The sequence below is a fragment of the Streptomyces sp. NPDC024632 genome (assembly GCF_055559175.1).
In genome coordinates this window covers 46,711-98,744 of sequence record NZ_JBVHLD010000020.1, presented here as the reverse complement: position 1 = coordinate 98,744, position 52,034 = coordinate 46,711, and the positions used below count along the sequence as shown (strand labels likewise).

The 52,034-nt window shown below is 72.5% G+C and carries 43 protein-coding genes and 2 pseudogenes; 19 read left to right on the top strand and 26 right to left on the bottom strand.

The features are described 5' to 3' along the window. Positions 1 to 164 precede the first annotated feature (164 nt). Positions 165 to 905, bottom strand: a complete 741-nt coding sequence (locus ACZ37P_RS32515; protein ID WP_402712735.1) for a COG4705 family protein — start codon at positions 903 to 905, stop codon at positions 165 to 167. Between the two features lie 375 nt (positions 906 to 1,280). Further along, positions 1,281 to 3,899 carry a polysaccharide lyase family 8 super-sandwich domain-containing protein gene (locus ACZ37P_RS32510; RefSeq protein WP_467349946.1) on the bottom strand — a complete coding sequence of 873 codons (2,619 nt, stop codon included), beginning with the start codon at positions 3,897 to 3,899 and terminating at the stop codon, positions 1,281 to 1,283. A 184-nt stretch (positions 3,900 to 4,083) separates the two neighbouring features. On the opposite strand from ACZ37P_RS32510, the gene ACZ37P_RS32505 reads away from it, so the two are divergent. Together ACZ37P_RS32505 and ACZ37P_RS32500 are read left to right on the top strand one after the other, a co-directional pair. Continuing rightward, positions 4,084 to 4,542: a nucleoside deaminase gene (locus tag ACZ37P_RS32505; protein ID WP_401854376.1), complete on the top strand. Its 459-nt coding sequence runs from the start codon at positions 4,084 to 4,086 to the stop codon at positions 4,540 to 4,542. 99 nt (positions 4,543 to 4,641) lie between these two features. Then, positions 4,642 to 5,418, top strand: coding sequence for a GNAT family N-acetyltransferase (locus ACZ37P_RS32500; protein ID WP_467349944.1), 777 nt, complete (start codon positions 4,642 to 4,644; stop codon positions 5,416 to 5,418). Here ACZ37P_RS32500 and ACZ37P_RS32495 read toward each other — a convergent pair. Next, the gene (locus ACZ37P_RS32495; protein ID WP_467349943.1) at positions 5,392 to 6,576 is read right to left on the bottom strand and encodes a PP2C family protein-serine/threonine phosphatase; all 1,185 of its coding nucleotides are present in this window, start codon (positions 6,574 to 6,576) and stop codon (positions 5,392 to 5,394) included. The genes ACZ37P_RS32500 and ACZ37P_RS32495 overlap by 27 nt on opposite strands. Before the next feature lie 237 nt (positions 6,577 to 6,813). Then, positions 6,814 to 7,344, bottom strand: a complete 531-nt coding sequence (locus ACZ37P_RS32490) for a GNAT family N-acetyltransferase (protein WP_391047761.1) — start codon at positions 7,342 to 7,344, stop codon at positions 6,814 to 6,816. 90 nt (positions 7,345 to 7,434) lie between these two features. Here ACZ37P_RS32490 and ACZ37P_RS32485 point away from each other — a divergent pair, with 90 nt between their 5' ends. Together ACZ37P_RS32485 and ACZ37P_RS32480 are read left to right on the top strand one after the other, a co-directional pair. Continuing rightward, positions 7,435 to 7,782: a cupin domain-containing protein gene (locus ACZ37P_RS32485; protein WP_401854382.1), complete on the top strand. Its 348-nt coding sequence runs from the start codon at positions 7,435 to 7,437 to the stop codon at positions 7,780 to 7,782. 125 nt (positions 7,783 to 7,907) lie between these two features. Next, positions 7,908 to 8,603, top strand: coding sequence for a YqjF family protein (locus tag ACZ37P_RS32480; RefSeq protein WP_467350001.1), 696 nt, complete (start codon positions 7,908 to 7,910; stop codon positions 8,601 to 8,603). Between the two features lie 79 nt (positions 8,604 to 8,682). Here the strand turns inward: ACZ37P_RS32480 and ACZ37P_RS32475 are convergent, their stop codons facing one another. The 3 genes from ACZ37P_RS32475 to ACZ37P_RS32465 form a co-directional block, all read right to left on the bottom strand. Then, positions 8,683 to 9,693: an alpha/beta fold hydrolase gene (locus ACZ37P_RS32475; protein ID WP_355334916.1), complete on the bottom strand. Its 1,011-nt coding sequence runs from the start codon at positions 9,691 to 9,693 to the stop codon at positions 8,683 to 8,685. Between the two features lie 216 nt (positions 9,694 to 9,909). Then, positions 9,910 to 12,114 carry an alpha-galactosidase gene (locus ACZ37P_RS32470; RefSeq protein ID WP_467349940.1) on the bottom strand — a complete coding sequence of 735 codons (2,205 nt, stop codon included), beginning with the start codon at positions 12,112 to 12,114 and terminating at the stop codon, positions 9,910 to 9,912. A 118-nt stretch (positions 12,115 to 12,232) separates the two neighbouring features. Continuing rightward, the gene (locus ACZ37P_RS32465) at positions 12,233 to 14,368 is read right to left on the bottom strand and encodes a fibronectin type III domain-containing protein (protein WP_467349938.1); all 2,136 of its coding nucleotides are present in this window, start codon (positions 14,366 to 14,368) and stop codon (positions 12,233 to 12,235) included. A 333-nt stretch (positions 14,369 to 14,701) separates the two neighbouring features. On the opposite strand from ACZ37P_RS32465, the gene ACZ37P_RS32460 reads away from it, so the two are divergent. From ACZ37P_RS32460 to ACZ37P_RS32450, 3 genes are all read left to right on the top strand, one after another. Beyond that, positions 14,702 to 15,856, top strand: coding sequence for an ROK family transcriptional regulator (locus ACZ37P_RS32460; RefSeq protein ID WP_355334923.1), 1,155 nt, complete (start codon positions 14,702 to 14,704; stop codon positions 15,854 to 15,856). Between the two features lie 171 nt (positions 15,857 to 16,027). Further along, positions 16,028 to 17,431 (top strand): Si-specific NAD(P)(+) transhydrogenase, encoded by a 1,404-nt coding sequence (gene sthA, locus ACZ37P_RS32455; RefSeq protein ID WP_467349936.1) that lies wholly within the window; start codon positions 16,028 to 16,030, stop codon positions 17,429 to 17,431. A gap of 105 nt (positions 17,432 to 17,536) precedes the next feature. Further along, positions 17,537 to 18,019, top strand: coding sequence for a VOC family protein (locus ACZ37P_RS32450; protein WP_355334929.1), 483 nt, complete (start codon positions 17,537 to 17,539; stop codon positions 18,017 to 18,019). Between the two features lie 32 nt (positions 18,020 to 18,051). Here the strand turns inward: ACZ37P_RS32450 and ACZ37P_RS32445 are convergent, their stop codons facing one another. Beyond that, complete coding sequence (locus ACZ37P_RS32445) at positions 18,052 to 18,777, bottom strand: TetR/AcrR family transcriptional regulator (RefSeq protein WP_467349934.1); 726 nt, start codon at positions 18,775 to 18,777, stop codon at positions 18,052 to 18,054. 75 nt (positions 18,778 to 18,852) lie between these two features. On the opposite strand from ACZ37P_RS32445, the gene ACZ37P_RS32440 reads away from it, so the two are divergent. The 4 genes and pseudogenes from ACZ37P_RS32440 to ACZ37P_RS32425 form a co-directional block, all read left to right on the top strand. Further along, the gene (locus tag ACZ37P_RS32440) at positions 18,853 to 19,515 is read left to right on the top strand and encodes an O-methyltransferase (RefSeq protein ID WP_467349933.1); all 663 of its coding nucleotides are present in this window, start codon (positions 18,853 to 18,855) and stop codon (positions 19,513 to 19,515) included. Between the two features lie 98 nt (positions 19,516 to 19,613). Continuing rightward, positions 19,614 to 20,948, top strand: a complete 1,335-nt coding sequence (locus ACZ37P_RS32435; protein ID WP_467349931.1) for an MFS transporter — start codon at positions 19,614 to 19,616, stop codon at positions 20,946 to 20,948. 188 nt (positions 20,949 to 21,136) lie between these two features. After that, entirely contained in the window at positions 21,137 to 21,388 is a 252-nt protein-coding gene (locus ACZ37P_RS32430; RefSeq protein WP_467350009.1) for a hypothetical protein, read from the top strand. Continuing rightward, positions 21,285 to 21,621, top strand: a pseudogene (locus tag ACZ37P_RS32425) (TIM-barrel domain-containing protein); the annotation flags it as partial. The gene ACZ37P_RS32430 and the pseudogene ACZ37P_RS32425, both read left to right, overlap by 104 nt. Before the next feature lie 120 nt (positions 21,622 to 21,741). Here the strand turns inward: ACZ37P_RS32425 and ACZ37P_RS32420 are convergent. From ACZ37P_RS32420 to ACZ37P_RS32365, 12 genes and pseudogenes are all read right to left on the bottom strand, one after another. Continuing rightward, on the bottom strand, positions 21,742 to 22,677 hold the full coding sequence (locus ACZ37P_RS32420; RefSeq protein WP_467349999.1) for a sugar kinase: 936 nt from the start codon (positions 22,675 to 22,677) through the stop codon (positions 21,742 to 21,744). Positions 22,678 to 22,810: 133 nt separating this feature from the next. After that, positions 22,811 to 23,464: a bifunctional 4-hydroxy-2-oxoglutarate aldolase/2-dehydro-3-deoxy-phosphogluconate aldolase gene (locus ACZ37P_RS32415; protein WP_467349929.1), complete on the bottom strand. Its 654-nt coding sequence runs from the start codon at positions 23,462 to 23,464 to the stop codon at positions 22,811 to 22,813. A gap of 136 nt (positions 23,465 to 23,600) precedes the next feature. Beyond that, on the bottom strand, positions 23,601 to 24,479 hold the full coding sequence (locus ACZ37P_RS32410; RefSeq protein ID WP_467349927.1) for a hypothetical protein: 879 nt from the start codon (positions 24,477 to 24,479) through the stop codon (positions 23,601 to 23,603). Then, on the bottom strand, positions 24,476 to 25,621 hold the full coding sequence (dgoD, locus tag ACZ37P_RS32405) for a galactonate dehydratase (RefSeq protein ID WP_391047794.1): 1,146 nt from the start codon (positions 25,619 to 25,621) through the stop codon (positions 24,476 to 24,478). The genes ACZ37P_RS32410 and dgoD overlap by 4 nt, the downstream gene beginning before the upstream one ends. A 140-nt stretch (positions 25,622 to 25,761) precedes the next feature. After that, positions 25,762 to 26,499 (bottom strand): annotated as a pseudogene (locus ACZ37P_RS32400) (FadR/GntR family transcriptional regulator); the annotation flags it as partial. A gap of 69 nt (positions 26,500 to 26,568) precedes the next feature. Further along, the gene (locus tag ACZ37P_RS32395) at positions 26,569 to 27,327 is read right to left on the bottom strand and encodes an SDR family NAD(P)-dependent oxidoreductase (protein ID WP_355334955.1); all 759 of its coding nucleotides are present in this window, start codon (positions 27,325 to 27,327) and stop codon (positions 26,569 to 26,571) included. 97 nt (positions 27,328 to 27,424) lie between these two features. After that, positions 27,425 to 29,575 (bottom strand): alpha-galactosidase, encoded by a 2,151-nt coding sequence (locus ACZ37P_RS32390; RefSeq protein ID WP_402712593.1) that lies wholly within the window; start codon positions 29,573 to 29,575, stop codon positions 27,425 to 27,427. Next, entirely contained in the window at positions 29,572 to 30,504 is a 933-nt protein-coding gene (locus ACZ37P_RS32385; protein WP_467349925.1) for a carbohydrate ABC transporter permease, read from the bottom strand. Before ACZ37P_RS32385 ends, ACZ37P_RS32390 begins: the two co-directional genes overlap by 4 nt. After that, positions 30,501 to 31,436 (bottom strand): carbohydrate ABC transporter permease, encoded by a 936-nt coding sequence (locus ACZ37P_RS32380; protein WP_355334961.1) that lies wholly within the window; start codon positions 31,434 to 31,436, stop codon positions 30,501 to 30,503. The genes ACZ37P_RS32385 and ACZ37P_RS32380 overlap by 4 nt, the downstream gene beginning before the upstream one ends. 1 nt (position 31,437) lies before the next feature. After that, a complete protein-coding gene (locus ACZ37P_RS32375; protein WP_355334962.1) occupies positions 31,438 to 32,730 on the bottom strand; it encodes an ABC transporter substrate-binding protein in 1,293 nt (430 codons plus the stop codon). Positions 32,731 to 32,902: 172 nt separating this feature from the next. Beyond that, positions 32,903 to 35,047 carry a DUF8189 domain-containing protein gene (locus tag ACZ37P_RS32370; RefSeq protein WP_467349923.1) on the bottom strand — a complete coding sequence of 715 codons (2,145 nt, stop codon included), beginning with the start codon at positions 35,045 to 35,047 and terminating at the stop codon, positions 32,903 to 32,905. Between the two features lie 121 nt (positions 35,048 to 35,168). Then, positions 35,169 to 36,071 (bottom strand): helix-turn-helix transcriptional regulator, encoded by a 903-nt coding sequence (locus ACZ37P_RS32365; RefSeq protein WP_391047806.1) that lies wholly within the window; start codon positions 36,069 to 36,071, stop codon positions 35,169 to 35,171. Between the two features lie 205 nt (positions 36,072 to 36,276). Here ACZ37P_RS32365 and ACZ37P_RS32360 point away from each other — a divergent pair, with 205 nt between their 5' ends. Continuing rightward, positions 36,277 to 37,053, top strand: a complete 777-nt coding sequence (locus tag ACZ37P_RS32360) for an SDR family oxidoreductase (protein ID WP_401307460.1) — start codon at positions 36,277 to 36,279, stop codon at positions 37,051 to 37,053. 17 nt (positions 37,054 to 37,070) lie between these two features. Here ACZ37P_RS32360 and ACZ37P_RS32355 read toward each other — a convergent pair whose 3' ends face one another. Next, entirely contained in the window at positions 37,071 to 37,391 is a 321-nt protein-coding gene (locus ACZ37P_RS32355; RefSeq protein WP_188280976.1) for a DMT family transporter, read from the bottom strand. A 297-nt stretch (positions 37,392 to 37,688) separates the two neighbouring features. Between ACZ37P_RS32355 and ACZ37P_RS32350 the strand changes: the two genes are divergently transcribed. Next, positions 37,689 to 38,375, top strand: a complete 687-nt coding sequence (locus tag ACZ37P_RS32350) for a TetR/AcrR family transcriptional regulator (RefSeq protein ID WP_355334974.1) — start codon at positions 37,689 to 37,691, stop codon at positions 38,373 to 38,375. Positions 38,376 to 38,410: 35 nt separating this feature from the next. Here the strand turns inward: ACZ37P_RS32350 and ACZ37P_RS32345 are convergent, their stop codons facing one another. Beyond that, complete coding sequence (locus tag ACZ37P_RS32345; protein WP_467349921.1) at positions 38,411 to 39,148, bottom strand: SDR family NAD(P)-dependent oxidoreductase; 738 nt, start codon at positions 39,146 to 39,148, stop codon at positions 38,411 to 38,413. A gap of 91 nt (positions 39,149 to 39,239) precedes the next feature. Between ACZ37P_RS32345 and ACZ37P_RS32340 the strand changes: the two genes are divergently transcribed. Further along, entirely contained in the window at positions 39,240 to 40,103 is an 864-nt protein-coding gene (locus ACZ37P_RS32340) for a LysR family transcriptional regulator (RefSeq protein WP_391047816.1), read from the top strand. A gap of 42 nt (positions 40,104 to 40,145) precedes the next feature. On the opposite strand, the gene ACZ37P_RS32335 is transcribed toward ACZ37P_RS32340, so the two are convergent. Next, positions 40,146 to 40,817: an SGNH/GDSL hydrolase family protein gene (locus ACZ37P_RS32335; RefSeq protein WP_355334983.1), complete on the bottom strand. Its 672-nt coding sequence runs from the start codon at positions 40,815 to 40,817 to the stop codon at positions 40,146 to 40,148. Between the two features lie 311 nt (positions 40,818 to 41,128). Here ACZ37P_RS32335 and ACZ37P_RS32330 point away from each other — a divergent pair, with 311 nt between their 5' ends. Continuing rightward, a complete protein-coding gene (locus ACZ37P_RS32330) occupies positions 41,129 to 41,662 on the top strand; it encodes a PH domain-containing protein (protein WP_467349918.1) in 534 nt (177 codons plus the stop codon). An 86-nt stretch (positions 41,663 to 41,748) separates the two neighbouring features. Here ACZ37P_RS32330 and ACZ37P_RS32325 read toward each other — a convergent pair whose 3' ends face one another. From ACZ37P_RS32325 to ACZ37P_RS32315, 3 genes are read right to left on the bottom strand one after another with little or no spacing between them, the layout of a single operon-like run. Next, positions 41,749 to 44,505, bottom strand: coding sequence for an alkaline phosphatase family protein (locus tag ACZ37P_RS32325; RefSeq protein ID WP_467349916.1), 2,757 nt, complete (start codon positions 44,503 to 44,505; stop codon positions 41,749 to 41,751). Positions 44,506 to 44,509: 4 nt separating this feature from the next. Continuing rightward, positions 44,510 to 45,916, bottom strand: coding sequence for an ABC transporter permease (locus ACZ37P_RS32320; RefSeq protein ID WP_467349915.1), 1,407 nt, complete (start codon positions 45,914 to 45,916; stop codon positions 44,510 to 44,512). Beyond that, a complete protein-coding gene (locus ACZ37P_RS32315; RefSeq protein ID WP_391162667.1) occupies positions 45,913 to 46,851 on the bottom strand; it encodes an ABC transporter ATP-binding protein in 939 nt (312 codons plus the stop codon). The genes ACZ37P_RS32320 and ACZ37P_RS32315 overlap by 4 nt, the downstream gene beginning before the upstream one ends. Before the next feature lie 506 nt (positions 46,852 to 47,357). Here ACZ37P_RS32315 and ACZ37P_RS32310 point away from each other — a divergent pair. The 4 genes from ACZ37P_RS32310 to ACZ37P_RS32295 all read left to right on the top strand — a co-directional run bounded on the left by ACZ37P_RS32310 (position 47,358) and on the right by ACZ37P_RS32295 (position 51,852). Further along, the gene (locus ACZ37P_RS32310) at positions 47,358 to 48,920 is read left to right on the top strand and encodes a phospholipase C (protein WP_467349913.1); all 1,563 of its coding nucleotides are present in this window, start codon (positions 47,358 to 47,360) and stop codon (positions 48,918 to 48,920) included. Positions 48,921 to 49,234: 314 nt separating this feature from the next. Next, positions 49,235 to 50,014: a FadR/GntR family transcriptional regulator gene (locus ACZ37P_RS32305; protein WP_467349911.1), complete on the top strand. Its 780-nt coding sequence runs from the start codon at positions 49,235 to 49,237 to the stop codon at positions 50,012 to 50,014. 342 nt (positions 50,015 to 50,356) lie between these two features. Further along, the gene (locus ACZ37P_RS32300; protein WP_467349910.1) at positions 50,357 to 50,965 is read left to right on the top strand and encodes a superoxide dismutase; all 609 of its coding nucleotides are present in this window, start codon (positions 50,357 to 50,359) and stop codon (positions 50,963 to 50,965) included. 527 nt (positions 50,966 to 51,492) lie between these two features. Beyond that, positions 51,493 to 51,852 (top strand): hypothetical protein, encoded by a 360-nt coding sequence (locus ACZ37P_RS32295; RefSeq protein WP_467349909.1) that lies wholly within the window; start codon positions 51,493 to 51,495, stop codon positions 51,850 to 51,852. Positions 51,853 to 52,034: the final 182 nt, after the last annotated feature.

The following is a 52,034-nucleotide window of genomic DNA, read 5'->3' as shown; positions in this document are numbered from 1 at the left end:
CGGAGTTTTTGTTGGTGGGCAGTAGGTCCTGGCTCTCGGGAGGCAGTCGGAACCGCGGGGGGGGCGCCCCCCCCCCCCCCCACACCACCCCCCCCCCCCCCCCCCCCCCCCCCCCGCCGCCGGATCCCGGCGGCGGCGCGCGCGACCGCGCGCCACGTCCGGTGCTACGCGCCCGCGTTCGCGGGCAGGTCGCGGTGACTGACCGCCAGGAAGCCCACCAGCGCGGCGATCAGGACGGTGAGCACCAGGCTGACCGGTCCCGTGCCCCAGCCGAGGCCGCCGCGGTGGAGGGGTACGCCCATCCAGTCGGCGAAGGACGCGCCGAGCGGGCGGGTGAGGATGTACGCCCACCAGAAGGCGGCCACCGCGTTGAGCCCGAGGAAGCGGCCCGCGAGCGCCGGTACGGCGATCAGGACGGCGAAGACGACGCCGGAGGAGAAGTAGCCCAGGTGCAGGCTGCCCGCGGTGAGGTCGCCGGCCGCGGTGCCGAGCGCGAAGGTGGTCAGGACGGTCGCCCAGTAGAACGCCTCGCGGCGCGGGGTACGGACGCTGTGGATGGACAGCGTCCCCTCGCCGGCGTACCAGGCGGTGAGCACGGCCGCGAGGATCAGCGAGAAGGCCACCGTGGAGACCGCGTACGGTACCCCGGCCACCACGTGCACGACGTCGGCGGCCATGGTGCCGAAGACGCTGACCATGACGATCGCCGACCAGTAGATCCACGGCGAGTAGCGCGGCGCGCGGAACTGGGCGACCAGCAGCGCCACCAGGCCGATCAGGCCGAGGCCGCCCGCGACGACCGGGCCGAGCGCGCGGGCCAGGAAGTCCGAGGTCGTCTCGCCCATGCCGGTGGTGAGCACTTTGGTCAGCCAGAACCAGGCGGTCACCTCCGGCACCTTGCTCAGGGCGCCGCCGGCCGCGAGGCCGCTCCGCCCCGTCCGCCGGTGCCGTACGGGACGGGCGCCCGCCGACTCGTACGGCACCGCTCCGACCGTCCGCGCACGCGCGGACCGCTGCTCCACAGGTTGTTCCACAGGACCGCAACTCTCCCGGCGCGCAGGCCGATTCCGCTCTCCGCACAGCACGGCCCCGAGCACGCGCCGACCAGGGCGGCGAGCCCCGACAGGCCGACGACTACACGACTGTAGACGAACGGCATGCGGGCGAATCGGACACGCGGGCGGTCCGCGCCGATCCTTTGCCGACCCCTTACCGGGACCCCCGACGGACAGCGCCCACGGCGGTCGCCGCGGTTCCCGGGGACCGGCCGGGCCAGGCGGTCAGCGCAGCGTGGCCGTGAAGCTGCGGCCGTACGCGTGCCGGGTGGTCACCTCGACGCGGGTGCCGCCGGGCACACGGGAGACGCGCACGCCGTCGTCGGCGGTGACCGCGCGCAGCGGACGGCCCCGGAGGACGAGCGTGATCCGGTCGCGCTGCGTGGTCGGGTCGGCGACGGCGAGGGAGACCACGCCGCGCCGGTCCTCCCGCAGCAGGACGGACGCGGGCCCTTCGACGGAGAGCCGCTCGGCGTGGTGCGAACCCGCGGTGAAGGTGTTGACGGCGAGCAGGCCCAGGTCGCGGTGGCGTATCGCCTGCGCCGCCGTGGAGTTGGCGACCACCGACAGCGGGCCGCGGGCGTACGACCGCAGACGCGCCTCGGTGGCGTGGGGGACCAGGGCGTACGCCACGGAGACCGGCCGCGCTCCGGCGGCCTGCTCGACGCGGACGGCGAAGACCTGCTTGGTCACGGTGGTGTCGGGGTTGGAGGTACGGACGACGCGGCGGCTGCGGGCGACGGTGTCCAGCGCGACGGTGGTGCGCGGTCCGGACCGCCCGTGTCCCCGGTCCGGTTGTCGCCGGTCCTCGAAGCCGTCGAGGAAGACGTACCCCACGGCCGTGCCCTGGCCCGCGTCGGCGTAGCGCAGCCAGGCCAGCGGCGCGGTGCCGGCGCCGGACCACGGGGCGCCGTCGCGCAGCCGCCCGGTGAGGGTGACCGGGTCCGCCGGGTCGGCGATCCGGGTGTCGAGCGTCGTGGTCACCGCGCGGCCCGCGCCGTCGCCGACTCCGGCGGCGAGGACCACGATCTCGTCGTCGAGCATGAACCAGGACTTCGTGGCGTCCGCGTTGCGGTAGACGACGAAGTCGTCCGGCAGGAGCCCGGCCCGCTCGGCGGCGTAGGCGGCGTCGTCGGACTGCACGAAGGCGGCCGTCCCGTACGCGCCGAGGGTGGCGCCGCCGGAGAGGGCGTTGGTGGCGCGCGGGAAGTAGACGTAGGTGTTCTGCGACTCGGAGGAGGCGGTGAAGCCCTGGTCCGGGTTGTCGTACCAGGCGGTGCCGTACAGCTCGGGCACGCTGCGCCGGGTCTCGACGGGGGCGGTGACGCCCGCGAGGCCGTAGGGCGACACGGCGGTGAGGTAGTCGATGCCGTAGGCGCGGGTCTGGTCCTGGCCGGTGAGATAGAGGTAGTGGGCGCCGTCGCCCTGGAACCACGGCAGCAGATTCTCGCCGCTCATGTACTCGTACTTGCTGATCCTGGCCGAGCTGCGGGCCAGCGCGAAGGCGTAGCCGGGGCGGCGGTGGACGGTCCTGTCCATGGAGTTGAGGGCCGCGTGGTGCGCGGCCGGGACGAGGTCGCGCGCCGGGGCCGAGGTGTCGGCGAGGATGTCGGCGTAGCGGACGACGGTCGTCGGGGAGACGAAGCTGACCGGGTCGAGGGCGGCCCGCGAGGTCTGCCGTACGTAGCGGACGTAACCGGCCAGCGCCGCCGCATCGTTCGCGGTGGCGTAGGCGGATATTCCGGTGACGGCCTCGACGACGGTGGCGACGTCCGCGTATCCGGTGGTGGTCCTGGAGATCGCGCGGCCCTTGACGATCTCGGTCATCCACCCCTCGAAGATCAGCGGGGCGAAGCCCTCGGCGATCCAGCCCTGCACGACGCCGATCAGGTCGTCGCCCTGCACATGGCTGGTGCCGTCGAGCATCCGGACCGTCTGCACGACGCGGCTCAGCAGACCGGTGCCGTACGAGCCGGTGTAGGCGACGGAGGCGTGCTGGATGAAGGAGCCGTCCGCGTAGAAGCCGTCGGTGACGCCGTGCCGCAGACCGTACGGGTCGATCGTGGCGAAGACCGTCAACTGGTCGGCGACGGCCTTGGACGTGCGGGCGTCGTCGCCAAGGACCGCGCCTTGCAGGATGCGGTTGGTGGTGATGTCGGCGAGGTTCGCGCCGGTGTGGAAGCGCGAGTCGAGGTCGACGTCGCCGTCCTCGCCATTGCGCAGATAGGCGTCCATGGCGGCCACGAACGCGGCGGTGAGGTCGGGCCGGTAGGCGGCGAGGGCGTCCTGGAGGAGCAGCAGCGTCTTGGTGACGTGGGTGGAGATGCCGATCTCCCAGTTGAACCAGTTGCCGTAGTAGCCCTTCGCCTGGTCGCCGTAGTAGCCGTCGTAGAGGAAGGCCAGGCCGTCGATGACGCGCCGCTGCACGGCCACGTGGTCGCGCAGCCCGGAGCCCGGACCGCCGGGCGCGCCGGGTACGCGGGTCGCGAGCGCCGTCTCGTACAGGTACTGGAACGACGTCGTCAGGTTGGTGTCGCTGGTGCCGAGCGTCAGGCCGCCGAAGAGCTGATGCGCTCCTGCCGTGCCCAGCGCGGCCAGCCTGGCGCGGGCGGTCGCCTCGATCGCGGTGAGCTTCGCGGCGACCTCGGGGCGAACGTTGGACTCGGCGGTACCGGCGAAGACCGCCACCGTGTTGGCGACGAGCGCCGCCTGGTCCGCGCTCGCGCTGTGCGCGCCGCCCGCCGGGACCGGGCCGTCCGCGGCTCGCGCGCGCAAGGGTGCGACCAGGGCCGTCAGGCTCGCCGCCGGGACCGAGGAGAGCAGGACACGACGGGATATCGGCACGGCGGCGGCTCCAGGGAAACGGGGACGGAAAGCGCTTGCTGCATTGAAGCAACGCGGGCCACGCCTGTCACTACCCTTGCACGGCGTCCGCGCCGGGCCACGGGGGAAGGGAGCGGTTCCGCGCCTCGGGCCGTCCGCCGCCGACGGCATTGCGGCGGCGCTCCCCCGCGGCCACAGTGGGCACATGACTGACGCGGCGACCCCGGACCCGACAACGATGCTGGCCACGGCCCTGGAGGAGGCCCGCGCCGGGCTCGCCGAGGGCGGCATCCCGATCGGCGCGGCCCTCTTCGGCCAGGACGGGCACGTGCTGGGCCGCGGGCACAACCGCCGGGTGCAGGACGGCGACCCGTCGGCGCACGGCGAGACCTCGGCCTTCCGTGCCGCCGGACGGCTGCGCGGATACGGGCGCACGACGATGGTGACGACGCTGTCCCCGTGCTGGTACTGCTCGGGGCTGATCCGGCAGTTCGGCATCGGCCATGTGGTGATCGGCGAGGCGCGCACCTTCTCCGGCGGCCACGACTGGCTCGCGGAGCACGGCGTGCGGATCACGCTGCTGGACGACCCCGACTGCGTCGCGCTCATGCGGGACTTCATCGCGGCCCGGCCCGAGCTCTGGTACGAGGACATCGGGGAGTGACGGCCGACCGGTCGCGCCTCCCCGAGGCAGCGGTACGGCGCGCGGGCGGCGGGAAATGCGCTTGCGGCGCCGTGACCAGGTGTTCCTAGACTGGGCGGTATGCCCGCTGTCGAGGTCTCCGCCGTCGATCTGCACCGCATCGCGTCCTTCCGCGCCGCCTTCCAGCGGCGGCAGGCCCGGTGCGTCGTCGAGTTCCCCGGCGGCGCGGCGGTCCTCAACGGCGCGTACGCCGCCTCCCACGAGCACAATCAGATCGTCGTGGAGGGACCGGTGGCGGTGGACGAGCTGCCCGCGTTCGCCGACGCCGTACTCGCCCATCTGCCGCACCGCCGGATCTCGGTGCTGGACGACGAGTTCGGCGTGCTGTGCGCGCCGACGCTGCTCGCGGCCGGTTACGAGCACGAGACGGAACTGGTGATGCGGCACTCGGGTCCCGCGCCCGCGCCGGACCCGGCCGCCGAGACCGTCACGCCGCGGGCCCTGCGGTCCGCCGTGCTGCGCCAGACGCGGCAGTGGCTGCCGAAGGCCGACGACGAGGTGCTGCGCCAGCTCACCGACCGCCGCGCCGCCCGGCTGCGGGGCGCGGAGCAGGTGCGTTTCCTGGCGGTCAGGGACGAGCAGGGGGCGGTCGGCGCGTGGACCGACCTCTACCTCGACCCGGCGGAGGGCATCGCGCAGATCGAGGAGGTCGTCACCGCGACCACGCATCAGCGGCGCGGCTACGCGGACGTCAATCTCGCCACCGCCGTGCACCTGGCGGCCGGGTGCCCGCTGCTGTTCCTGATCGCGGACGCGGACGACTGGCCGCGCACCTGGTACGCGCGACGGGGCTTCACCCCGATCGGCCGCTCACACGTCTTCAGCCGCGCCGCGTGAACCGGGTGAGCCGCCGCCTGAGCCGGACGAGCCGTCCGCGCTGCCCGAACCGCGCGAATCGTACGCCCCCGCGCGGGAGCGTACGAGCACGGCGGCGATGTCGTCGTCGAGCTGTCCGTCGCTGAAGCGCAGCAGCTCGGCGCGGAGCTGGTCGAGCAGTTCCCTGGGCTCCACGGGCGGTCTGCCGCTCACCCATCGGCGCAGCGAGAAGAACGCGCCCGTGTCGTCGCGGGTCTCGATGACGCCGTCGGTGTAGAGCAGCAGCCGGTCGCCGCGGACCAGCGGGACGGTGTCCATGCGGTAGTCGGATCCGATCAGCACGGCCATGTTCAGGGGCGGTGACGGGGCGCTCGGGTCGAGGGACGTGGCCTGGTCGCCGCGCAGCAGCAGAGGCGGCGGGTGGCCGCAGTTGAGGAGGACGGCGTGGCCGCCGTCGGCCGGGATCTCGACGAACAGGGCGGTGGCGAAGCGCTCGGGCGCGTCGCCGCCGGGGATCGACGCGCTGTAGCGGACCACACTCCTGTCCAGCCTGCGCGCGACCGCCGCGAGGTCGGGTTCGTCGTGGGCGGCGTCGCGGAAGCTGTTGGCGATCGCCCCGGCCGCGCCCGCCGCGTTCAGCCCTTTGCCGCGGACGTCGCCGATGAGCAGGCGTACGCCGTGCGGGGTGTCGGCCGCCGCGTAGAAGTCGCCGCCGATCCGGGCCTCCGCGGCGGCGGCCACGTACAGCGTCTCGACGTCCACGTTCCCGACACGGGGCGGCACCGGCCGCAGGACGACCGCCTGTGCGGTGTCGGCCACCGATCTCACCTGGGTGAGGGTCTCCTCGCGGTGCAGCCGGCTGTGCGCCGCGTATCCGGCCGCGGCGGTGACCACGGCGATCGCCCCGGCCGTGAACAGCATGTTCGGGGAGTCGATGATGAGCGAATCACCGACCACCACGGCGGTCGCCACCACGCCCAGCGCGACGGTCGGGCGCACCGGCCACATGGAGGCGGCGAGCGCGGGAGCGGCGGGCAGCAGGCGGCTGATCGCGAAGTCGGTCGGAGTGACCAGCGCCACCACAATGATCATCACGGTCAGCAGGAGCGGGGTCAGGAGGACGGGATCCCATCGGACGTCCGGCCACCAGGAGCGCCAGCGGGATCGGATCGTCTTCACACCGTCGAGCATAACGGGGCATATCGGACAATACGTCTTCCCGGCCAGGCGGGTCGGCCGCTTCCTGCCGCGTACGCGAGGGCATGTGAACCGCGCCGCGCGGCCGTCCGCCGGTCTCCCCGGCCGACCGGCTGACGGCTGACGGCTGACGGCTGACGGCTGACGGCTGACGGCTGACGGCTGACGGCTGACGGCTGACCGACCGTACGTCCATGAGCCGGACGCGGTGAGTCCGCCCTACGGGGTCCACTCGTCGGCGAGCAGCCCGAGGACCACCTCGTCGAGGAAGGAGCCGTACACCCAGGCCGCCCGGCGCAGCGTTCCCTCGACGCGGAATCCGGCGCGCGTGGCCGCGGTGATCATCCCGGTGTTGTCGGCGAGGGTTTCGAGCTGGATCCGGTGCAGACCGCGCACGACGAAGCCGTAGTGGCACAGCGCGCGCACGACGTCGGTGCCGAGGCCGCGACCGCGGTAGGCGGGGCGCAGACCGATCCCGAGGTGGGCGAGCCGGTTGTGGGTGTCGATTCCCCACATCGAGGCCGCGCCCGCCAGCTCCCGCGTCCGCGTCTCCACCACGGAGAAGACGACCACCTCCGGAGGAAGCCCGTTCACCGCGTACGGTGAGTCCGCCGTGCCCGGCGATATGGGGCGCCAAGGTCGGGAGTCGGAGCGGGACCTGCCCACCACGTCGTCCTGCAACTCGGCGTGGAGCACCGGGACATCGCTCTCGATCCTGGCCCTGAGCTGGATTTTCTCGCCTTCTATCACCCGGCATTGCTATACCGGCCGCATGCGTCGGTCAACCGAATTCGAGGCCGGCGCCCGCACCCCCGTACCCGTGCTGAAAGAGGTCTCCCCGTGAAGGACGAACACGAATTCCTCGCCGCCGCGGACATCCCGTGGACCCCGGCGGAGGGCTCGCCGGGCGTCAGCGAGCGCGTGCTGTCGGCCGACCCGGCCGCCGACGGCGCGGAGCTGACCCGGCTCGCGCGCTGGGAGCCGGGGCTCGACACCTCAGCCGCCGGGGTGATCAGGCACGCCTACTACGAGGAGGTCTATCTCCTGGAGGGCGAGCTGGAGGATCTGACCCTGGGGAAGACCTTCGCCAGCGGCCACTTCGCCTCCCGCCCTCCCGGCATGCCGCACGGCCCGTACCGCACGGGCCCCGGCTGTCTGATGCTGGAGATCCGCTACCGCCCGAGCTGACCGGCCGTCCCCCGGAGCCCGGCCGGTGACGCGGCGGTGGCATGCTGGACGGCGTGTCCACTATCCCCGCCGACGCGGAGCCGATCGTGGCCGAGGCGCCGCCCGGCGCCGCGGCCGAGCCGCTGATGACGCAGTGGTGGCTGGACCTGGCTTTCGTGCACTGGCCGGTGGAGCCTGGGCTGGTGGCGCCGCTGCTGCCGGCGGGCGTACGGCCCGACACCCTGCACGGCGTCACGTACGTGGGTCTGGTCGCCTTCCGCATGCACCGGGTCGGCTGGTTCCGGCTGCCCGGTGTGCCGTACCTGGGCACCTTCCCCGAGACGAATGTGCGGCTGTACTCGGTGGACGAGCGGGGGCGGCGCGGTGTGGTGTTCCGGTCGCTGGACGCGTCCCGGCTGATACCGGTCGTCGTGGGCCGGGGCGTCTTCCGGCTGCCCTATCTGTGGTCGCGGATGTCGGTGCGCCGGGACGCCGACACCATCACGTACACCAGTTCCCGCCGCTGGCCGGGGCCGCGCGGCGCGCGGGCCTCGCTGAGCGTACGGATCGGTGAGCCGGTGGCGGAGCCCACGGAACTCGAACACTTCCTCACCGCCCGCTGGGGCATGCACAACGCCTTCTTCGGGCGGCCGGTGTATCTGCCCAACGCCCATCCGCGCTGGCCGCTACACCGCGCCGAGCTGCTGTCCCTGGACGAGGACGTGGTGACGGCCGCCGGTCTGGCCCGGCCGCTGGGGGACCCGGTCAGCGTGCTGTACTCCCCCGGCGTCCCGGTCCGCTTCGGCCTGCCGAACAAGCCCGCGGGCATCCCGACCCCGTAGCGCGGGTCCCCTGCCCTTGCGGACTCCCGTCACCGCCGGTCATCACCGCCGGGCTTCACAGTCGCTCGTACCGCCGGTCTTACGGTCGGCCGCGCCAGGCCACGGCCGGTTCCCGGAGCGTGCCGGCCGCGGCCGACTCGGGGGCGCTGCAGTACGGCAGGTCGTCCAGCGGGTGGCCGGCGCAGAAGCGGGTGACGAGGTCGGCGAAGTCCGCGATCCGCTCGACCGGCGCGAGGTGGTCGGTCTCGTCGATGGTCAGGAAGGTGGCCGCGCGCAGCACCGCGGCGACCTCGCGGCCCATCTCCGGGGTGCACAGCGTGTCGTACTCGCCGGTGACGACCAGGCTGGGCACCGCGGGTACGGGCTCCGGCCGGTACCACTCGTGCCGCATCAGCCGCTTGTTGTGCTCGGCGGACTTCCGCAACTGCTCGGCGTCCTGGCCGATCAGACCGCCGTACACCAGGCGGGCGACGGCCGCGTGCTTGCGTACCCGGCCGGTGCCGGGCGGGGACATGAAGCGGTCGGTGAGCTCGCGGGCGATCCGGTCGGTCTCGCCGCGGTCGATCATGCCGTCCCAGCGTTCCATGGCCGCCGCGTAGTCCGGCGGGATCCGGGTCGTCATGCCGACGAAGAACAGCCGCTCGACCCGCGCCGGGTAGTGCTGGGCGAAGCGCAGGCCGACGGCGCCGCCGAAGCAGGCCGCGACGAGGTTGACGGCGGGCACGACCAGTTCGTCCAGCAGATGCCGGACGACGGCGGCCAGGAAGTCGATGCCGTAGAACGCCGGGAGGAAGTCGGCGGTGCCGTAGCCCGGCAGGTCGACGGTGATCACGTCGGCCGCGGTGCCGATCCGCTGCTCGTGCCGCATCCACGAGTGCCGGTCCTGGGAGGAGCCGCCGAGAATCAGCAGGGGGGCGTCGACCGGCCGTTCGTGGTGCCTGATCCGGCAGGTGTACCGGAAGCCCTCGTACTCCAGATGCCACTCACTGATCCGGGCGAATGGCCGCGCCGTGGCGCCGTCGCTCTGGGCGGGCACCGGGCCGGGCAGGCAGGCGGTCGGCTCCTCGCGGGCGGCGGTGGCGAAGGACAAGGGGACTCCAGGGTTCGATGGCGGGCATCGACTCCTGCCTAACAGGGCGAACCGCCTCCGTGCGGGTCCGTGACCCGTTCGAGGGCGGTTCGCCGTGCCGCCTGCGCCGGTGGATTCGACATTCGTACACCTGGGGTACGAATGCCTCCCCCAATGGGCTCCCCCGGTCCGTACGCCCGTCGGCCGGCCGGTCCGCCGGTCCGCCGGTCCGCCGGGTCAGGGTGCCGTGCGCACCTCGATGAGCATCGCGTGCTCCGGGTCGAGCGTGGGCATGGGGATTCCCGCCGTGGCCAGGACGGCGCCGGGCAGCGGCAGCCAGCCCTCGAGGGCGCGGGCCAGCCACGGCGGTGCGGTCGTCTGGTGGAAGGAGGGCAGGCCGATCTCGGTGCGGACGCGGACCTGGTAGGCGGTGGCGGGGTCGAGGCCCGGCAGCCGGACGCGGCCCGACTGGCCCTCGGGCGAGGTGGCGATCCTGGCCCACGCGTACAGCGCGGCCGAGCCGTCGGCGGCGACGACGCCGTGCAGCAGGACGGCGCCGCCCGCGAGGTCGGCGCGGACCACCCGTCCCGAGTGCAGCAGCGGGCGCTGCTCGCGGTAGAGCGCGGACCAGTGGGTGAGCCGGGCCAGCTCCTCGGGGGTGCAGCGGCTGAGGTCCTGTTCGATGCCCGCGTGGCCGAACAGGGCGGTGGCCATCCGGAAGGTGTCGGTGCCGGGACGGCTCGTGGTGTGGCTGGGCGTGGGGCCGACGTGCGCGCCGAAGAGTTCCGGCGGCAGGAGCTGGCCGGTCCAGCGCTGGATGGTCTGCCGTTCCACCGGGTCGTTGCAGTCCGAGGCCCACACCCGGTCGGTACGGGCGAGGATGCCGAGGTCGATCCGGCCGCCGCCGCTGGCGCAGCTCTCGATCTCCAGGCCCGGGTGGCGGGCCTTGAGCGCGTCGATCAGCCGGTACAGCGCGAGGACCTGGGCGCGGCTGCCGGGCCGGTCGACGCCGCCGGGGCCGCGCTCGACCGCCTCGTGCAGCTCGCGGTTGTGGTCCCACTTCAGGTAGCCGATCCCGTACCGGCCGACGAGGGTGTCGAGCGAGGTGAGCAGGTACTGCCAGGCGTCCTCGTTGGCGAGGTCGAGCGTGTACTGGTGCCGGGAGCTGGGTCCGAGACCCGCCGAGGGGCCGAGGATCCAGCCCGGGTGCTCGCGGGCGAGGTCGGAGTCGAGGTTGACCATCTCCGGCTCGACCCACAGGCCGAATTCCATGCCGAGGGAGCGGACGTGGTCGGCCAGCGGGGTCAGGCCGTCGGGCCAGACGGTCGCGTCCACCGTCCAGTCGCCGAGGCCCGCGGTGTCGTCGCGGCGGCCCTTGAACCAGCCGTCGTCCAGGACGAAGCGCTCGACGCCGACCTCGGCGGCCCGGTCGACCAGCCGCAGCAGCCGGTCCAGGTCGTGGTCGAAGTAGACCGCCTCCCAGCTGTTGAGGATCAGCGGGCGCGGGGTGGCCGGGTGGGTGGGGCGGGCGCGCAGCAGGGTGTGGAAGCGGTCGGCGAGCCCGTCGAGGCCCGCGTCGGACCAGGCGAACCAGCAGACCGGGGAGGTGTACGACTCCCCCGGTGCCAGCCGTACCTCGCCCGCGCGCAGCAGTTCGCCGCCGCCGAGCACCACGGCGTGGTCGCTGCCCGCGCCTTCCGGCAGCCGCTCGACGAGATACCGCTGGTCGCCGCTCCAGCCGACGTGCAGGCCCCACACCTCGCCGTCCCGGAAGCCGAAGCCGGGCACGCCGACGGTCAGCAGGTACGGCGAGTCGACGCCGGGCTTGCCGCGCCGGACCTCGCGGACGTACGAGCCGTAGTGCAGCGGGCGGCGCTGCGGGGAGCGTTCCCTGCTCCACTTGCCGGTGAAGTCCAGTACCTCACCGGCGCGTTCGGGCAGCGGCAGCAGCAGGCCGAGCGCGGACAGGTCGTACGGCGCCGGGTCCGTGCCGGAGCCCGCCGCCTGCCCCGCGGTCAGCTCGGCGTGCACCCCGAGCACGCCCGACGGCTCCAGGCGGTAGGTGACGGTGACGGCCAGGTCGCTGACCTCGTCCCGCAGGCGGATCACCAACTCGCCGCCGCCGGGCACTTCGCGCTGCTCGGCGCCGGTCAGGGACGGCCGCGGGGTGGTCGCGGTGCCCGCCCGGTGGCCCTGCTGGGCGGGGCTGCCGGACCAGCCGTCGGCCTCGGTGGGCCAGACGGTGAACCGGCGCGGGACGTCGAGGGAGTTGTTGAGCACCGCGCCCTCGGCGGTCAGGCTCAGCGCGGCGAGGTCGGCGTCCGAGAGATCGCCAAGGTCGGCGCCCCAGTGCAGGACTCTGGGCACCGGCTCGCCGAGCTCCACGACGAGGGCGGCGCCTGCCGCGCGCAGGGTGACGATCCGCGCGGGGATGGTGGTCATGAATGAGTCCTTTCCGCAGGTCCGGTGACCATCATCGTCATCGGGCACCAGGGCGCCGCCGGTGGGGTGCGGCAGCCGTGGCGGCTGCCGCGCCCCAACCGCGGGACGGCGACCGGGGTCAGACGGTGACGCGGTCGACGTCCGAGGCGTAGTCGGCCGGGTTGCCGAAGGTGACGGTGTTGTCGCCCGCCTTCAGGTGGACCGGTACGGTCACGGACCGCGCCACGCCCCAGTTGTTGTCGTTGCCGCCGGGCAGCGGGAGCTGGAACGACGAGCCGCCCGCGGTGACCACGGCGGTGCGGCCGGAGGACCCGTCCGCGTAGCCGAGCGTGAGGAGGTAGGTGCCGTCCTTCGGCGCTGTCACATGGTTGATGGCGACCGCGCTGTCCCCGCCGAGGTTGCCGACTTTCTTTCCGCCGGAGCAGGCGGCGCAGTCGGTGATGCTCGCGTTTCCGGTGAGGGTGTTGGCGGGGGCTTCCGCTTCGTAGGTGACGCGTCCGCCGGGGGCGGGGGTGGTGACCGGAACCGGTTTGCCGGGCGCGGAGTGGCGTCCCTTGGCGTCGTGGGCGGTGACGGTGAAGGTGTAGCCGGTGGCGGGGGTGAGGCCGGTGACGGTGGCGGAGGTGGTGCCGGTCGAGGTGGCCTTGCGGCCGTTGACGTACACGTCGTATCCCGTGGTGGCGGGGCCGGTGTTCACCGGGTTCCAGGCCAGGGAGACGGTGGTGGCGGTGGACGCGGTGCCGTGGACGCCGAGGGGGGTGCCGGGGGCGGGGGTCTTCTTGGCGGGGGTGAGGGTGAACAGGCGGGAGCCGTGCGGGGGCAGGTTCTTCGTCAGGTGGCCCGAGGCGCTGCCGAGGCCGGTGCGGCTCCACAGGTCGCGGACGGCGGTCTTGCCGGTGATGCCGAGGTCGGCGAAGTCCGCGGTGACGTCGGCGGGTGCGCTGCCGAGGTTGAACAGGGCGACGGTGTACGTTCCGTCGGTGTTGCGGGCGTACCAGACCTGCTGGTCGGTGGCCTGGCTGACGGGCCTGGCGGGGTTGCCCGCCTGGTCGACCGCGATCACCTCGTCGTTGGTGAGGAGCTTCAGGCCGTAGGGGTCGAGTCGGGTGAGGTCGTCGCCGGAGTACAGCGGCGCGGACTCGACCGCCCACAGCGTCATGTAGGTCTGCCGTTCGGCGTCGGTGAGGCCGTCCATCGCGCCTGCGCCGACGTCGAGCGAGTCGAGGTTGTTCCAGTGGCCGGGGCCTGCGTCGTCGATCCACTGGACGACGTCGTTCCACCGCTGCTTGACGGAGTTGTCCCAGGTCACCAGCGTGTCGCAGTAGCACTCCACGTCGGTGTCGACCCGCCACCCGTTGGAGTTCCGCTTCCACACGTCCGCCCGGTCATGACTCAACGACCAGGACACCGTGAACTGCATCGGACGGCCGGTCTTCTGGAGCGCGGCGTGCCATGCCTGGACGTCGGGGATGTTGTCGTGGGCCGCGTCGCCCTGGTTGGAGCCGGGGCCGACGCCGTCGACCTTGAGGAAGTCCACGCCCCAGCCCGCCAGTTCGGCCGCGACGGAGTCGATGTACTTCGCGGCGCACGGGCTGGAGAAGTCCATCTGGTAGGAGACGTTGTCCCAGCCGCTGGTCTTGCGCAGGTCCGGGTAGACGATGTCCTTGGTCGTACAGCCCGGTGCCCCGTAGATCGGCGACTTCCCGTCGTTGTACGCGTCGAAGTAGAGCCCGACGGCCAGATAGGCGCCGAATTTCAGGCCCTTGGCGTGCACGTAGTCCGCCAGGCCCTTCAGTCCGTCGGGGAACGTCGTGGCATTGGGCATCGGGCGGCCGTAGTGGTCGAAGCCGCCGACCCAGCCCGAGTCGATGTTGATGTACTCGTAGCCGTGGGACTTGAGCTTCTTGGCCACCACATCGGCCTGCTGCTTCACATGCGCCTCGGTCAGCCAGCTCATCCCGCCGTAGCCGGGGAAGTTGGTCGACTCCAGGCTCCAACTGCTCCAGCCCATGTACGGCTTGGCGGCCAGGACCGAGGACGGAGCGGGGGCGGGGGCGGCTCGGGAGACGGCGGCTTGTACGGACTCGGGTGCGGAGCCGGGCGCGGCAGCGGGCGCCGACGCGGACGCCGGTACGGCGAAGGCCGCGATCAGCGCTCCGGCCGCCAGCAGGGCGGGGAGGACGGCGTTCCGGGCGCCGCCCCTGGCGCGGGCGGCACGGGCGCTGAGGCGTACGGGTCCATCGGAAGGTGCCATGACTGCTCCATCTCGGCACCGTGCGCGGGCACGGCGGGGCCGGGTGACGAGGAGGGTTGGTTGGCGTGGACGCCTGCGCTCGCGGGGCGGTCCGGGGGGACGCCGCCCCGTGCGCAGGCCGCGGCCGGAGGGGAGGAACGCCGGTCGCGCTCCTGCCGTTCGAGGCCGTCCCGGACCCCGTTCGGCTGTGGAGTGCGGCGACTGTAGCCAGAGTTTCCTTCCAGCGTCAACATAGTCGCCACCTGTCTTCCCGGCGGATTCTGTGAAACCTGTGCACCTCTCGCGACGCCATCGCCTTCCCTTACCTTCCGGCGGAAAGGTAGGGTCGGAGACGTGACTCCCGCCGATCAGCCGCCCGCCGCCGCCCTGGTGTTCCAGACCCTGCTCGCCCACGGGCCGCTCACCCGGGCCGAGGCCGGCCGACGTACCGGCCTGTCCGCGGGGGCCGTCACCAAAGTGACGGCGCCGCTGCTGAGCGACGGCTGGATCACCGAGCTGAGCACCCCGGCCCCGAAGCGGGCGACCGGCAGACCCGCCACGCTGATCGCGGTACGCCCGGAGCGGGCCCGCTTCATCGGCGTCAAGGTGACCGCGGACGAGCTGATCGGCGTACTGGCCGATCTCACGGCCAAGCCGCTCGTGGCACGCCGGGTCACCCTCGACTCGCGGGACGTCGGCACCGTGGTGCTGGCCATCGCCCGGCTGGTCAAGCGGCTGCGCGCGGCGGCCGGGCCCGAGCACGGCGAGGACGTGCACAGCATCGGCGTGACCATCTCCGGTGACGTCGACGGGCAGACCGGCATCGTGCAGTACTCGCCGTTCCTCAACTGGCGCCGGGTCGCGCTGGCCCGGCTCGTCGAGACCGCCACCGGCACACCGACGGTGATCGAGAACGACGTACGCGCGCTGACCGTCACCGAGCAGTGGTTCGGCGCGGGCGCGGGCCTGGACTCGTTCGCGCTGATCACCGTCGGCGCCGGGATCGGCTGCGGACTCTCCATCCGCGGGCGTGTGGTGTCGGGGGCGCACGGCGTGTCGGGGGAGGTGGGCCACCTGCCGGTCGGCGGCACCGAGCGGACCTGCACCTGCGGCAACACCGGCTGCGTGGAGGCCGTCGCGTCCACGCACGCCATCACCGAGCAGGCCAGGCAGGCCACGGGGAATCCGGGGCTGACGATGACCGAAGCGGTACGGCTGGCGCACGCCGGGGACGAGGCGGTCCGCGCCGTGTTCTCCCGCGCCGGGCACGCGCTCGGTCTCGCCATCGCCTCGGTCGCCAACCTGATCGGCCCCGAGCGGATCATCATCTCCGGCGAGGGCGTGGCGACCTACGACCTGTTCGCCGACCAGATCCGCGAGACCTTCGCCGCCCAGGCGTTCGGCGCCGCCGCCGAGTGCGATCTGCTGCTGCGCCCGCTGCCGTTCGAGGAGTGGGCGCGCGGCGGCGCGGCCGTGGCGGCGCAGCACCTCTTCGCGCCGGTCACGTAGCCGGTCGGGTTACGGGTCGGGGAACCGGGCGAGCAGCGGTTCGGGAACGGGTCGGGCAACGGGCGGGGCGGCCGGTCACGTAGCGGACCGGCGGCAGCGCGACCACGGCCGCGGGCGGCCCTGTTCGGCAAAGCCTTCCGGGGCGGCCCGCCGACTGTCACACTCGCTGGTGTGCCCGACTTCGACGTGTTGGTGATCGGTTCAGGTCCTGGTGGTCAGAAGGCGGCCATCGCGGCGGCCAAGCTCGGACGGCGGGCGGCAGTGGTGGACCGCGCGGACTCGCTGGGCGGGGTGTCGATCCACACCGGCACGATCCCGTCCAAGACGCTGCGGGAGGCGGTGCTCTACCTCACCGGCCTCAACCAGCGGGATCTGTACGGCCAGAGCTACCGGCTCAAGGAGGACATCACCGTCGCGGACCTGACCGCGAGGACGCAGCATGTGGTCGGCCGCGAGGTCGATGTGATCCGCAGTCAGCTCTCCAGGAACCAGGTCGCGCTGCTCTCCGGCACCGGGCGCTTCGTCGACCAGCACACCGTCGCGGTGCGCGACGCGGTCGGCCAGGATCGGCTGGTGACGGCCGAGCACATCGTGATCGCCACCGGCACCCGGCCCGCGCGCCCGGCGAGCGTCGAGTTCGACGACCGTACGGTGCTGGACTCCGACAGCGTCCTCAGCATGGAGCGGGTGCCGCGGTCCATGGTGATCGTCGGCGCCGGGGTCATCGGCATGGAGTACGCGTCGATGTTCGCCGCCCTCGGCAGCAAGATCACCGTGGTGGAGCAGCGCGAGGGAATGCTGGACTTCTGCGACGCCGAGATCGTCGAGGCGCTCAAGTACCACCTGCGCGATCTCGCGGTCACCTTCCGCTTCGGCGAGACGGTCGCGGCGGTCTCGCGGCACGAGCGCGGCACCCTGACCGTGCTGGAGAGCGGCAAGAAGATCGCCGCGGACGCGGTGATGTACTCGGCGGGACGGCAGGGTCTGACCGACGAACTGGACCTCGACAAGGCCGGTCTGCAAGCCGACAAGCGCGGCCGGATATCGGTGGACGAGCACTTCCGCACCGCGGTCCCGCACATCTACGCCGTCGGTGACGTCATCGGCTTCCCCGCGCTGGCCGCGACCTCGATGGAGCAGGGCAGGACCGCCGCGTACCACGCCTGCGGCGAACCGGTGCACGCGATGCAGGACGGCCAGCCGATCGGCATCTACACCATTCCCGAGGTCAGCTTCATCGGCCGCACCGAGGACCAGCTCACCGACGAACTGGTGCCGTTCGAGGTCGGTGTCTCCCGCTACCGCGAGCTGGCCCGCGGCCAGATCATCGGTGACGCGCACGGCATGCTGAAACTGCTGGTCTCGCCGGAGGACCGCAAGCTGCTCGGCGTGCACTGCTTCGGCACCGGCGCCACCGAGCTGATCCACATCGGCCACGCCGTGATGGGCTGCGGCGGCACCGTCGACTACCTCGTGGACGCCGTCTTCAATTACCCGACGCTCGCCGAGTCCTACAAGGTCGCGGCGCTCGACGTCACCAACAAGATCCGGCAGATCGACCGGCTGGGGGACTGAGCCGCGCGGGTGCTGTGTCGCCGATGAGTTTTCGGCGGGCGGCCGGTCATAAAGGTGAACGGCGGCGCTCGGGCGCCGACGACAGCCTGACGCGAGGAGACCGCGATGCCCCGGATCACCCCCAACCTCTGGTTCGACACCGAGAGCCAGGAAGCCGCCGAGTTCTACGTCTCGGTCTTCCCGAACTCGCGGATCACCGACACCACCTACTACGGCGAGGCCGGTCCGCGCGAGGCGGGCACCGTACTGACCGTGGCGTTCGAGCTGGACGGCCAGCCGTACATCGCGATCAACGGCGGCCCCGAGTTCCCCTTCACCGAGGCCGTCTCGCTGCTGATCACCTGTGAGGACCAGGCCGAGGTCGACCACTACTGGGCCCGGCTCACCGAGGGCGGCGGCTCCGAGGGCCCGTGCGGATGGCTCAAGGACAAGTACGGGCTGTCCTGGCAGGTCGTCCCCACCGGCATGGTGGCGATGCTGAACGACCCCGACGCGGAGCGCGGCCAGCGCGCGATGAAGGCGATGCTCGGTATGAAGAAGATCGACCTGGCGGCGCTCAAGGCCGCCGCCGACGGCACCGGAGCCTGAGGGACGCCGACGGGAGGACGTACCACGCGCCGCTAGGAAGCGCCGTCCGACGCGGGACGGGCACGGGGGTGGCGGCGCAGGAAGTCGTCCACGAGACGGTCGGTGAAGTCCCGGTCGACCGGGTCCCCGGTCACCAGGACGCGGTGGTAGATCGGCCCCACGAGCCGGTCGACCTCGGCCGTCAGGTCGAGACCGGCGGGGAGTTCGCCGCGGCCCACCGCGTTCTCCAGCGGGAGCCGGTCGCGGCGGCGCTGCTCGTCGAGATAGCGGGCGCGCAGCACGGCCGCGAACTGCGGGTCGTGCTGCGCGTGTCCGAGCAGGGCCCGGAAGACCGCGCCCGCGTCTGACGCGGTGAGGAAGCCGGCCAGCAGGCCCAGGTGCTCGCGGAGATCGGCGCCGAGATCGCCGTGGTCGGCCGGGGCGAGGGCTTCGGCGGCGTCCTGGAGGAAGGCGTCCAGAAGGATGTCGGTCTTCGTGTTCCAGCGGCGGTAGATGGTCTGTTTGGCGACCCCGGCCCGCGCCGCGATGCCTTCGACGGTGACACCGGCGAAGCCCTTCTCGACCAGGAGGTCGTCGGCGGCTTCCAGTACGGCCATCCGCGCCTGCTCGCTGCGCCCGTGCCGGTTGCCGTGGTGCCGCGCCGTCCGGTCGGCGTCAGCCCCGGCGCCCTCCGCACCCTCCGTGCCGCCCGCACTCTCGGCGCCCCCCGCGCTTTCGGCGCCCCTGGCGCCGTCGGCGACCGAACTCCCTCGCTCCATGTCTGCATCCTCCGGGTCCCGGGGTAGGTCGGCAACTTCTAGACGCAACGCAACGGTGCGTCTACTCTAGGGCTCATGACAGCGACCAGCACCCTCCGCGACCCCCGGGTCGTCTCCGCCCTGACCGCGATGTTCGACCGGGCCGCGCAGGACGACGCGACCCGCCGCCGTATCCGGGCCGCGTGGCCCGACGGCTTCGCCCCGGCGACGCCGCGGGAGTTGGCCGACGCCAACGCCGAGGTGTACATGCCGATCTCGGCCGACGGCGGAAAACTCCTCTACAGCCTGGTCCGGGCCGTCCGCCCGGCCACCGTCGTCGAATTCGGCACCTCCTTCGGGATCTCCACGCTCCACCTGGCCGCCGCGGTGCGCGACAACGGCGCGGGGCGGGTGATCAGCACCGAACTGAGCGCGGACAAGGCCGCCGCGGCCCGCGTGACCTTCGCCGAGACGGGTCTCGACGGACTGGTCACCGTCCTCGAAGGCGACGCCCGCGACACCCTCGCCGAGCTGTCAGATCCGGTGGACTTCCTGCTGCTCGACGGCTGGAAGGACCTCTGTCTGCCCGTCCTGCGGCTGCTCGAACCGCGCCTCGCGCCGGGCACCCTCGTCGTGGCCGACGACGTGGACCTCACGGACCTGGCGCCGTATCTCGACTACGTGCGCGATCCGCGCAACGGCTACGAGAGCGTCACCTTCCCGGTCGAGGACGGCATGGAGATCAGCTGCCGTCTGTGAGCCGCGGCGGCAAAGGGCCGGCAGGACGAACGGCCGGGCAGGGCCCCCGGCGGACGGCAACGGGAAGAGGGCCGCGGCGGCCCGGAAAGCAGAGGCGGATGAAAGGCGACGCCGTGGAGCGCGCGGAGCAGCCGAGCCCTCGCGGAGCGCGGCGGCTGCTCGCCGACCACGCCATCGACACCCGCCCGCTGGCCCTGCCCGCCTTCCGGCGGCTCTTCATCGGCCAGGGCACGTCGTTCGTCGGCTCGATGCTCACCCAGATCGCGGTGCCGGTCCAGGTCTTCCGGATCTCGCACTCGTCGCTGGCCGTCGGCATGGTCGGCTTCGCCGGTCTGGTGCCGCTGATCGTCTTCGGCCTCTACGGCGGGGCCGTCGCGGACGCCGTCGACCGCAGGACGCTGTACCTGTGGTCCTCGCTCGGCACCTGGACGGTGACGCTGGCGCTGCTCGCGCAGACGCTGCTCGACCTGCGCAATATCGGGCTGATCCTCGCCCTGGTCGCAACGCAGTCCGCCGGGTTCGCGATGGCCAGTTCCGCGCGCGGCGCGATCGTGCCGCGCATCGTCGAACCCGGCCTGATCCCCGCCGCGAACACCCTCAACTACGTGATCGGCACGGTCGGCGAGGTCGTCGGCCCGCTGATCGCCGGTGTCCTCGTGACCGTCCCGCACGGCTTCGCGTACGCGTACGGCGCGGACGCCGTGCTGTTCACGGCCGCGCTGCACTCCACGCTGCGGCTGCCCCGACTTCCGCCGGACGGCTCCGCGGCCCGCCTGGGTCTGCGGTCGGTACGGGACGGGCTGTCCTTCATCGGCGGGCGGTCGGTGCTGGTGATGAGCTTCTTCGTGGACATCTGCGCCATGACGCTGGCGATGCCGCGGTCGCTGTTCCCCGCCGTCGCGGACGCCCGCTTCGGCGGCTCGGTCGGACTGCTCTACTCCGCCATCCCGATCGGCTCCGTCCTGGCCGGGTTCGCCAGCGGTTGGATCGGACGGATCCGGCGGCAGGGCGTGGTGCTCACCGGCGCCGTGCTGGTGTGGGGCGCCGCCGTCGCCGTCTCCGGCCTGGCCCGGCAGCTCTGGCTGGTCGTCCTGCTCCTCGCCGTGGCCGGCGCCGCCGACCTGATCAGCGCGGTCCTGCGCCAGACGCTCCTCCAGACCTACGCCCCCGACGAGATGCGAGGCCGTATGCAGGGCGTCCACACCGTCGTCGTCGCCGGCGGCCCCCGGCTGGGCGACCTGCGCGCCGGTACCATGGCCGCCGCGCTGGGCGCCGGGCTGTCCTGGACAATTGGCGGCCTCGCCTGCGTGGCGGTCGTGGCACTCGCCGCCCCGCTGGCCCGCTCCTTCTGGCGCTACGACTCCGGCGCCCCGGCCCCGGCGGCCGACCCCGCGAAGGACACCGGCCCGCTGCGCGAGCAGACCGCCCCCTGACGGCTCACCAGCCGGTGCGCCCCGCCGGGTACATCCGCTCGCGTCAGCTCTTTGCACCAACCCCATTCGCACCAGTCGGCACACTCCCCTCGCGGCGCCGGATCTGTCATCGTCGACTTGTCAGCGCACGAACAGAAATGCGCTCCAGCGGACCCACAACCAGACATGACCGACGTCGAACCGACACCGTGGTCTCGGGCGATGCGCGGTTCGAGGTCCTCTCCCCCACGCTGATCCGCACCGCGTACGCGGGCGACACCGCGTTCCTGGACGCGCCGACCTTCGACGCCGTCGGCCGTGACGGCTTCGGCGGCGCCCCGTTCACCCAGCGGGTTCTCGCGCGCGTACGGCTCACTCCAGACCGGCGGCTACGGCGGCAGGGCCGGGCTCGCGACCGGGCCGCGGGCCGACAAGCGCACCACCGTGCACTTCACGGGTGACACCCGCTCGACGTGGGCGATGCTCCAAGCCGAAGTCGGCTACGCACCGGGCGAGTCGGTGGCCACGGGGCTGTCCGCCGTGAGCCACGACATCCAGCGAACGGCTGCCCTGGCAGTACGGGGACGCCGCGAAGACGTCAGCGGAGAAGTTCCTCAACCTCCGCGAGGCGCTGCTGCCGTACACGTACACCCTGGCCGAGGAGGCCCGGAGGCCCGGAGGTCCGGCGGACCGGTGTGCCGGTGTGCCGGTGTGCCGGTGACCAACGCCACCGCGCCGAAGTCCGTGACCGTGGACGGCGTCCCGGTGGCCAGGAGCGCCTGGGCGTGGGACGCCGCCGCCGGGAAGGTGACCGTCAGCTATCGGTGACGCCGCCCGGGGACGCCGCCGAGGCCCACCGCGCCTCGGTGGCGTCCAGCAGGTGTGCGATACGGGCGGGGTCCGGCAGCGGGCCGTGATCGCCGGGGACCCGCAGGGCCGCGCCCGCGGTCACATGGCCGAGGCGCAGCGCGCGGACGGGCGGCTCGCCGCGGAGCAGGCCGGTGAGGAATCCGGCGGCGAAGGCGTCGCCCGCGCCGACGGGTTCCACGACCTCGACGGCGCGGGCGGGCACGGTGTGCGCCGTCGCGCCGCCGAAGGCGGTCGCGGCGCGGGCGCCGTCCTTGACCACCAGCACGCGCGGGCCCGGCAGCAGGGCGCGTACGTCGGCGGCGTCGGCGAGGTGCGCGCCCCACAGCTCCTGGGCCTCGTCCAGGCCGACAAAGGTGATGTCCGCGCGGTCGGCGAAGTCGCGCAGGACGCCGGGCGCCGCGCCGTCCGGCCAGAGCGCGGGCCGGTGGTTGACGTCGAAGCTGACCGGCAGCGGGCCGCGCAGCGCCGCGTCCACCAGGTCACGGCAGGAGTCCGACAGCGCCGCCGTGACGCCGGTCAGGTGCAGCAGCCCCGCGGTGCGTACGGCCTCGGCCGCGAGCGATCGCGGCCCGAGCGCGGACGCGGCCGACCCCCGCCGGTAGTAGTGCACGCGGGTGCCCTGCCCGCCGGGGCTCTTCACCATCACCCCGGTCGGCCGCCCCGTGTCGGTCCTGACGCCGCCGACGTCCACCCCGCACGCCGCGACCTCGGCCACGATCCGCCGCCCGAACGGATCGTCACCGACCGCCGACACCCACCGGGCCTCCACCCCGTGGTCGGCCAGATACATCGCCGCGTTCGACTCCGCCCCGGCGACCTCCACCCGCAACCGCCGTGCCTCCGCGAGCGTTTCACCGGTCTCCGGCACCATCGCGACCATGGTCTCCCCGAGGCAGGCGACGGGGCCGCCGATCCCGATCACGGCAGTCTCCTCGCGGGGGTACGGCGCGGGCCCCGTCCGGTCATGGCGAGTGACGGCGCCGGGCGCTGCCCCCGTCCCGTCGTACTCCCGGTCATCGCGCGGCCCGCGCGCTCAGCGAGTCCGTCTCCGCGACGGCGGCGAGGAAGTCCTTGGCCCGCGCGCGGAGCGCGGTCCGGCTGCCGCCGCTCGCCGCGTCGCCGATGAGGGGCGAGCCGACGCCGACCGCGAGGGCTCCGGCGGCGAAGTAGGCGCGGGCGGCCGGGATGTCGACGCCGCCGACGGGCACGAAGGGCAGGTCGGGGAAGGGGCCGCGCAGGGCGCGGAGGTAGCCGGGGCCGCCCGCTTGCTCGGCGGGGAAGAGCTTGAGCGCGGTGGCGCCGAGCCGCCGCGCGGTGACGATATCGGTGGGCGTCATCACTCCGGCCAGCACGGGCAGGCCCAACTCCCGTGCGGCGCTGACGCCTTCGCCGACCGCGGGCGTGACGACGAAGTCGGCCCCGGCGCGGTGCGCGTCCTTGGCGTCCCGCTCGGTGAGGACGGTGCCCGCGCCGAGCGGCGCGTCGGGGCCGAGGGCGGCCCGGGCCGCGGCGATGACGCCGAGCGCGTTCCGGCCGCTGAGCGAGACCTCGACCAGCGCGACGCCCTCCTCGACCAGGGTCAGTACGGTGCGCAGCGACGCGTCCTCGTCGTCGCCGCGCACGATGGCGACGAGGCGGTGGGCGCGCAGCGCGGTGAGCAGGTCCACGGGTGACGTTCCTTTCCTGTTGCGGTGATTCGGACGGCGTGGGTCCGGGGCGGGCGGTGGGGTCGGGGTGAGCCGGTCGCGGTGCGGTGAGCCGGTCGCGGTGAGCCGGACACGGTCAGCCGATCCCGTCAAGGGTTCAGCGGTCCGGGGCGGACGCGGTGGCGGCGGAAGCACCGGCGGCCGTGACCGTGAGCCGCCAGCGGACCTCGCCGCTCGCGGGCACGCGGGCCGCGTCCCCCTCCCCCGCCGTCGCCAGGTCGAAGACCCGGCCCAGCATCGGCTCCACGCCGATCGAGCGGTACGGCGCGCCCTCGGGGAAGCCGCCCAGATTCCGCCACAGGGCGATGGACGCGGGCTGACCGGCCACGTCGAGCGCGAACCGCAGCCGGTCGGTCCCGTCGCGCACGGTCGCCGTCGCGGCCTCGACGACCGCGCCGCTCGCCGTACCGTCGTCGGGCCCGAGCAGGTCGAAGCGGGTAGGCGTCCCGTCGCCCGTGCCCCCGGCGGACGGCCAGGTGAACGGCTCGCGCCGCGCACCCCCGTCCGGGTAGTGCAGGGCCTGTGCGCCGGGCGGCAGTTCGATCCGGCCGTCCCGCGACACGTCGAGGAGCGCGTGGGCGGCCCACAGGAAGCGGTAGCCGGGCGCGGCGGTCAGCCGGTAGTCGACCACCGCGCCGCCGCCGGGGCCGCCCCCGATCCGCCGGGTGAGCCGGAAGTCGGGGTGGTCGACCCGGTCCGCGCCATCCGCGCCATCTGCGCCGTCCCCGCCGTTCTCGCGCCGCCAGGGGCGCGACCACACGTCGCCGTGGTCGGGGACGCCCCGGACGGTGGGCAGGCACTCCTCCACACCGCCCGCGTCGGCGAAGGCGTCACCGGGCGCGACGCCCGCGCGGCGCGGCTCGTCCCGGTGCCAGAGCCATTCGCGGTCCCCGGCCCGCAGCGACGTCCAACGGCCGCCGTGCGCAAGGTCGGTGACGATCCGTACGGGAAGCGCCGCCCCAGTCAGCGCTGTCACCATTCCGCGAACGACCCGTCGGCGTGCCGCCACACCGGATTGCGCCAGGCGTGCCCACCGCGGTCGGCGGCGCGTACCGCCGCCTCGTCCACGGTGATCCCGAGCCCCGGCAGCCCGGTGCGCAGCGCCTGGCCGTCCACGAAGCGGAACGGCTCGGTGTCCACCAGATACGACAGCAGGTCGGCGTCCTTGTTGTAGTGGATGCCGCGGCTCTGCTCCTGGATGAGGAAGTTCGGCGTGCAGAAGGCGACTTGGAGGCTGGCGGCGAGCGAGATCGGCCCCAGCGGGCAGTGCGGGGCGAGTTGGGCGCCGTACGTCTCGGCGAGCGACGCGATCCGCGTCACCTCGGTGATGCCCCCGGCGTGCGAGAGGTCCGGCTGCGCCACGGCTATGCCCGCGGTGAGCGCGGGCAGGAACTCCGCGCGCCCGTACAGGCGTTCACCGGTCGCGATCGGCACTTCGGTGGAGGCCACCAGGCCGCCGAGCAGATGTCCCAGCTCCGGCAGCAGCGGCTCCTCGACGAACAGCGGGTGCAGCGGCGCGATTTCACGCAGGACGCGCCGGGCGCCCGCGGCGGTGAAGCGGCCGTGGAAGTCGACGGCGACATCGCGTCCGGGGCCGAGCGCCTGGCGCGCGGCGGCCACCCGCTCCACGACGGCGGCGGTCTCGGCGGGCGTGGTGAGCGCCGACGTGCGGCCGGCCGCGTTCATCTTGACGGCGGTGAAGCCCGCCTCGACCTGCGCGCCGACGTCCTCCGCGAGCCGCGCGGGCTCGTCGCCGCCGACCCAGGCGTAGACCCGGACCGCGTCCCTGACTGGACCGCCGAGCAGGCCGTACACGGGGGCGCCGTACGTCTTGCCCGCGATGTCCCACAGCGCGTGGTCGAGACCGGCGACGGCGCTGGAGAGCACCGGGCCGCCGCGGTAGAAGCCGCCCTTGGTGAGCACCTGCCAGTGGTCCTGGATCCGCAGCGGGTCCTGGCCGATCAGATACTCGGCCAGCACGTCGACGGCGGCGCGCACCACCTCGGCGCGCCCCTCGACCACGGGTTCGCCCCAGCCGACGACGCCCTCGTCCGTCTCGATCCGGCAGAACAGCCACCGGGGCGGTACGAGGAAGGTCTCGACGCGCACTATCTTCACTTCGCCGCCTCTGAAGCCGTGGAGGTCTGGGATTCCTTGGTTGCCCGCGCCGTTTCGGATGCCTGCGCCCTTTCGGATGCCCGCGCCCCTTCGGATGCCCGCGCTGTTTCGGTTGCCCCGGTTGTCCCGGACCCGCCGGACCCGCCGGACCCCTCGACCGCCTCGGCGCCCGAGCCGTGCACCAGGTCCAGGTCGCGGACGGCCTGGTCGAGCAGGGCCCGCATGGCGCGCTCGGCGGCGTCCGGGTCCTGGTCGCGTACCGCGTCGAGGACGGCCCGGTGGCTGGGCACCGGGTCCTGGCCGTGCGGGGAGCTGTGCACGATCTCGTCGCGGTGCGCGAGACCGGACTCGATCACCATCTCCATCCGCTCCAGCAGTTCGTTGTGGGTGGCGGCGAGCAGGGCGCGGTGGAAGGCGAGGTCGGCCTCGACCGCGTGCGCGGCGCCGCCCTCGTCCTCACCCATCGCGGTGAGCGCGGCGTCCAGCGCGACCAGGTCGCCGTCGGTACGGCGCACCGCCGCCAGCCGTACGGCGGCCGGTTCGACGATCCCGCGGACCTCGCCGAGGCTGCGCAGCAGCCCCAGGTCGGCCCCGGTGCCGGTGCCGCCCGCGAACTGCCAGCGCAGCACGTCGGCGTCCAGCAGATTCCAGTCGGCGCGGGCTCTGACGAAGGTGCCGCGTTTCTGCCGCGCGTCGACCATCCCCTTGGCCGCCAGCACCTTCAGCGATTCGCGCAGCGCGGTGAGACTGACGTCCAACTCGCTCTGCAACGCCACGAGATCGAGTGTCGCCCCTTCGGGGATCTCGCCGCTGAGCACCCGGCGCGCGAGAGTCTCCACGGTCTGCCCGTGCACTCCGCGGCGCGCGTATGGCGTCATGTCGTTCTGCCTTTCTCCAGGTCGGGTGGGGTACCCCGGGTGAGGTACGGCGATGGTGGTCGGCGGCGGTCAGGCCGAGGCCTTGGTGACACTCCAGCCGCCGTCCACCAGCAGGCTCGAACCGGTGATGTACGAGGCGTCGTCCGAGGCGAGGAAGGCGATGGCCGCGGCGACCTCCTCCGGGCGGCCGAAACGGCGCGCCGCGGTCTCCGCGACGCTGCGGGCCCGGTCCTCCTCGGGCACCCGGTCCCAGGCCGCGGTGAGGATCGGACCGGGGAGCACCGCGTTGACCCGGACCTCGGGCCCGTACTCGACGGCCAGTTGGCCGCTCAGCGACAGCAGCGCGCCCTTGGCCGCCGCGTAGGCGGGGTGGCCGGGGATGCCCTTGTGCGCGTGCACGGAGGAGGTGAGGACGGCGGCGCCGCGGGCGGTGCGCAGGTCGGGCAGCAGCGCCCGGAAGCCGAGGAAGCCGCCGGTGAGGTTGACCGCGAGCTGACGCTCCCAGGAGGCGACGGACATCTCGTGGGCCGGGGCCACGTCGACGGTGTAGGCGTTGGAGACCAGAGCCGCCACGGGGCCGTAGGCGTGCGCCACCGCGACGATCCGCTCCCAGTCCTCGGGGTCGGACACGTCCGCCCGTACGGACACCGCCCGGCCGCCCTCCTCGCGGATGCCCGCGGCGACGCCCTCGGCGCGGTCGGCCGCGATGTCGGCGAGGACCACGGCGGCGCCCTCGGCCGCGAGCCGTTCTGCGGTGGCCGCGCCGATCCCGGAAGCGGCTCCGGTGACCACGGCCACCTTGTCGGCGAAGCGGAGTGCTGCGTTCATGTGCTGGTCCTGCTCCTCGGTACGGTGGGGCTGGTCGGTACGGTCGGTGCGGTCGGGTCGCTCGGTGCGGTCGGACCGGTCCGGGCCTCCCGCGACTTTAGTGACGCCCGGAGCCGTCGGCGGCCTCCTGCCGCGCCAGCACGACGAGTTCGGCGTCGTGTCGACCGGTCCAGCCGAACGGCAGGCCGCTGTGGAGCAGATACGCCCCGCTGTACACCGTCCCGTCCGCCGTGTCGGTGTAGCGGGCGGCGGGGTCCAGGCCGCGCAGCCGCAGCCGCGAGGCGCGTCCGGGGACCAGCGGCGCGCCGTCGAGCCGTCCGGTGCTCCACGCGGTGACCACGACCCGCGCGCCGCCGCGCTCCTCGTACTGGACACCGCAGGTCGGATCGGCGGGGCCGTTCAGCAGCCGGGCCGTGCCGTGGTGGACGACGTCGCGGATCTCCTTGTAGCGGGCGATCCAGCCCGCCGCCTCGGTGCGCTGCTCCGGCGTCCAGGCGCGGATGTCGGCGCCGATGCCGAGCACGCCCGCGATGGCGAGGACGAAGCGGAAGGCCAGGGAGCGGGGCCGCGGGTCGAAGACGCCGGGCGCGTCGGTGACCCAGGAGCTCATGGTGTGCGGGGCGTGCGCGTGCAGATAGCCGTACTGGATGGCGAGCCGGTCGAGCGGCGCGGTGTTGTCGCTGGGCCAGACCACGTCGGTACGGGCCAGCGTGGCGTGTTCGATGCGGGCGCCGCCGCCCGCGCAGCCCTCGACGGTGACGTGCGGGTGGTGGGCGCGCAGGTGGTCGAGGACCCGCAGGTATCCGGCGACGTGGTCGGCGTCGAGGTCCTGGCCCGCGGCCGGTCCCGTGTCGGGCCTGCCGCGCTCGGTCGGCGGGCGGTTCATGTCCCACTTGAGGTAGCTGACGGCGTGTTCGCCGAGCAGCCGGTCCAAGGTGGCGATCACGAAGTCCTGCACGTCCACCCGGCCGAGGTCGAGCAGCAGTTGCTCGCGGACGAGGGTCGCCGGGCGGCCGTCGATCCGGTACACCCACTCGGGGTGCTTGGCGTACAGCTCGGACCGCGGGCTGATCGCCTCCGGTTCGACCCACAGGCCGAAGTCCATGCCGGTGGCGCGGACCCGCTCGATGAAGCCGTCGAATCCCTCGGGGAAGTTGGCCGGGTCCGGGGTCCAGTCGCCCAGTCCCCCGGTCTCGTCCCGCCGCCCGCGGAACCAGCCGTCGTCCACGACGAAGAGTTCGACGCCCATGTCGGCGGCGACGGCGGCCAGTTCGAGCTGCGCGTCGGCCTCGACGTCGAAGCCGGTGGCCTCCCAGGAGTTGTACTGCACCTTGCGGGTACGGTGCAGCCGCTCGCCGCTCAGCGCGCGCTCGTACGCGTGCCAGATCCGCGTCAGTCCGTCGAGCCCTTCCGGGCTGAAGGCGCAGGCGACGCGCGGGGTGGTGAGCGTGGCGCCGGGCGCGAGGCGGACGGACTCCTCGTGCGGCAGCCGTCCGGCGCGTACGCGGACGATCCCGCCGGGTTCCGCGTCCGCGGTGATGTGCCAGTTGCCCGACCACTCCAACGCGATGCCGTAGGTGGGGGTGTCGCCCTCCTGCGGGGCGGCGGCGTCCTGGACCGCGAGCCAGGGCGCGTAGGCGTGGCCCGGCACTCCCTGGGTGGAGGCCATCTCGAACCGGCCCCTGACGAGGTCGAGTTGGGTGCGCTGGAACTCCTGCGACCACTGGCCCGTGAGGTAGGTGAGCCGGGCGCCCCCGCCGTCGGTGACGGGGACGCTGATCGCGGCGGAGTCCAGGCGTTCCAGGCGCAGTTCGTCCGGTCCCGTGCAGGTCAGCTCGGTCCAGCGCAGCAGTACGTCGGTGCCGGGCACGGTCTCGTAGCGCAGCGCGACCCGCAGTCCGAGGTGGTCGTCGGTGAAGTCCAGGCGCAGCGACCGGTCGTCGTCCTGTGTGGCGCGCTCGAAGGTCCACCACACGCCGCGTTCGCCGTCGGGGCGGCGTACGACGAGGTCGGCGCCGCCGAAGGGACGCATGCCCTGGGGCAGGTATTCGGCCGGGGCGGCGTCGGCGGGGGTGATGTAGTGGGTGCGGCGCGACCAGTCCAGCGGGGACGGGCCGGTCTCGGCGCCGTGCGGGCCCCAGGCGGCGACCTCGGCCCACCGCCCGTCGCCGCCGAGGCGGACGGCGTAGGTGGTGGTGTCGGTGCGCAGCAGCCACGGTGCGGCCGACGGCGTTGCGGACGGGGTCACTTGACTGCTCCCAGGTTGAGTCCGGCCACGAAGTGCCGCTGGAATCGGAGGAAGACGATGACGGTCGGGGCGGCGGCGATCACGGAACCGGCCGCGATGACGTTCCACATGGAGACGTACTGGCCCTGGAGGCCGATCAGCGACGCGGTGATCGGCATCTTGCTGTCGGTGCGCAGCACGGTGATGGCCCACAGCAGGTCGTTGAAGATCCACGTGAACGACAGCGCGGTGAGCGCGGCGAGCGCGGGCCTGGCGAGCGGCAGGATGATCCGCGTGTAGATCTGCCAGGGGCCCGCTCCGTCGATGACGGCGGCCTGCTGGATCTCCGGCGGGATGGACCGCATGAAGCCGTGCAGCACGAAGACGTAGAAGCCGACGCCGAAGCCGACCTGGACGCCGATGAGGGCGTACAGCGAGTCGTAGAAGCCCAGTTGCTCGCTGAGCTTGGAGACCGGGATCAGCAGGATCTGCGGCGGCAGCAGATTGCCGCTGAGCATCACCAGCAGCAGTACGCGGCGCAGCGGCACGTCGTAGCGGCTGAGCGCGAAGGCGGCCATCGAGGCGAGCAGCAGCGAGATCAGCACGGTGGGGACGGACACCAGCATGCTGTTGATCAGCGCGCGCTGCTGTCCGCCGTCGACCCATGCCTGGCGGAAGCCGTCGAGGGTGAAGGAGTGCGGCAGGCCGCCGAGGCCGTTGGCGGCGATGTCGTCGAAGGAGCGGGTGCTGGTGACCAGTACGACGACGATGGGGATCAGCCAGATCAGCGACAGCAGTCCCGCGCCGGTGTGGAAGGCAGCGGTCCCCCAGGCGCGGCGCCGGTCGGGCCGACGGCTCCCGCTGCGCGCGGCCTTCGCACCGGCACCCGCGTCCTCGCCGGTACGGTCCGCGGTCGGCGCCGCGTCGGCGCCCGCGTGCGTGACGGTCATGAGTCGGCCTCCTTGAAGGCGCGCACCAGGTACGACGCGATCACGCCGAACGCCAGCACGAAGATCACGACGGCGAGCGCGGAACCGTAGCCGAGCCGCAGGGACTGGAAGGCGGTGGAGTACATGTACGTGCTGAGCAGTTCGGAGGAGTGGTACGGGCCGCCGCGGGTGAGCGCCCACACCACGTCGAAGGAGCGCAGCGAGTCGATGATGATGACCGACAGCACGACCGCGTTGACGCTGCTGAGCTGCGGCAGCGTGATGTGCCGGAACTGCTGCCAGCGGGAGGCGCCGTCGACCTTGGCGGCCTCGTAGAGCATCGGGTCGATGCCCTTGAGCCCGGCCAGGTAGAGCACCATCACGTAGCCGATCTGCCGCCACAGGGCGGGCACGATCACGGCGTAGAACGCGGTGTCCTGGTCGGCGAGCCAGGGGTGGGTGAGGCTGCCGAGTCCGAGGCCGGACAGGGTGTGGTTGATCAGGCCGTCCGGCTGGTACATCGCCTGCCAGACCAGGGCGGTCGCGGTCAGCGAGAACACCACGGGCAGGAAGAGCGCGGCCCGGTAGAAGCCGACCCCGCGCCGCTCCTGCTGGAGCAGCAGGGCCGCGCCGAGGCCGAGTGCGGCGGACAGGCCGCCGAAGAGCACCAGCCACAGCACGGTGTCGAGCACGGCGGTGTGGAAGACGCTGTCGTGCACCATCTCCCGGTAGTTGCCCAGGCCGATGAACCGCGGCGCCGAGACGCCGTCCCACTTGGTCAGCGAGAGGTAGAAGCCCTGGAGGGCGGGCCAGAAGACCCAGAAGCCCTCGGCGAGCAGCGGGACCAGGACGAAGGCGAGGACGACGGGCGGGACCCGGGTCGCCTGCTTGCGCTTCTTCGGCTTCCCCGGCTTCTTGCCCGGGTCCGCGCGGGTCGCGGTGAGCACCGCCATCTCACTGGCTCCAGATCTTCTGCGCGTCCCGCTGCCAGGTGGTGAGGATCGAGTCGATCTCCTTGGGCTTGGCCAGGAACTTCGTCAGCGCGGTGTCGGCGGTCGGCTGGAGGGCGTCGCTGGAGTCGCGGTTGAAGAACTGCGTGACCTCGGCGGCGCTCTCGATCAGCGCGCGGCCCTTCTTCACCAGCGGGGTGCCGCTGTCCTTGGCCTTGGGGTTGGTCGGCAGCGCGGTGCCGGAGGAGCCCTTGATGTAGGTCTCCTGCGCCGGGGCGGTGGCCAGATACCGCATGAAGTCCTTGACCTCGTCCCGGTGGCCGGTGCGGGCGCTGGCGAAGTAGCCGTCGGTGGGGCCCTCCTCGGCCATCGGGATCTTGGCGTCGATCACCGGGAAGCGGAAGAAGTCGATGTCGTCCAGTTCGCCCTTCGGGGCGGAGTCGGCGAAGAAGGTGCCGATCAGCATCATCCCGGTGCGGCCCTGGAGCAGCGCCGTGGTGGCGTCCTGGAAGGCGAGCGCGGTGCCGTTGGGGTCGAAGTACGGCAGCGCCTCGGCCCACTTGTCGAAGACCTTGCGGACCTCGGGGTCGTCGAAGCGGTGCTTCCCCGCGAGCAGGTCGCGGTGGTACTGGGCGCCGTTGATACGGATGTTGAGGTAGTCGAACCAGGACGACGCGACCCACGCGGTGCCGCCGCCCGCGCCGAGGCCGATCGGCGCGACGCCCTTGGACTTGAGCGTCTCGCACAGGGCCATGAACTCGTCCCAGGTCTTGGGCTCCTGGACGCCCCACTTCGCGAAGTTCGACTTCCGGTAGAACACGCCCCACCAGTAGTACGTGGCGGGCACGAACACCTTCTGGCCCGACGAGGAGGTGCACAGCGTCTGGAGCGCCTTGGAGTAGCCGGACAGCTCCGGCTCGGCCCAGATGTCGCCGACGTCGAGCAGCAGATTCCTCTTGGCGTACGAGTCCGCGACCGAGCCGGGGTACCAGGTGAGCAGGTCCGGCGGGTTGCCGGAGGTGAGGTACGTCGGGAGCTGGGTGCGGAAGGTCTCAGAGGCGACCGTGTTCAGCTTGGCCTTGCCGTCGCCCTGCTTGTTGTACGCGGCCACGAGGTCCTGCATCGCGGCCTTCGCCTGCGGGGACGACAGGTTGGACTGAAGGGTGACCGGGCCCTTGCCCGACTGGGTCTTGGCACCGGACGAGCCGGAGGTGACGCAGCTACTCATCATCGCCGCGGCGCCGACGGCGCCCGCACCGGCGAGGAACCGGCGGCGGCTGGGTTGCGAGGTGTTCATGGGACTCCCTTACGCCCACGGAACGGGGCCCGGCCCCCTGACGACCGGGCCCTCGTTCGGCTGGTACAGACTGTCGTGACGGCGGAGCGCCGTCAAGATTAATTCCTAATTTATTTACTTAGGCACGCCCGTGGGCGTGCGCGATCCCACACCGGACGCCGTACCCGACCTGTCAGAGCGTGCTCTGGCGGACGGCTCCGCCCACCCCGCGGAAGACCACCAGCACGCTCCCGTCCGCCGCGGCCGTGGCCCCGGCCGACCCGTCGAGCGCCCCGCTCACGAACGCCGTGCGCGGGTACCACCCCGACCAGGTGTCGCTCGCGGCGTCGTACCCGCGCTGCCAGAGTGTGTAGTCCGAGGCCCGCGCGAGCAGTTGGACGGTGCCGCCCGCCGTGACCAGCGTGGGCGCGGCACTGATGGTGCCGCCCAGCGACGACCAGCCGGACCAGGCGCCCGAGGTGTCGCGCACCCGCGTCCACACCGCGTCGTCCGCGGCCCGCACCGCCACATGGATCCGGCCCGCGGAGTCGGCGACGGCCGACGGCCGTCCGTACAGCGTCAGTCCGTCCGGCGCGCCGATCGAGGTCCAGCCGGTGCGCGGGCCGCGGCTGCGGACCGTGCCGTCGCTCCCGGTGGCGAACAGCGTCCACCGGTCGGGGCCGTCGAAGGCGACGGTCGGCGCGTCCGCGAGCCGCCCGCCCAGGCTCTGCCAGCCGCCCCAGCGGCCGTGTTCGTAGGTCCGCCGGTACGCGGCGCCGTCCGTGCCGCGCACGAACACGTCGATCCGGCCGCCCGCGCTGCCGTACGCGGCGGGGTCGCCGAGGAACCGGCCGCGGGTGGGGCCGCCGAGGTCGGTGGTGCGCGCCGGCCAGTGACCGTCCCGGCCGGTGCGCGCCCGAAGCTCGCCGCCGTCGCCACGGGTGAACGCGGTCAGCGTGGCGCCGTCGCGCACCAGCGCGGGGCTCGCCGTGGACCGGCCGCCGAGCGTGACGCCGGGCGCGTCGTCGCGCCCGGTGAGCTTCAGGAAGGCGGTGCCGTGGGCCGGGACGGTGACGGTGTACGAGCCGCTGCGCGTGCCCCGGTCGGCGCGCGCCCGCAGGTCGCGTACGGCCACGTTGCCGGTCAGCCCGGCGGCGGCGAAGTCGACCGTGCGCGCGGCGGGCCGGTCCGAGCGGTTGAGCAGGACGACCGCGCGGCGGCCCGCGCCCTGGAGGACCTTGCTGTAGACGTCGCCGGTCGCGTCCGTGGCCACCCGTACGCCCTGGATCGCCAGCGGGTCCTGGTCGACGGCGAGGATCTCCGGATTGCGCAGCGTGTCGAGCATCGCCTTGGGCAGGGTGCGCGGGTCGGAGCCGATGACCAGCGGGGAGGCCATCTCCGCCCACATCACGAGCTGCGTGGTGGACTCCTCCTGCGTCAGCTCGTACGAGCCGTCGGGCATCTTCCGCATCGGGATCAGATAATCGGGGTCGTTGTAGTGGCCGGGGCCCTGCGCCTCGGGGTGCCAGGCGTTGGCGTCCATGTTGCGCAGCACATTGGGCCACTCGTCCGCGGTCGGCGTGCCGTAGGCGATGTCGGTGCCGCTGCGCCAGGAGTCGGCGGTGGTCGGCCCGTATACGTACGCGTTGTGCGCGTCCTGCGCCGGGGTGTGCGGCAGACCCCAGTCGTCGGTGAGCGGGTTGCACAGGTTGAGGATCATCGGGCGGCCGGACTTCGCGACGGCGTCGCTGAACTCCTTGAAGGCCGGGCCGGGATCGAGCTTTTCCGCGATGCCGCACAGGAAGTCGACCTTGACCGCGTCGATCTTCCAGGCGGCGAACTGGTCGGCGTCCTGCCGGTAGTGGCCGCGGCTGCCGAGCCCGCAGTTCGCCGGGTCGTAGTCGCCCGCGTCGGTGTAGATGCCGGCCTTGAGTCCGCGCTGGTGCAGATAGGTCACCAACGCCGGTATGCCGGAGGGGAATCGGTCCCGGTTGGCGGTCAGGCGTCCGGCGCTGTCGCGGGGCGTGTCGGCCTGCCAGCCGCCGTCGAGCCACACGATGTCGTAGCCGCTGTCGCGCAGACCGCTGCTGACGAGGTGGTCGGCGACGCTTCTGACCTGGGCCTCGGTGGGGGCGCCGAGGCCGTAGTAGGTGTTCCAGCCCATGTACGGCGTCGGCGCGAGGCCGCTGTCGTAGAAGGCGGGGGCGCCGTCGGCGGCGGTACGCGCCGAGGCGTCGGCATGCGCCGCCCCCGGCACCGCGACCGCGAGCAGTACGCCCGCTCCCGCCGTCGCCACGGCGCGCCGGGCACGCGCCGTCCCTGAACGATGCGAAGTCATGAAGGGTCTCCCGAGAGTTGGGGATACGCGGACGGCCGCCTCCCGGAACACCGGGGACCGCCGCCACGACGAAGACTGTGGCGGCGGTCCCGAACCCTGTCAACGATAATTCCTAATTAACTTAAATTTGCAGCTCCGGGTCGCTGTCCTGGCCGCTTCCCCGGCCGCCGTCGCGCCCTTCCGGAGCGGGCGCCGTCCAGTTGCCGAGGAGCTGGAGCGCCTGGGCGCTCGGCGAGCCCGGCTCGACGGTGTAGACGCACAGCGTCTGGTCCTGATCGCCGGGCGGTTGCAGCGACTCGTAGGAGAACTCCAGGTCCCCCGCGACGGGATGCCGGTAGCGCTTGATCCCGTGGGTGCGGCGCAGCACCCGGTGGTCGTTCCACCACGTGGTGAACTCCGGTGAGCGCAGGGTGAGTTCACCGACCAGGTCGGCGAGCTGACGGTCGTTCGGGTAGCGGCCGGCCTCCAGCCGGAGCATGGCGACGGTCTCGGCGGCGAGCTGCTCCCAGTCGACGACGCGCTCGCGCGCCTCGGGGTCCAGCAGGTAGTAGCGGGCCATGTTCCGGCGGGTCGCGGGCAGCGCGTCGAAGTCGACGAGCAGCGCGCGGGCCAGCCGGTTGGACGCCAGCACGTCGGTGCGGCGGCCGAGGACGAAGGCGGGCACGTGCTCCAGCGTCTGGAGCAGCAGATGGAGTCCCGGCCGAACCCGCTGCGGTCCGCTCGGCGCGTGCCGGGAACCTGCGGGCCTGCGGGTCAGCAGGTCGGTCAGGTGCTCGCGCTCGGCGGTGTCGAGCCGCAGCGCGCGGGCGAGCGCGTCGAGCACCTCGGGCGACGGGTTCCCGCCGCGCCCCTGTTCGAGCCGGGTGTAGTACTCGGTGCTCACCCCGGCCAGCCGGGCCACCTCGTCGCGGCGCAGCCCCGGCACCCGGCGGACCCGGCCGTCGGCGGGCAGTCCCGCCTCATCGGGGGTGATACGGGCCCGGCGCGAGCGCAGGAAGTCGGCGGTGTCGGTGCTGCGGTCCATACCCCCAGTGTGGCGGGCGGCGCGCGGGCCGCGCGCGTCGTGACTGGCCCTGTCAGTACCTGCCTCGCCGGTGCGGGTCAGGCCGTTACCTGCCTGCTCAGGGCACTTTTCGGCGCTCCGCGGCGGCGGCCCGGGTGGTGTGCTGGACGGCAGGCGGACCGAGGGTCCGCCGCCGCATCACACCGAACACGAAAGGTGGACAGCCATGTCCGCGCACGACATCAGCAAGCCCCTCACCGGCCGGGTGGCGGTCGTCACCGGCGCCTCCAGCGGTCTCGGCGAGGCGTCCGCGGAGCACCTGGCGGAACTCGGCGCGAAGGTCGCGGTGCTGGCCCGCCGCACCGACCGGCTGGACGACCTGGTCGCCCGGATCACCAAGAACGGCGGCGCCGCGCTGGCCCTGCCGGTCGACGTCACCGACCCGGAAGCCCTGCTGGCCGCCGCCGACCGGGTCGCGGCCGAACTGGGCGGCGCCGACCTGCTGTTCAACAACGCGGGCGTGATGCTGCCCTCGCCGATCGAGGAGCTGCGCACCGACCTGTGGCAGCGGCAGATCGACCTCAACGTCAAGGGCCTGATGAACGCGATCGGCGCCTTCACCCCGCAGTTGATCGCCGCCGCGGCCGAGCGCGGCGTCGCCGACCTGATCAACACCTCGTCCATCGGCGCGCGGAACATCTTCCCGACCTTCGCCGTCTACTGCGGGACGAAGGCGTTCGTGACGCATCTGTCCACGAATCTGCGGGTCGAACTCGGCCCGAAGAACGTGCGCGTCACCTCCCTGGAGCCGGGCATCGTCGGCACCGAACTCCAGACCCACGTCACGGACGCGGGCGCGCTGGAGTGGCTGGACGGCGCCCGGCGGTCGATGGAGTTCCTGGAGGCCGGGGACATCGCCAGGACCGTCGGTTTCATCGCGACGCTGCCGCCGCGGGTCAACATCCAGCAGGTCACCGTCATGCCGACGGGACAGCCGAGCTGACCCGTCGGCAGCGCCGGTCAGTGGCCGGAGGTCGCCTTCAGACCGACCACGGCGACCAGCAGCAGCGAGACGAAGAAGATCCGGGCGGCGGTCGTGGGCTCGCCGAGCACCGCCATGCCGACCACGGCCGCACCGGCCGCGCCGATGCCGACCCAGACGCCGTACGCCGTACCGATCGGCAGCGTCTTCGCCGCCTGGGAGAGCATCAGCATGCTCGCCACGATGCCCGCGCCGGTCAGCAGACTCGGGACGGGACGGGTGAAGCCGTCGGTGTACTTCATTCCGATCGACCAGGCCACTTCGAGCAGACCTGCGACAACAACAAGGACCCATGCCATGAGGGCACCTCCGTGGGTTTCGTGCTTACGGGGGTGCGCCGTCTTTGCAGGGTCCCGGTACGACGCGCTCGTCGGGTACTCATCCGACCATAGCAAATTCCGGCAATACGGCCACCGGCCGAGGTGCGGACCGGCCGCCGTTTCCGGGACAGTCCCGGAGTCGCACCCCGTATGCGTACGGCGTATACCTTGATCCTCGGCGGCACCGTTCGCGGCTGTATACGCAGTACGCTGCGTAGTGGCGGCGGCGAGGAATCCGGTGTCGCTCAGGCTGTCGACCAGGAGGTGGCGGGACCCGTGGCGGCTCACAAGCGCTTGAACAGGGACGAGCTGATTTCCACCGCGCTCGCCGTGGCCGACAGCGAAGGTCTCGAAGCCGTCACCATCCGGCGGGTCGCCCAGCAGCACGACGTGACGCCGATGGCGCTGTACCGGCACTTCCCGGACAAGGACGGGCTGTTCGACGCGGTCACCGAGCGGCTGCTGACCGACGTCCGGGTCCCGGAGCCGGACGAGCGGCCGTGGCACGAGCAGATGAACGACCTGCTGAGCGGTTTCCTCGCGGCGCTGCGCCCGCACCCCAACGCCGCCGGTCTGGTGATCACCCGGATCTTCGCCTCGGAGCCCGGTCTCGTCGTCACCGAACGCACCCTCGCGCTGCTCTCCGCGGCCGGTCTGCCGGTCGAGCAGGGCGCGCAGACCGCCGGTCAGGCGCTGTGCTCGCTGGTGACCCTGGTCATCACCGAGCCCGGCCGCAGCAATCCGGCCCTGGACCCCGAGTCCCGCGAGGAGGCCGTCAGCGCGAAGAAGGCGAGCCTGCTCGACCTCTCCCCCGACCGGTACCCGCACGTCGTGGCCGCCGCCGACGCGCTCTTGTCGTGCGCGAGCAACGACGCGTACTACCGGCGCGGTGTCGACATGATCGTCGCGGGCATGCGCGGCACGGCGCAGGACGCCCTCGCGGCCGAGGCCGTCACCGGCTGACCCGGCGCGCCCTCGGGACTCGGTGCTGGAAGCCGTTACCAGGGGACGACGCCGGCGTCCTCGAAGAACCCGCCGGTCGGGCCGCCGTCGGGCAGGGTGGCGAGGCGGATGGGAGTGGCCGCGCCCTGCTGGGGGGTGCGGGGGCCGAGGAAGCCGGTGAAGTCGGTCGCGACCAGGCCGGGGCAGGCGGCGTTGATCAGGATGTTCGTACCGGTGAACTGCCGGGCGTAGTGCACGGTGACGGCGTTGAGGAACGTCTTCGTCGGCGAGTAGGCCGCCATGACCGGGCCGATCTCGACGTCCGGGTCCGCCTGCCGGGTCAGGGAGGCGACGCTGCTGGAGACGTTGACGACGCGCGGCGACGCGGAGCGCCGCAGAAGGGGCAGCATCGCGTTGGTCACGCGGATGACGCCGAGGACGTTGGTCTCCACGACCGTGCGGACCAGGTCGAGGTCGAGCGTCGTCGGGTCCTGCGTCCACCCCGGCCCCGTCGGTCCTGAGATACCGGCGTTGTTGACCAGGGCGTCCAGGCGGCCCTCCCGCCGCTCGACGAGTTCCGCGGCGTCGGTGACGCTGCGGTCGCCGGTCACGTCCAGCGGCACCCCGAAGGCGTCCACCCCCGCGGCGCGCAGCTTGTCGACGGCGGCTTCGAGGCGGCCCCCGTCACGCGCTCCCACGCCCACCCGGTAGCCGAGGGCGCCGAGGCCGCTCGCGATCTCGTAGCCGATTCCCTTGTTCGCGCCGGTCACCAGCGCGATCTTCGTTTCGCTCATACCGTCGATGCTCGCCCGCGGCCGGGCCGCGCATCCAACACCGATACGGTGCTCTGTCATACCCGGCAGGTATCACACGTACGCTGGGGTCATGGACACCTTGGAGATCCGCGAGCTTCGGTACTTCACGGCGGTCGCCGAGGAACTGCACTTCGGCCGCGCCGCCGAGCGCCTCGGCATGGCCCAGCCACCGCTGTCCCGCGCGATCCAGCAGCTCGAACGGCGGCTCGGCGTCACGCTGCTGATCCGCGACCGCCGCGGGGTCGCTCTGACCGGCGCCGGTCAGGTGCTGCTGCACGAGGGCCGCGCGGCCCTGGACGCGACGGCCGCCGCCGCGCGCCGTACCCGCCGGGCCGGTGACGCCGACCGCGCGGGCGGGGCCCGCGACCGTCTGGTCCTGGCGGTGAAGGCCGCCGCGTCGCACGAGTTGCTGCACAAGCTCCTGGACGCCTACGCGGCCGAGCCGGACGCCGCCGAGATCGAGGTGCTGCCGAGCGGCACGTGCGAGCAGGGCGAGATGCTGCGCGACGGCCGCGCCGACGTGGCGCTCATGCACAAGCCGTTCAACTCCCTCGCCGGATTCGACAGCGAGGAACTGATGACCGAGGGCCAGATCGCCATCCTGCCCGCAGGGCACCCCTTGGCCACGCGCAAGGTCCTGTCGCTGGCCGACGTCAGCGACCTCCCCGATCTCCCGCTCGCCCGCTGGGCCCACGACGGCACGTATCCCCCAGGCCCTGGCCCCGAGATCCACGACCAGACGCAACTGGCCCAGCTCATCGCCCTCGGCCGCACCATGGCCGTCTTCCCCGACTCCGCCCGCGCCTGGCTGTGGGCCGAGCACACCGCCGTCCCGCTCAGCGACGCTCCGCCCGTCGTCACCCACATCGCCTGGCCCGCCCACAGCCGCTCCCTCCCCCTCGCCGCCCTGGTCCGCACGGCCACCCGGCTGTGAGCCGGGTGGCCCTGGCGACCGGCAAGCGGCCGGGCGCGGGGGTCAGGCCCGCTCGGGGAGCGCCGCTCCGACCGCGGTGAGCCAGGCGTCGGCGAGCAGGGCGTGACCGTCCGGGGTCAGGTGGATGCCGTCGTCGGTCCACTTGCGGGGACCGGCGTCGGCGGCGGCCCGCGTCATCAGCGCGTCGGCGGGGACGAGGGTGGCGGAGAAGTCGGCGGCCAGTCGCCGTACCACCGCCAGCTTGCCGTCCAGGTCGTCGCGGAACGCCAGTTGGTCCTCGCTGACGGGCATCACGAACGGCTCGATCAGCACCAGCGCGCTGCCCCGGTCGGCGGCCTGGCCGAGCACGGTGCGGTAGTGGTCCTCGTACTCCTCGTCGGAGGTGGGGTCGTCGCTGTCGAAGCGGCGCCACACCTCGTTGATCCCGACCAGGACGGACACCACGTCGGCGCCGACCGCCAGGCAGTCCCGGTCCCAGCGGCCCCGCAGATCGACCGCGCGGTTGCCGCTGATGCCCCGGTTGACGAAGCGGACCCCGGAGCCGGGGTGCCCGGCCGCGTACCGCTCGGCCACCATCGCCGCGTAGCCGTCGCCGAGGGAGTCGGGCGCGTCCAGGTCACGACCGCAGTCGGTGATGCTGTCGCCGATGAAGAGCACGACGCCGTCGTCCGGAACGAGATTCGGGCGGACCTGCGGGCTCAGAGGGGACGTCATGATCGGGCCTTTCCCGTGCCGACACGCGTTTCGCTGTTCGTACCACCGTTCGGATCGCCCACTGTACGGTCCCCGACCTGCCCGTTCGCGACCGGCCACCCGCCGACCAGCGGCCCGCCCAGCCGGATTCCGTCCGCACCTGCCGGTACCAACGGCGATGGACGGCGGGTTCGACACACAACACGGCGGCACCGGCCGCGCCGCGACGTGGTCGGCGGGGGGCGGGGGGCGGGGGGCGGAAACGTAACGGGGCTGTACCGGGCTTCCGGCCGCGGTGTTCGACGTCAGAGCCGTATGCCAATATGCGCAGCATGCCTTCCGTGGACCGCTATCTCACCGATGACGAAGAACTCATATACGTCACCCGGCAGCACTGGACTCAACTCGTCGGCGAGTTCGTGGTGTTGTGTGTGACATGGGCGGCGGCGGGCGCGCTGCTGTGGGTGCTGCCCTCCGGCAAGAGCTGGACGGACGCCGCCAGGTACGTGGTGCTCGGTGTGGCCGCGCTCGTGTCGCTGTGGTTCTGGCTGATCAAGCTCATGAAGTGGCGCGGCACCCTCTACATCCTGACCACCAAGCGGGTCCACACGCGGGTCGGCTTCGTGAACAAGACCGGGCGCAGCATCCCGCTGGCCCGGATCAACGACATCTCGTTCGCCGCCTCCCTGTGGGAGCGGATCATCCGGTGCGGCACGCTCAAGATCGAGTCGGCCTCCGAGCAGGGCCTGCTGACCCTGAAGCACATTCCGGACCCCGAGGGCCTGAAGAGGACCATCTACGAGGCGATGGACGGCGACCAGGAGCACCGCTACGGCGCCGAGGAGCGGATCTCGCGTTCCCGCTGACGGAAAGACGGCAGGACGACAGAAGAGCCCCTGGGCGGCGGTGACGCCGGCCAGGGGCCCTTTCGCGATCGATCCGGCTCGGACCGTCAGCCGTCGTTCTCCGACGACGGGATGTAGGCGCCCGGTACGTCGTTCGGCGCGAAGATCCTGGCCTCGCCGGGGTACGGCTTGGTCCAGTTGTGCGTCTGGTACCAGGTGAGGTGGTTCATCTGCGCCGGGTTGGCGTAGTCGGGCACCGCGTTGGGGCCGGTCAGGCGCTGCTGGGACTTCCAGGTGTCCCACTGGTCCGCGAGCCGCTTCTCGGCCGCCGGGACCGCCGCCGCCGGCACCGCCGCCGCGTTGGGGTCCTGCGCCGCCGGGGTGTCGACGCCGCAGGAGGGCGGGGTGGACAGACCGTCGGTGAGCGAGGTGCGATTGGCCAGCGCGTTGAACGGCGCGAGGTCGGGCTTCTTGGTGAAGGCCGCGGTCATCGGGCTGGCCGCCGTGTCCTTCTGGTTCATCGGGTGGACCCCGAGGATCTGCTCGATGGTGCGGATCATCGTGATCTGCGAGTAGTAGTGGTTGTCGACGACGCCGTGCCGGGCGTACGGGCTGATGATCTGGATCGGGGCGCGGTGGCCGTCGATGTGGTCGAGACCGGCCTGGGAGTCGTCCTCGACCACGAAGATGGCGGAGTCCTTCCAGTACCTGCTGTGCGAGATCTCGTCGACCATCTTGCCGACCGCGAGGTCGTTGTCGGCGACCTGCGCGGCCGGGCTCGCGGGACCGCCGGTGTGGTCGCTGGAGAGCCAGAACATGTTCAGGTTCGCCGGACCGTTCTTCTCGAAGTCCTGCTTCCAGATCTGGTACCGGTAGACGTCGGGGACGCTGGTGTCGAACTTCGGGAAGCCCGGCACGGACACGGCGTTGAGCGACGGGATCGGCGAGGAGGAGTCCAGCGGGTAGGCGGTGTCCTTCCCGGTGGCGTCCATGGTCTTGGCGTCGCAGTACAGGTTCTGCCAGCTCGCGTCGGCGGGTTTGGTCAGGAACTGCTGGAACTCCCCGAAGTCCCGCACCGACTTGCCCGCCGCCTGCGCGCCGGTCCACAGGAATCCGCTTCGCTGGTGGCCGAGCGCGTCGTCCTCGGTGTCGTAACTGCGCAGGTACTCACCGGCGGAGGACTCGGTGTACTCCGGATTGTCCGCCTGCATCAGCCAGTTGTGGCCCTCGGCGGAGTTGGTGCCGATGTCGTACGTGTTGTCGTACAGCCCGAACTGGCGCGCCAGCGCGTGCTGGTTGGGTGTCACGTTCTCGCCGAACTGGGTCAGCGACGGGTCGCCGTCGCCCTGCGGGAGGTCGCCGAGGATCTGGTCGTAGGTCCGGTTCTCCTTGACGATCAGGAAGACGTGCTTGATCGTCGAGGGGTCGCCGAGCCGCGCGGGGACCGGCACCGGCTTCGCGTGGCCCTTGGACGCGGCCTCCTTGAGCGAGCCGTTGGTCCAGCCGTTCTGGCGGAAGACCTTGGCCGTCTGGGACGCGATGACACGGTCGTTCGGCAGCGTGAAGTGCTGCACGCTCGACGTGGTGTCGTGGGTGCCGTGCCCGGCGGCGGTGGTGGGCCGACGGGCGTCCACGCCGCGGGTGTTGGAGACGACCACCTGCTTGCCGACGGTCGCGATCTCGGCCGGGAAGTAGTCCGTCGGGAGCAGTCCGACGTAACTGACCGGCTCCTGCGGGGTCGTGTAGCGGTAGACGGCGACGGCGTTGGCGCGGCCGAGCGTCACCAGGAGGTGCCCGTCGTCGGTGAGGGTCACGGCGTCGGGTTCGTAGCCCACCGACGCCTCGGGCCACGGCCGGGTGGCGATGGTCTGCACGACCTTGTCATTGGCCGTCCTGATCACCGACACGTCGTTGGTCGCGGTGTTGGTGACGAACACCGCTCCCTTCTTGGCGTAGACCGCGGTCGGGTGCAGCCCGACGGTGATGCTGGCCGGCGCGGCGTCGGGCTTGGCCAGGTTGATGACACTGACCGTGCCGGTCGTGGTGGCGGCGGTCACCGGGTCGGCGGCCACCTGGGTGTTGTACGAGTTGATGGTGGTCTCGCCGGGACGCGCCGGACGTCCGCCCTCGTTGCTGACGTACAGCTTGTCGCCGACCCGGGCGATGCCGCGCGGGGCGTTGCCGACGGGCCAGCTCCGCTGGACGGATCCGGTCGCGGCGTTGATGGCGACCACGCGGTTCTGGCCGTTGACCACGCTGTACACGGTGGCGCCGTCGGGCGAGAAGACCGCCGCGCTCGCCAGCGCGTGCCGGGGACCGTCGGCGGGGATCTTGACGGCCGTCGGGTGGGCGAGGCTGCCGTCCGCGTTCACGGTGAACTTGGTGTATCCGTCGGTCTGGCCGAGCCACAACTGCGAGCCGTCGGGCGAGTACGCGGGGCTTTCCTGTCCCACGTCATTGCCGCTGATCCGCAGATCGGCCGCGGCGGAGTTGCCGATGAGCTGCTGCACCTTCCAGCTCTTCAGGTCCACGACGGACAGCGCCATCCCGCCGTCGGTGACCGCGGCCGCCAGGTGGGTGCCGTCCGGGCTGACGGTGGACGACATGATCTTGCCGTTGTTGACGACGAGGCGCTCGCCGTACGGGGCGATGTACTGGTCGCTGGAGATGACCTGGCCCCGGTCGGTGGTCTGCCCGACCTGCTCGGTGCCGAACTGGTGCGTCTGGGCGAACGCGGTGCCGGTGGCGGCGAGGGCGAGGGCGCTGACGCCCGACGTCACCAGGACCGCCCGGCGTCCGACGCGTTTGCCGAAAATGCTGAACTCCGGTTTCTCGGTACGCCTTCGGCGGCGAGCTACCTGCATGGAGTCATCCCTTCGAGGAGTGGAGCAGTTCGACGTTGCCGTCGAACTGCCAGAGCGGGTTCGGCGCGTCCCCGACGGGGGTGCGCACGAGGAAGTAGCCGTTGACTTCCTTCGGCCCGTCGCCGTCGGCCACGAACCGCCCGTCCGCGGTGACGTCGAGTTGGTAGACAGCCGTCCCCGCGGCCGTGACGTCGGGGAGATGCCAGGTGACGACGCAGCGCCAGTCGTTGCCCGGACCCTCGGCGGCGACCTGGCCCCCGCCCCTGTTGCACGCCGCGGTGACGCGCAGGTGCTCCTCCGTCACGTCGGGGCGGTTCAGGTCGCCGGCCTGGACGCGGTAGAGGTGGGCGAACGCGGTGGCCACCGACCGCTGGATCTTGTCCTGGTCGATTCCGGAGCCCGTCGACGGGGTCGCCACGGCGATGACCGCGAAGGTCGCGGCCAACAGGCCGGTCAGCGGCAGGAGTCCGGCGGTGACGGCACGGCGCCCCGAGCCGTCGGAGGTGAGGTCGGTGAAATCGCGGCGCAGGAAGAGCAGACACGCGAGTCCCGTCGCGACCACGGCCCACACCACGCTCACCGCGATGCCGATCAGCAGCGGTTCGAGCTGTCCCGGACTGGTGAACAGACCGTTCCACGAGAGGAAGGCGTAGCCGGGCAGGGCCAGGCGCAGGGCGACGGGCAGCGGCAGCATCTGGGCGAGCTGCATCGCGAGCGCGACGAGCGCGGGCAGGAGCAGACCCATCGGGGACCGTCCCAGCGCGATCGACCCGAGGAGTCCGATCGCGGCCAGGGCGAGGGTCGGCGCGACGACACAGGCCCAGGCGAGGAGGACGTCACGCGCGGCGTCGGAAGGCGCCAGCAGGTGCCCGTCGAGGCCGACCAGCGGATGGTTGCCGACCGACAGCAGCCCGCCGACCACGCCGGAGGCGGCCAGCCCGGCCACGAGCAGCAGGATGACGGTGAGGCTGGCCAGTGCCTTCGCGGCGAAGATCCGCCCGGGCGACCTGACCGCCACCAGCAGGTGCCGCCAGGTGCCGAGCCGGTCCTCGGAGGCGAAGACGTCCCCGGCGACCAGCGAGGTGAGCAGCGGGAGCGCCCAGGTGCCGGAGAAGCCGAGCACCACCAGCGATCCGGCCCACCCCGTGGCATGCATCCAGCGGCCGAAGAGGGTGTCGGAGGGGAGCGTGCTCTGCTGGCTCACCGCGGCGACGAAGAGCGCGGGCGCGATCCAGCAGGCGAGCACCAGCAGGCGGATGCGCCACTGCGACACCAGCTTGACCAGTTCGAAGCGGTAGGCGCGGGCCACCGAGACGCGGCGGACTCCGGCCCCGTCGTCATGGGCGTCATGGCCGTCATGGCCGTCATGGCCATCAGCCGGGCGGTCGGTCGCGGACACGGTCGCGGTCATCGGGCCGCCTCCTGCTCGGTGAGGGCGAGGAACGCGGCTTCGAGGGGCGATTGCACCGGGCCCACCTCTCGTACGGCGACACCGTCACGGACGATCCGCGCCACCAGGTCGTCCAGGGCCGGCGTCGGCGCGCGGACGACGAGGACGTCGGCGCCGCGCCATGTCGCGGCCTCGTCCACGACACGCACACCGGCCGTGTCATGGGCCAGCCGGCTGGCGGCCCGCTGGTCCGAGGTCAGCAGCCGGTAGTCGAGTTCGCGGCTCTCGGCGGCCAGCTTGCCCAGCGGGCCGGAGAAGACGGTCCTTCCGGTGGCGAGGATGGTGACGTCGGAGCACAGCGCTTCGAGGTCGTCCATGCGGTGGCTGGAGAGCACGACCGCGGCGCCCTCGGCGGCGAGCCGGGTGAGGACACCGTGGACGTGCTTCTTCCCCGCCGGGTCGAGGCCGTTGGACGGTTCGTCGAGGACGAGCAGCCGGGGTGTGGTGAGCAGGGCCGCGGCGAGTCCGAGGCGCTGCCGCATGCCGAGGGAGAACCCGCGCGCCTTGTCGTCGGCGACGTCGGTGAGGCCGACCTGGTCGAGTACGTCGTCGATCCCCGCCGTCCGCGCGGCGCGTCCGCGCAGGGCGGCCAGCGCGGCCAGATTCTGCCGGGCGGTGAGCGAGGGGTACAGCCCCGGCCCGTCCACGAATCCGGCCACCCCCTCGGGAGCGGCGAGCAGCCGGCCGATCGGCGTGCCCAGGATGTCGAGGTGCCCGGCGTCGGCGACAGCCAGGCCCAGGAGCAGGCCCAACAACGTGGTCTTGCCAGCGCCGTTCGGTCCGACCAGGCCGTGGATCCGCCCCTGCGCGACGTCCAGATCCACGCCGTCGAGGGCGACGACGTCACCGAAGCACTTGGTGATCCCACGAGCCCGGACAGCAAGGAGAGTGTCCATGAGTCCCTTCTTTCACAGCCCTCAGGGACCCTAGGGACAGCACAATGCGCCGTCATGGACTACGAGTTGAACGCTGGAAGAACGACAGGAGACCCGCTCGCGGTGCACGCGTGCCCCACCCCGAGCCGCCGCACGCCGCCGCGCCGACGACCGCGACGGCGCCTTCCGCGACTACATCGCGGACTCGGCCAACAACGTGATCCGCCGGGTCGACGCGCGGACCGGGACCATCACGACCGTGGCGGGCGACCATACTGCCGACAAGGCGGACGACGGCCTCGGCGCGTTCTCCGGCGACGGCGGCGCGGCGACCTCCGGTCGACCGGTCCTCGGACCTGCTGTACCTCGCCGACACACGCAACAACGCGGTCGCCCAGGTGCTCGGTGTCGCCCGGTCCGGTGACGCGGCGGGGCCCGACGGCTCCGCGCGGTCACGGCGCCGCCCCGCGCGGTCCCGCCCCGCAGAAGTCCTGACCGGGTCCCACGAGACGGAGAGAAGACAGACGATGAGCAACACCGCTTCAGGCCGCTCGGGGATCTCCCGGCGCCGCTTCGTCGCCAGCGCCGCCGCGCTGGCGGGTGCCGCCGGGGTGGCGGGCGTGCTGCCCGAGAACCTCGCGCGGGCCGCGACCGCGGGGCCGGCCGAGGGGGACCTGTCCCAGATCAAGCACGTCGTGTACGTGATGATGGAGAACCGGTCGTTCGACCATTACTTCGGCACCTTTCCCGGTGCCCGCGGCTTCAACGACAAGACGGCGATCAAGCTGCCCAACGGCGACTCGGTCTTCCGGCAGCCCGATCCGGCCAACCCCGACGGGTATCTCGAACCGTTCCACATGTCCACGCTCAGCACCGGCGCCGCCGCGATCCCGTCGCTCTCCCACGACTGGCGCGACCAGCACGCCTCGTGGAACCAGGGCGCGATGGACGGCTGGCTGTCCGCGCACATCGCCTCGGACGGCGAGGTCAACGGCGCGTACACGATGGGCTACTTCACCCGCGAGGACATCCCGTTCCACTGGGCGCTCGCGGAGTCCTTCACGCTGCTGGACAACTACCACTGCTCCGTCCTGGGCCCGACCGACCCGAACCGGCTGGTGTGGATGTCCGGCACCAACGACCCGGAGGGCAAATTCGGCGGCCCCGTGCTGGAGACGGTCACGCCGAACCCGATGACCCACCCGTCGGCGGCGGAGATCCTCCACGACGCGGGGTACAGCGTCAAGACGTACTTCTCCGGCGCGACCACCGGGTTCAACGTCTTCGCCTGGTTCGCCAGCTTCAAGAACAAGGCGACCCTGCCCGTCGCCCTCCACACCGCCGTCATGACCGGCGGCACGCTCTACGGCGACGGCACACCGGGGCGGGTCGGCGATCCCACCCACCCGTCCCCGGCGTCCGACCCGGCGCTCGGTTTCGAGGAGGACTGCGCCAACGGCGTCCTCGCGGACGTGTCCTGGCTCTACATGCCGAGCGAGGCCGACGAGCACCCGCCGAATCTCCCGGCGGCCGGCGCGCAGTACCTGGCGTCCAAGCTGGAGGCGCTGGCCTCCAACGACGAGCTGTGGAACTCGACCGTCTTCGTTCTGAACTACGACGAGAACGACGGCTTCTTCGACCACGTCCCGCCGCCCGTCCCCAACCCCCGTACGTACCCGGAGGAGTTCGTCCACCTGACGTCGCCGAAGGGCACTCCGGGCGGGGGGCTGCCGGTCGGCGCGGGCTTCCGCGTGCCGTGCGTCATCGTCTCCCCCTGGACCGTGGGCGGCCGGATCTTCTCCGAGGTCTCCGACCACACCTCGGCGCTTCGGTTCATCGAGACCGTCACCGCGGCGGGCGGCCTGTCCGGCCACGGTCCGGTGACCTTCACCCCGATCAGCAAGTGGCGCCGCCGCACCTTCGGCGACCTCACCGGCGCCCTCCGCCTCCAGGACCGCAAACCCGCCCCGACCAGCCCGGAATTCGCCCCCGCCACGACGGCCGCCCACCTCGCCGCCCAGACCGCGGCCTCCACCCAGCCCATGCCCGCGCGACCGGGCGCCACCCAGTCCTTCCCTCCCCCGCGCTGACCCGCCGGGTGCGGCGGGTCCATCTCGGGCTGTGACCGGGCGGCTCGCCCGCGCAGGCCGTCAGCGCCCAGGCCGGCGGCAGGGCGCCCGCTATCGCCAGGAGACCGGGGAGGGGGCCGGGCGGCGCGGTCGAACACACTGGGAGAACATCCGCGCGCCGGAAGGCGGGAAAGGCTCAATACCGGGGCACACGGAGTCGATAGGGCCCGGAGGCCGACCTCACGGGGGAGCACGAGCCGGGCCCCAACCAGGGCCTATTGGTCATACCTTAATCAGCTACTATGGGGTCGTCCGCGTCTAGGGAAGGAACCCTTATGGCCGCTCGCCGTCCGACAGCGAGGACCGAGGACGGTCAGTCCGGCCGGCTCCTCAGCCCCGTGAACGACCGACGGATCTCCGCGCTGATCGTCGACCAGGTGCGCTCGCTCATCCATGAGGGCAAGTTGACGCCGGGCGACCGGCTCCCTCCGGAACGCGAGATGTGCGAGCGGTTCGGGGTCAGCCGGGTGACCGTGCGCGAGGCGCTGCGGGTGCTCGAGGCGGGCGGACTGGTCGAGATCCGGGTGGGCGCGCACGGCGGGGCGTTCGTCACCACGCCGAGCAGCGACCGGATCGGGGCGAGCATCACCGATCTGCTCACGCTCTCCTCGGTGTCGGCGGCCGATGTGACCCAGGTCCGGCTGGTCCTGGAGGTCGGCATCATGCCGCTGCTGTGCGCGACCGCGGACGACGAGGACATCGCCGCGCTCCAGGCGATCTGCGACCGGCAGGAGGAGGCGGTCGCGGGCGGCGACTACGACGTGTCGCTGTCCGCCGAATTCCATACGCGGCTGGCGGCGAGCACGCACAACAGCGCGTTCGAGATGCTGATCCACTCCTTCCACGGGCCGCAGTTGATATCACCCGCGACCGCGCAGCGGACGGCGCCCGAGAGGGGCAAGCGCGGCATGGAGGAGCACCGGGCGATCATCGCGGCCATCCGGGCGGACGACGTGGAGACCGGGCAGCGGATCATGCGCGAGCACCTGAGCAGGACCGCGGAGCGGCTCTGCCTGGACGAACCCAAGGCGGCGGGGCGGCGCAAGAAGCAGTAGGCGGCCGACTTCCGGCACGCGTGGCCGAGCCCCCTTCGACGCGGAGATCCGCGCCGAAGGGGGCTCCGGCGTTCCCGGCCCCCCCCCGCCCGCCCAGGTCGGCGGCATCGGAGCGCGGGCGGCGGGCACAGCAGTACGTCGGCGGGCGGGACCGGCGGGCCGGCGGGTTGCCGGTTGGAAAGACGATCAGCGTCGAGGAAGCGACTCTCCCGGGATGCTGTCGGGCCGACCCCGCCCGACACCATGCTGCTGCACATGTGCCGCTATTGCAACTCTCTCGCAATAAGGTCATAGGGTGGGTCGCGGCACGTATTCTCACTCTGTCGAAAGGGGCCGTGCCTGATGGGCACCTACGCGCTTCCTGACATGCCGTACGACTACTCCGCTCTGGAACCGGCCATCACCGGCGAAATCCTGGAGCTGCACCACGCCAAGCACCACGCCGCCTACGTCAAGGGCGCCAACGACACGCTGGAGCAGATCGCCGAGGCCCGCGAGAAGGAACAGCTCGCCCCGGCCCGGCTCGTGGGCCTGGAGAAGACCTTCGCCTTCAACCTCTCCGGCCACGTCCTGCACTCGATCTTCTGGGAGAATCTGTCCCCCGACGGCGGCGACCGCCCCGACGGCGCGCTGGCCACCGCCATCGAGGAGCACCTCGGCGGATTCGAGGCGTTCAAGAAGCACCTCACCGCCGCCACCGCGTCCGTCCAGGGCTCCGGCTGGGGCGTCCTGGCCTGGGAGCCGCTCGGCAAGCGGCTGATCGTGGAACAGGTCTACGACCACCACGGCAACGTCGGCCACGGCGCCACCCCGCTGCTGGTCTTCGACGCCTGGGAGCACGCCTACTACCTCCAGTACAAGAACATCCGCCCCGACTACGTCACCAAGCTCTGGGACCTCGTCAACTGGACCGACGTCAGCGCCCGTTACGCCAAGGCCACCGGCGCCTGACCCTCGTAGCACGCCGCACACCGGACGCCGTACGCCGCAGGGGCACCGCCGACCACGGCGGTGCCCCCGGCCGCTTCCCTGTCACTCCCCCACCGTTCCCGCGCGGACAGGAACTGCCGCGCGCGGCCCCGTCGTCTCCCCTGACGCGTAGCGACGGACGCGGCCGAGGGACGGCAACAGGGGGGCAGCACGGTGGAGTTCACCAGGAGCGGGCGGCTTCGCCGGAGCGGCAGACGCTGGGTGGGGCGGGGGGCGCCGGCGGCGGTCGGCGCCGCCGCATGGGCGGTGCTCGCGCGCGGCGATTCCCGGCAGACGGCTTATATCGCCCTGCTCCTGGCCGTGTTGTCCGTCCTCGCGGGTGCGCGGTCGCTGCGGAGGGCGAGCCTGCCGTTCTGGCTGCGGGTGGACGAGTACGGGATCACCCTCGATGAGCACCGGCTGGGCTGGGGTGAGATCGAAGGGGTCGGGCTGCGCTACGGACCGGCGGACCCGTCGGGGGCGTCCAACAGGTCGTCGCCCTCGGGCCGTTGGCCGGGCTCGGCGGTCTGTACGGCAGCGGTTGGCTCTTCTTGCGGTGGCTGTGTCCGCTGCTCCTGCGGATCGGCCCCGAGGGCATCGCGATGCGGGACTTCGGCGCCACCGACCTCGTCTTCCGCTGGGACCAGATCGCCGCGGTCACCGTCGGCCCGCGCCCGTACACCTCGGAAAAGCACCTGTGGCTGCTGGTCTGGCCGGTCCCCGGGGAGAGGTTCGCCCTGCCGCGCACCCACGTGGTCGACGGCCATGAGACGTACGCCCTGGTGGCGGTGCGCCGCCTGCGCGAGCCCGGCGAGGTCGAGCCGGTCGTCAGGCACTTCGCCCGCCGCCGCTACGCCGAACCGGCCTGACCGCGCCTGGCCACGTCCGACCCGCTCGACCGGTGCGGGGGGGGGAGGGGGGGGGGGGGGGGGGGGGGGGAGGTGGGTGGGGGGGGGGGGGGGGGGGGGGGGGGGGGGGGGGCGGTGGGGGGGGGGGGGGGAGGGGGGGGGGGGGGGGGGGTGGGTTGTGGGCAAGGGATGGACTCGTATGT

Coding starts and splice junctions, on each gene's coding strand:
- ACZ37P_RS32505 (WP_401854376.1), top strand. CDS start 4,084: ATGACTGACGCGGCGACCCCGGACCCGACAACGATGCTGGCCACGGCC.
- ACZ37P_RS32500 (WP_467349944.1), top strand. CDS start 4,642: ATGCCCGCTGTCGAGGTCTCCGCCGTCGATCTGCACCGCATCGCGTCC.
- ACZ37P_RS32480 (WP_467350001.1), top strand. CDS start 7,908: ATGACGCAGTGGTGGCTGGACCTGGCTTTCGTGCACTGGCCGGTGGAG.
- ACZ37P_RS32470 (WP_467349940.1), bottom strand. CDS start 12,114: ATGACCACCATCCCCGCGCGGATCGTCACCCTGCGCGCGGCAGGCGCC.
- ACZ37P_RS32465 (WP_467349938.1), bottom strand. CDS start 14,368: ATGGCACCTTCCGATGGACCCGTACGCCTCAGCGCCCGTGCCGCCCGC.
- ACZ37P_RS32450 (WP_355334929.1), top strand. CDS start 17,537: ATGCCCCGGATCACCCCCAACCTCTGGTTCGACACCGAGAGCCAGGAA.
- ACZ37P_RS32445 (WP_467349934.1), bottom strand. CDS start 18,777: ATGGAGCGAGGGAGTTCGGTCGCCGACGGCGCCAGGGGCGCCGAAAGC.
- ACZ37P_RS32440 (WP_467349933.1), top strand. CDS start 18,853: ATGACAGCGACCAGCACCCTCCGCGACCCCCGGGTCGTCTCCGCCCTG.
- ACZ37P_RS32435 (WP_467349931.1), top strand. CDS start 19,614: ATGAAAGGCGACGCCGTGGAGCGCGCGGAGCAGCCGAGCCCTCGCGGA.
- ACZ37P_RS32420 (WP_467349999.1), bottom strand. CDS start 22,677: ATGGTCGCGATGGTGCCGGAGACCGGTGAAACGCTCGCGGAGGCACGG.
- ACZ37P_RS32395 (WP_355334955.1), bottom strand. CDS start 27,327: ATGAACGCAGCACTCCGCTTCGCCGACAAGGTGGCCGTGGTCACCGGA.
- ACZ37P_RS32385 (WP_467349925.1), bottom strand. CDS start 30,504: ATGACCGTCACGCACGCGGGCGCCGACGCGGCGCCGACCGCGGACCGT.
- ACZ37P_RS32380 (WP_355334961.1), bottom strand. CDS start 31,436: ATGGCGGTGCTCACCGCGACCCGCGCGGACCCGGGCAAGAAGCCGGGG.
- ACZ37P_RS32375 (WP_355334962.1), bottom strand. CDS start 32,730: ATGAACACCTCGCAACCCAGCCGCCGCCGGTTCCTCGCCGGTGCGGGC.
- ACZ37P_RS32370 (WP_467349923.1), bottom strand. CDS start 35,047: ATGACTTCGCATCGTTCAGGGACGGCGCGTGCCCGGCGCGCCGTGGCG.
- ACZ37P_RS32365 (WP_391047806.1), bottom strand. CDS start 36,071: ATGGACCGCAGCACCGACACCGCCGACTTCCTGCGCTCGCGCCGGGCC.
- ACZ37P_RS32360 (WP_401307460.1), top strand. CDS start 36,277: ATGTCCGCGCACGACATCAGCAAGCCCCTCACCGGCCGGGTGGCGGTC.
- ACZ37P_RS32355 (WP_188280976.1), bottom strand. CDS start 37,391: ATGGCATGGGTCCTTGTTGTTGTCGCAGGTCTGCTCGAAGTGGCCTGG.
- ACZ37P_RS32345 (WP_467349921.1), bottom strand. CDS start 39,148: ATGAGCGAAACGAAGATCGCGCTGGTGACCGGCGCGAACAAGGGAATC.
- ACZ37P_RS32340 (WP_391047816.1), top strand. CDS start 39,240: ATGGACACCTTGGAGATCCGCGAGCTTCGGTACTTCACGGCGGTCGCC.
- ACZ37P_RS32335 (WP_355334983.1), bottom strand. CDS start 40,817: ATGACGTCCCCTCTGAGCCCGCAGGTCCGCCCGAATCTCGTTCCGGAC.
- ACZ37P_RS32330 (WP_467349918.1), top strand. CDS start 41,129: ATGCCTTCCGTGGACCGCTATCTCACCGATGACGAAGAACTCATATAC.
- ACZ37P_RS32325 (WP_467349916.1), bottom strand. CDS start 44,505: ATGCAGGTAGCTCGCCGCCGAAGGCGTACCGAGAAACCGGAGTTCAGC.
- ACZ37P_RS32320 (WP_467349915.1), bottom strand. CDS start 45,916: ATGACCGCGACCGTGTCCGCGACCGACCGCCCGGCTGATGGCCATGAC.
- ACZ37P_RS32315 (WP_391162667.1), bottom strand. CDS start 46,851: ATGGACACTCTCCTTGCTGTCCGGGCTCGTGGGATCACCAAGTGCTTC.
- ACZ37P_RS32310 (WP_467349913.1), top strand. CDS start 47,358: ATGAGCAACACCGCTTCAGGCCGCTCGGGGATCTCCCGGCGCCGCTTC.
- ACZ37P_RS32305 (WP_467349911.1), top strand. CDS start 49,235: ATGGCCGCTCGCCGTCCGACAGCGAGGACCGAGGACGGTCAGTCCGGC.
- ACZ37P_RS32300 (WP_467349910.1), top strand. CDS start 50,357: ATGGGCACCTACGCGCTTCCTGACATGCCGTACGACTACTCCGCTCTG.